Source organism: Allobosea sp. (assembly GCF_035944895.1).
GTDB lineage: Bacteria > Pseudomonadota > Alphaproteobacteria > Rhizobiales > Beijerinckiaceae > Allobosea.
On record NZ_DASZAT010000017.1, the window covers coordinates 1 to 56,224 of the forward strand.

Annotated in this window: 51 protein-coding genes and 1 pseudogene (1 of these 52 cut by a window edge); 26 read left to right on the top strand and 26 right to left on the bottom strand. The window is 66.8% G+C overall.

Features of this window, described 5'->3' with window-relative positions:
• A pseudogene (locus VGV58_RS28280) lies at window positions 1-246 on the bottom strand (allantoinase PuuE); the annotation flags it as partial.
• Between the two features lie 68 nt (window positions 247-314).
• Window positions 315-668, bottom strand: a complete 354-nt coding sequence (gene uraH / locus VGV58_RS28285; protein WP_326877406.1) for a hydroxyisourate hydrolase — start codon at window positions 666-668, stop codon at window positions 315-317.
• Window positions 669-1,009: 341 nt separating this feature from the next.
• Here uraH and VGV58_RS28290 point away from each other — a divergent pair, with 341 nt between their 5' ends.
• Window positions 1,010-2,242, top strand: a complete 1,233-nt coding sequence (locus VGV58_RS28290) for a urate hydroxylase PuuD (protein WP_326877514.1) — start codon at window positions 1,010-1,012, stop codon at window positions 2,240-2,242.
• A 180-nt stretch (window positions 2,243-2,422) separates the two neighbouring features.
• Entirely contained in the window at window positions 2,423-4,897 is a 2,475-nt protein-coding gene (locus tag VGV58_RS28295; RefSeq protein ID WP_326877407.1) for a YfhO family protein, read from the top strand.
• Between the two features lie 119 nt (window positions 4,898-5,016).
• Here the strand turns inward: VGV58_RS28295 and VGV58_RS28300 are convergent, their stop codons facing one another.
• Window positions 5,017-6,087, bottom strand: a complete 1,071-nt coding sequence (locus VGV58_RS28300; RefSeq protein ID WP_326877408.1) for an NAD(P)/FAD-dependent oxidoreductase — start codon at window positions 6,085-6,087, stop codon at window positions 5,017-5,019.
• 125 nt (window positions 6,088-6,212) lie between these two features.
• Window positions 6,213-6,647, bottom strand: a complete 435-nt coding sequence (locus tag VGV58_RS28305) for a GlcG/HbpS family heme-binding protein (RefSeq protein WP_326877409.1) — start codon at window positions 6,645-6,647, stop codon at window positions 6,213-6,215.
• A gap of 284 nt (window positions 6,648-6,931) precedes the next feature.
• On the opposite strand from VGV58_RS28305, the gene lysM reads away from it, so the two are divergent.
• The 9 genes from lysM to VGV58_RS28350 all read left to right on the top strand — a co-directional run bounded on the left by lysM (window position 6,932) and on the right by VGV58_RS28350 (window position 15,944).
• Window positions 6,932-7,375: a peptidoglycan-binding protein LysM gene (lysM, locus tag VGV58_RS28310; protein ID WP_326877410.1), complete on the top strand. Its 444-nt coding sequence runs from the start codon at window positions 6,932-6,934 to the stop codon at window positions 7,373-7,375.
• 221 nt (window positions 7,376-7,596) lie between these two features.
• Window positions 7,597-8,649 (top strand): TRAP transporter substrate-binding protein, encoded by a 1,053-nt coding sequence (locus VGV58_RS28315; protein ID WP_326877411.1) that lies wholly within the window; start codon window positions 7,597-7,599, stop codon window positions 8,647-8,649.
• Between the two features lie 2 nt (window positions 8,650-8,651).
• Window positions 8,652-9,158, top strand: coding sequence for a TRAP transporter small permease (locus VGV58_RS28320; protein ID WP_326877412.1), 507 nt, complete (start codon window positions 8,652-8,654; stop codon window positions 9,156-9,158).
• A complete protein-coding gene (locus VGV58_RS28325; RefSeq protein WP_326877413.1) occupies window positions 9,155-10,474 on the top strand; it encodes a TRAP transporter large permease in 1,320 nt (439 codons plus the stop codon). Before VGV58_RS28320 ends, VGV58_RS28325 begins: the two co-directional genes overlap by 4 nt.
• A gap of 18 nt (window positions 10,475-10,492) precedes the next feature.
• A complete protein-coding gene (locus VGV58_RS28330) occupies window positions 10,493-10,807 on the top strand; it encodes a rhodanese-like domain-containing protein (protein WP_326877414.1) in 315 nt (104 codons plus the stop codon).
• Window positions 10,808-10,902: 95 nt separating this feature from the next.
• Entirely contained in the window at window positions 10,903-11,856 is a 954-nt protein-coding gene (locus VGV58_RS28335) for a YiiG family protein (RefSeq protein WP_326877415.1), read from the top strand.
• Between the two features lie 120 nt (window positions 11,857-11,976).
• Window positions 11,977-14,286 carry a xanthine dehydrogenase family protein molybdopterin-binding subunit gene (locus VGV58_RS28340; RefSeq protein ID WP_326877416.1) on the top strand — a complete coding sequence of 770 codons (2,310 nt, stop codon included), beginning with the start codon at window positions 11,977-11,979 and terminating at the stop codon, window positions 14,284-14,286.
• A gap of 132 nt (window positions 14,287-14,418) precedes the next feature.
• On the top strand, window positions 14,419-14,850 hold the full coding sequence (locus tag VGV58_RS28345; RefSeq protein ID WP_326877417.1) for a c-type cytochrome: 432 nt from the start codon (window positions 14,419-14,421) through the stop codon (window positions 14,848-14,850).
• Window positions 14,851-15,008: 158 nt separating this feature from the next.
• Window positions 15,009-15,944 carry a c-type cytochrome gene (locus VGV58_RS28350; protein WP_326877418.1) on the top strand — a complete coding sequence of 312 codons (936 nt, stop codon included), beginning with the start codon at window positions 15,009-15,011 and terminating at the stop codon, window positions 15,942-15,944.
• A gap of 51 nt (window positions 15,945-15,995) precedes the next feature.
• Here the strand turns inward: VGV58_RS28350 and VGV58_RS28355 are convergent, their stop codons facing one another.
• From VGV58_RS28355 to VGV58_RS28370, 4 genes are all read right to left on the bottom strand, one after another.
• Complete coding sequence (locus VGV58_RS28355; RefSeq protein ID WP_326877419.1) at window positions 15,996-16,616, bottom strand: helix-turn-helix domain-containing protein; 621 nt, start codon at window positions 16,614-16,616, stop codon at window positions 15,996-15,998.
• 117 nt (window positions 16,617-16,733) lie between these two features.
• Window positions 16,734-17,663, bottom strand: coding sequence for a DMT family transporter (locus VGV58_RS28360; RefSeq protein ID WP_326877420.1), 930 nt, complete (start codon window positions 17,661-17,663; stop codon window positions 16,734-16,736).
• A 131-nt stretch (window positions 17,664-17,794) separates the two neighbouring features.
• Window positions 17,795-18,247: a GNAT family N-acetyltransferase gene (locus tag VGV58_RS28365; RefSeq protein WP_326877421.1), complete on the bottom strand. Its 453-nt coding sequence runs from the start codon at window positions 18,245-18,247 to the stop codon at window positions 17,795-17,797.
• An 879-nt stretch (window positions 18,248-19,126) separates the two neighbouring features.
• On the bottom strand, window positions 19,127-19,906 hold the full coding sequence (locus tag VGV58_RS28370) for an SDR family oxidoreductase (RefSeq protein WP_326877422.1): 780 nt from the start codon (window positions 19,904-19,906) through the stop codon (window positions 19,127-19,129).
• A 125-nt stretch (window positions 19,907-20,031) separates the two neighbouring features.
• Here VGV58_RS28370 and VGV58_RS28375 point away from each other — a divergent pair, with 125 nt between their 5' ends.
• Together VGV58_RS28375 and VGV58_RS28380 are read left to right on the top strand one after the other, a co-directional pair.
• Window positions 20,032-20,859, top strand: a complete 828-nt coding sequence (locus tag VGV58_RS28375; RefSeq protein WP_326877423.1) for a UDP-2,3-diacylglucosamine diphosphatase — start codon at window positions 20,032-20,034, stop codon at window positions 20,857-20,859.
• Window positions 20,859-21,959 carry a glycosyltransferase family 4 protein gene (locus tag VGV58_RS28380; protein ID WP_326877424.1) on the top strand — a complete coding sequence of 367 codons (1,101 nt, stop codon included), beginning with the start codon at window positions 20,859-20,861 and terminating at the stop codon, window positions 21,957-21,959. Before VGV58_RS28375 ends, VGV58_RS28380 begins: the two co-directional genes overlap by 1 nt.
• Window positions 21,960-21,980: 21 nt before the next feature.
• On the opposite strand, the gene VGV58_RS28385 is transcribed toward VGV58_RS28380, so the two are convergent.
• Window positions 21,981-23,768, bottom strand: coding sequence for a cation:proton antiporter domain-containing protein (locus VGV58_RS28385; RefSeq protein ID WP_326877425.1), 1,788 nt, complete (start codon window positions 23,766-23,768; stop codon window positions 21,981-21,983).
• 182 nt (window positions 23,769-23,950) lie between these two features.
• Between VGV58_RS28385 and VGV58_RS28390 the strand changes: the two genes are divergently transcribed.
• A complete protein-coding gene (locus VGV58_RS28390) occupies window positions 23,951-24,796 on the top strand; it encodes an AAA family ATPase (protein WP_326877426.1) in 846 nt (281 codons plus the stop codon).
• Here the strand turns inward: VGV58_RS28390 and VGV58_RS28395 are convergent.
• Entirely contained in the window at window positions 24,771-25,403 is a 633-nt protein-coding gene (locus VGV58_RS28395) for a hypothetical protein (protein WP_326877427.1), read from the bottom strand. The genes VGV58_RS28390 and VGV58_RS28395 overlap by 26 nt on opposite strands.
• 181 nt (window positions 25,404-25,584) lie before the next feature.
• Here VGV58_RS28395 and VGV58_RS28400 point away from each other — a divergent pair, with 181 nt between their 5' ends.
• Window positions 25,585-26,049 carry a DUF2975 domain-containing protein gene (locus VGV58_RS28400; protein ID WP_326877428.1) on the top strand — a complete coding sequence of 155 codons (465 nt, stop codon included), beginning with the start codon at window positions 25,585-25,587 and terminating at the stop codon, window positions 26,047-26,049.
• A 10-nt stretch (window positions 26,050-26,059) separates the two neighbouring features.
• Entirely contained in the window at window positions 26,060-26,305 is a 246-nt protein-coding gene (locus VGV58_RS28405; RefSeq protein WP_326877429.1) for a helix-turn-helix domain-containing protein, read from the top strand.
• Window positions 26,306-26,310: 5 nt separating this feature from the next.
• On the opposite strand, the gene VGV58_RS28410 is transcribed toward VGV58_RS28405, so the two are convergent.
• The gene (locus tag VGV58_RS28410; RefSeq protein WP_326877430.1) at window positions 26,311-27,573 is read right to left on the bottom strand and encodes an ABA4-like family protein; all 1,263 of its coding nucleotides are present in this window, start codon (window positions 27,571-27,573) and stop codon (window positions 26,311-26,313) included.
• 98 nt (window positions 27,574-27,671) lie between these two features.
• Between VGV58_RS28410 and VGV58_RS28415 the strand changes: the two genes are divergently transcribed.
• The 7 genes from VGV58_RS28415 to VGV58_RS28445 all read left to right on the top strand — a co-directional run bounded on the left by VGV58_RS28415 (window position 27,672) and on the right by VGV58_RS28445 (window position 36,444).
• On the top strand, window positions 27,672-28,376 hold the full coding sequence (locus tag VGV58_RS28415; protein WP_326877431.1) for a TetR/AcrR family transcriptional regulator: 705 nt from the start codon (window positions 27,672-27,674) through the stop codon (window positions 28,374-28,376).
• Window positions 28,377-28,385: 9 nt separating this feature from the next.
• Window positions 28,386-28,913: a SixA phosphatase family protein gene (locus tag VGV58_RS28420; protein WP_326877432.1), complete on the top strand. Its 528-nt coding sequence runs from the start codon at window positions 28,386-28,388 to the stop codon at window positions 28,911-28,913.
• Window positions 28,914-28,926: 13 nt separating this feature from the next.
• Window positions 28,927-30,375 (top strand): YcjX family GTP-binding protein, encoded by a 1,449-nt coding sequence (locus tag VGV58_RS28425; protein WP_326877434.1) that lies wholly within the window; start codon window positions 28,927-28,929, stop codon window positions 30,373-30,375.
• 10 nt (window positions 30,376-30,385) lie between these two features.
• Window positions 30,386-31,387: a YcjF family protein gene (locus tag VGV58_RS28430; RefSeq protein WP_326877435.1), complete on the top strand. Its 1,002-nt coding sequence runs from the start codon at window positions 30,386-30,388 to the stop codon at window positions 31,385-31,387.
• Window positions 31,388-31,574: 187 nt separating this feature from the next.
• Entirely contained in the window at window positions 31,575-32,981 is a 1,407-nt protein-coding gene (locus VGV58_RS28435; protein WP_326877436.1) for a flagellar hook protein FlgE, read from the top strand.
• A gap of 77 nt (window positions 32,982-33,058) precedes the next feature.
• Entirely contained in the window at window positions 33,059-34,918 is a 1,860-nt protein-coding gene (flgK, locus tag VGV58_RS28440; protein ID WP_326877437.1) for a flagellar hook-associated protein FlgK, read from the top strand.
• 11 nt (window positions 34,919-34,929) lie between these two features.
• A complete protein-coding gene (locus VGV58_RS28445; RefSeq protein WP_326877438.1) occupies window positions 34,930-36,444 on the top strand; it encodes a flagellar biosynthesis protein FlgL in 1,515 nt (504 codons plus the stop codon).
• Window positions 36,445-36,534: 90 nt separating this feature from the next.
• On the opposite strand, the gene flaF is transcribed toward VGV58_RS28445, so the two are convergent.
• The 9 genes from flaF to VGV58_RS28490 form a co-directional block, all read right to left on the bottom strand.
• Window positions 36,535-36,906 carry a flagellar biosynthesis regulator FlaF gene (gene flaF / locus VGV58_RS28450; protein ID WP_326877439.1) on the bottom strand — a complete coding sequence of 124 codons (372 nt, stop codon included), beginning with the start codon at window positions 36,904-36,906 and terminating at the stop codon, window positions 36,535-36,537.
• Window positions 36,890-37,282 (bottom strand): flagellar biosynthesis repressor FlbT, encoded by a 393-nt coding sequence (gene flbT / locus VGV58_RS28455; RefSeq protein WP_326877440.1) that lies wholly within the window; start codon window positions 37,280-37,282, stop codon window positions 36,890-36,892. The genes flaF and flbT overlap by 17 nt, the downstream gene beginning before the upstream one ends.
• Before the next feature lie 137 nt (window positions 37,283-37,419).
• Window positions 37,420-38,742 (bottom strand): flagellin N-terminal helical domain-containing protein, encoded by a 1,323-nt coding sequence (locus tag VGV58_RS28460; protein ID WP_326877441.1) that lies wholly within the window; start codon window positions 38,740-38,742, stop codon window positions 37,420-37,422.
• 187 nt (window positions 38,743-38,929) lie between these two features.
• Window positions 38,930-40,258: a flagellin N-terminal helical domain-containing protein gene (locus tag VGV58_RS28465; RefSeq protein ID WP_326877442.1), complete on the bottom strand. Its 1,329-nt coding sequence runs from the start codon at window positions 40,256-40,258 to the stop codon at window positions 38,930-38,932.
• Between the two features lie 274 nt (window positions 40,259-40,532).
• Window positions 40,533-41,858 (bottom strand): flagellin N-terminal helical domain-containing protein, encoded by a 1,326-nt coding sequence (locus VGV58_RS28470; RefSeq protein ID WP_326877443.1) that lies wholly within the window; start codon window positions 41,856-41,858, stop codon window positions 40,533-40,535.
• A gap of 258 nt (window positions 41,859-42,116) precedes the next feature.
• A complete protein-coding gene (locus VGV58_RS28475; protein ID WP_326877444.1) occupies window positions 42,117-42,587 on the bottom strand; it encodes a hypothetical protein in 471 nt (156 codons plus the stop codon).
• A gap of 244 nt (window positions 42,588-42,831) precedes the next feature.
• Complete coding sequence (locus VGV58_RS28480) at window positions 42,832-43,320, bottom strand: hypothetical protein (RefSeq protein ID WP_326877445.1); 489 nt, start codon at window positions 43,318-43,320, stop codon at window positions 42,832-42,834.
• A complete protein-coding gene (locus tag VGV58_RS28485) occupies window positions 43,313-43,672 on the bottom strand; it encodes a rod-binding protein (protein ID WP_326877446.1) in 360 nt (119 codons plus the stop codon). Before VGV58_RS28485 ends, VGV58_RS28480 begins: the two co-directional genes overlap by 8 nt.
• Window positions 43,672-44,853, bottom strand: a complete 1,182-nt coding sequence (locus tag VGV58_RS28490; protein ID WP_414644151.1) for a flagellar basal body P-ring protein FlgI — start codon at window positions 44,851-44,853, stop codon at window positions 43,672-43,674. The genes VGV58_RS28485 and VGV58_RS28490 overlap by 1 nt, the downstream gene beginning before the upstream one ends.
• Window positions 44,854-45,293: 440 nt before the next feature.
• On the opposite strand from VGV58_RS28490, the gene VGV58_RS28495 reads away from it, so the two are divergent.
• Window positions 45,294-45,701: a flagellar assembly protein FliX gene (locus VGV58_RS28495; protein WP_326877447.1), complete on the top strand. Its 408-nt coding sequence runs from the start codon at window positions 45,294-45,296 to the stop codon at window positions 45,699-45,701.
• Here VGV58_RS28495 and VGV58_RS28500 read toward each other — a convergent pair whose 3' ends face one another.
• Window positions 45,702-46,247 carry a 2,4'-dihydroxyacetophenone dioxygenase family protein gene (locus VGV58_RS28500; RefSeq protein ID WP_326877448.1) on the bottom strand — a complete coding sequence of 182 codons (546 nt, stop codon included), beginning with the start codon at window positions 46,245-46,247 and terminating at the stop codon, window positions 45,702-45,704.
• A gap of 88 nt (window positions 46,248-46,335) precedes the next feature.
• Window positions 46,336-47,055, bottom strand: coding sequence for an SDR family NAD(P)-dependent oxidoreductase (locus VGV58_RS28505; protein ID WP_326877449.1), 720 nt, complete (start codon window positions 47,053-47,055; stop codon window positions 46,336-46,338).
• Window positions 47,056-47,272: 217 nt separating this feature from the next.
• Here VGV58_RS28505 and VGV58_RS28510 point away from each other — a divergent pair, with 217 nt between their 5' ends.
• Window positions 47,273-48,487, top strand: a complete 1,215-nt coding sequence (locus VGV58_RS28510) for an NADP-dependent isocitrate dehydrogenase (RefSeq protein WP_326877450.1) — start codon at window positions 47,273-47,275, stop codon at window positions 48,485-48,487.
• Between the two features lie 116 nt (window positions 48,488-48,603).
• On the opposite strand, the gene VGV58_RS28515 is transcribed toward VGV58_RS28510, so the two are convergent.
• Entirely contained in the window at window positions 48,604-52,833 is a 4,230-nt protein-coding gene (locus VGV58_RS28515; protein WP_326877451.1) for an autotransporter domain-containing protein, read from the bottom strand.
• 152 nt (window positions 52,834-52,985) lie between these two features.
• Between VGV58_RS28515 and VGV58_RS28520 the strand changes: the two genes are divergently transcribed.
• On the top strand, window positions 52,986-53,444 hold the full coding sequence (locus VGV58_RS28520) for a GFA family protein (RefSeq protein WP_326877452.1): 459 nt from the start codon (window positions 52,986-52,988) through the stop codon (window positions 53,442-53,444).
• A gap of 3 nt (window positions 53,445-53,447) precedes the next feature.
• On the opposite strand, the gene VGV58_RS28525 is transcribed toward VGV58_RS28520, so the two are convergent.
• The 3 genes in view from VGV58_RS28525 to alaS are tightly spaced (at most 53 nt apart) and all read right to left on the bottom strand, a layout consistent with a single transcriptional unit that may run on beyond the window.
• The gene (locus VGV58_RS28525) at window positions 53,448-54,023 is read right to left on the bottom strand and encodes a hypothetical protein (protein ID WP_326877453.1); all 576 of its coding nucleotides are present in this window, start codon (window positions 54,021-54,023) and stop codon (window positions 53,448-53,450) included.
• A gap of 53 nt (window positions 54,024-54,076) precedes the next feature.
• Entirely contained in the window at window positions 54,077-55,234 is a 1,158-nt protein-coding gene (locus tag VGV58_RS28530) for a cyclic nucleotide-gated ion channel (protein ID WP_326877454.1), read from the bottom strand.
• Between the two features lie 7 nt (window positions 55,235-55,241).
• Window positions 55,242-56,224, bottom strand: the final stretch of a protein-coding gene (gene alaS / locus VGV58_RS28535; RefSeq protein WP_326877455.1) for an alanine--tRNA ligase. It continues 1,669 nt past the right edge of the window; the window shows 983 of its 2,652 coding nt (coding positions 1,670-2,652); its start codon lies beyond the right edge, outside the window; the stop codon is at window positions 55,242-55,244.

Consider the following 56,224-nt stretch of genomic DNA (forward strand, 5'->3'; position numbering starts at 1 on the left):
GGCGCGCGAGCCGTATTCGTAGATCGACTCCATGTTCATATGGCGCTGGCCGGGCCAGGGCGCGGCGCCGACGATCTCGGAGAGGAAGGCTTCCGAGGCGGCATCGCCATGCAGGATGTTGTTCTCGCCGCCTTCCTCGTAGTTGACCACGAACTGCACCGCGATCCGCGCCTGCCCCGGCCAATGCGGATGCGGCGGGTTGCGGCCATAGCCGACGAGGTCGCGCGGGTAGGGGGAGGCGTTCATCAGCTGATTCAAGTCCATGCGAGGATGATTCAGGAACGGCCCGCAAGCCGTTGGCGACAGAAATGTTTTTAGCTGCCGCGATAGGTCGAATAGCTCCAGGGCGAGGCCAGGAGCGGCACGTGATAGTGCCCGTTGGGCTCGGCGATGGCGAAGCGGATCGGCACCAGATCGAGAAAGGCGGGCTCCGGCAGCTTCGTATGGAGATGGCGGAAATAGTCGCCGATGGCGAAGGTCAGCTCATAGCTGCCGACCAGCAGCGTGCCGCTGAGCAGGGGCGCATCGGTGCGGCCATCGGCGTTGGTAACCACATCCGCGATGCGGCTGCGGCTGCCGTCCGGCAGCAGCGCATCGAGCGCGATCGCGACGCCCGCAGCCGGCTTGCCGTTGACCGTGTCGAGCACATGCGTCGACAGACGCCCCATGCCTGATCCTTTCCCCGTTTGCCGTGTTCGCTGGGCGGAATGCCGCTTGCCTTCCAAGGCTGCGAACCTAGTCTGGAATCCGATGCAAGTTCCCTCCCGGATTCCGCCCTGTCAAATGGTGAAGCGCGCCGGAACCGCGCGGCAAGCCCTCCCCCCTTGTGGGGGAGGGTTGGGAGGGGGGCATCGCAGTTGCAGTTCTTTCCGCGCCAAACGCGGCAGATGTCGAGGGTGGCATACCCCCCTCTCTAACTCTGCCCCACAAGGGGGGAGAGAACAGGTCGCGGCTCCGATTGCGCTGGCACTTCTCCATCGGGAGCCCGCCCGTGCTTGAGGCCTATCTGATGGAGTGGGGCAGCCAGCTCCTGCGCTGGCTGCATGTGATCGCGGCGATCGCCTGGATCGGCTCGTCGTTCTTCTTCATCCATCTCGACGCGTCGCTTCGCGCTGCGCCCGACGCACCCAGGACCGAGGCCGGCCAGCCGACGCAGTTCCTCGCCTGGCAGGTCCATGGCGGCGGCTTCTATGCGATGCGCAAATACCTGGTCGCGCCGGAGGTTCTGCCGAAGGAGCTGACCTGGCATAAATGGCAGGCCTACTGGACCTGGATCTCCGGCTTCTTCCTGCTGGTCTGGGTCTATTACGCCCAGTCGGAACTCTATCTGATCGACCCGGCGGTGATGGCGCTCTCGCCCTTCGCTGCGGGCGCGATCGGCATAGCGGCGCTGGCCGGCGGCTGGCTGTTCTACGACCTGCTCTGCAAGTCGCCGCTCGGCAAGAACGATGTCGTGCTCGGCCTGCTCGGCTTCGGCTATGTCGTCGCCGCGAGCTGGGCCTTCGCCTCGGTCTTTTCCGGGCGCGGTGCGCTGATCCATACCGGCGCGCTGATGGCGACGATCATGTCGGCCAACGTCTTCTTCGTGATCATGCCGGGCCAGCGCAAGACCATCGCCGCGATGGTCGCCGGCGAGGTGCCCGATCCCAAATACGGCAAGCAGGCCAAGCAGCGCTCGCTGCACAACAACTACATCACCTTGCCGGTGCTGTTTCTGATGCTGGCGAACCATTACCCGGTGACCTACGCCAATTCGGCGGTGATCCCGGTGCTGGTGGCGCTGATCATCGTTGCCGGCGCGCTGATCCGGCACTTCTACAATGTCCGCCATGCCGACCATGCCAAGTCGCCCTGGTGGACCTGGGCGGTGGCGGCGCTCGCGCTCTGGCTCGCCTTCTGGGTGGCGATGGCGTCCTCGCCCGGCGGGCGCGAGCGGCTCGGCCTGAAGCCGCTCGATCCGGTGAAGCCGGTGATGCTCGCCGGCCTCGTGCCGCCGTCACCGGAGGTCGCCAACATCGTCACCGGGCGCTGCGCCATGTGCCATGCGCCCGAGCCGTCCTGGCCGGGCATCGGCATCGCGCCCAAGGGCGTCTTCCTGCACGAGCCAGAATTGATCGCCCGCCAGCGCCGCGCCATCGGCGTGCAGGCGGTGCTGACCCATGCCATGCCGCCGAACAACCTCTCGGGCATGACCACGGATGAGCGGCGCGTGCTCGCCGCCTGGGTGACGCAGAAGCGCTGATCCCGCTGCACCGGCGCGGCATGGTGACGCTGCCGCGCCACAGCCGGGCGCCTGATCCACAGCGTTCAGTTTCATTCAGTTTCGGTTCATCGCGGAACCTTCATCGTCGAACGTGATCACATCGGCGTGATCGGCGCGTGATCATGCGCGCCGGGTGCGCCAGGGGCCTTGGGGGTCCAGTTGAAAGCGGTTTGGAGATCGGGCTCCAGCTACTGGCTGGCGGCCGCGCTGTTCTGTTGCGCCTGGGTGGCGCTGTGCTGGCCCTGGCTGTCGGGGGCGGTGACGATTCCGTTCGACGCCAAGGCGCATTTCCAGGCGCAGATCCAGTTCCTGGCGCAGGCGCTGCATTCGGGGCAGTCGCCGTTCTGGACGCATAACGTCTTCGCCGGCTCGCCGCAGGTCGCCGATCCGCAATCGCTGATCTTCTCGCCGGCGATCCTGCTGGCGCTGTTCAATCCCTCGCCGAGCTTCCGTGCGGTAGACGCCTATGTGCTGGCGCATCTGCTGGTCGGCGGGCTCGCCATGCTGATGTTCTTCCGCGACCGCAACTGGCATCCGGCCGGGGCGCTGCTGGCGGCGCTGGTCTTCGCCTTCGGCGCCTCGGCGGCGTGGCGGGTCCAGCATGTCGGGCAGATCGCCAGCTTCGCCTTCTTCGGCCTCGCCTTCTGGCTGACGGCGCGGATGCTGCAGCGCGCCTCGTTGCGCTATGGGCTGCTCGCGGGTTTCGCCGCCGGCATGATGGTGCTCGAGCCCGATCAGGTCGCACTGCTCGGCGCCTACATCCTGATCGGCATGGTGGTGGCCTACTGGCTCTCCGAAGGCTGGGCGGGCTTGCGCGAGAGTCTCGCGCCGATCGCGGCCGCGTGCTTTGCGGGCATCGTCACCATCGCCGTGCCGCTGCTCTGGACCTGGCTCTTCGCCGAGGCGACGACGCGTCCCGCCATCGATCTCGTCGAGGCGGGCAGGGGCTCGCTCCATCCAGCCTCGCTGCTGACTGCCTTCGTCGGCGACCTGTTCGGCGTGCGTGACCCGTCCGTCGAATTCTGGGGACCCTATGCCCCGGACTGGAACGCCAAGGAACTCTTCCTCTCCAAGAACATGGGGCAGGTTTATCTGGGAGCGCTGCCCTTCCTGCTGCTGATCGTCCCGGGTCTGACGCGCGGCTGGCTTTGGGACAGGGCGATCCGGCCCTTCACCATCCTGTTCGTGCTGATGGTGCTGTTCGCGCTCGGCCGCTACACGCCGTTCTTCCACCTGGCCTATGACTATCTGCCGGGCGTCAAGGTGTTCCGCCGGCCGGCAGACGCGACCTTCCTGATCGGCGGGCTCGGGGCCGTGCTCTCGGGCTATCTGCTGCATCGCATCCTCAGCGAGGAGAAGCAGGGCACGATCTGGCGCGATCTTGGCATCGGCGCCGGCGCGATCGCCCTGCTGATCGGGCTTGCCCTGCTCGTCGCGCGTCAGGCCGGCCATCTCGGCCAGGCCTGGTTGCCGAGCGTCACTGCCGCCGCCTGGTTTGCGACGGCGCTTGCGCTCCTCGTCGTGCTGACGCGCTGGCGCGGCGCCGCGGCCCCGCTTGCCGCAAGCCTGATCGTGACCGGTGTCGTTGCGGCCGACCTTGCCGCCAATAACGGCCCGAACGAAGCCACGGCGCTGGCGCCCGAGATCTACGACGTGCTGCGGCCGGAGACCAAGAACGAGACCGTCGCCGTACTGAAGAAGCTCACGGCGCAGCCTGTGGATTCGCCGCGGCGCGACCGGGTCGAGCTGCTCGGCATGGGCTTCGAATGGCCCAATGCCGGCATGATCCACGGCTTCGACCATACGCTGGGCTATAATCCGCTGCGTCTTGCCGATTTCTCGGAGGCGGTCGGCACGCGCGATTCGATCGCGGCGCCGGGCGAGCGCGTGTTCACGCCGTTGTTCCCGTCCTATCGCTGCCGCCTCGCCGACTTCCTCGGCCTGCGCTACATCGCGACCCGGGTGCCGATCGGTGAGGTCGATCATTCGCTGCGCGCCGGTGACCTCAAGCTCGTCGCCTATACCAAGGACGGCTACATCTACGAGAACCCGCGGGCGCTGCCGCGCGTGATGTTCGTCGGTGGCTGGGAGCTCGCCGATTTCGAGGGGATGAAGTCGGCCGGCAAGTGGCCGGATGCGGACCCTCAGCGCGTCGTCCTGCTCGACCAGGAGCCGGAGCCCGGCGTGCCGGAGGGGCCGGTCGCGAGCAATGCCGAGGTCAAGCTCAAGCGTTACCGCAACACGGTGGTCGAGATCGAGGTGACGAGCGCGCAAGCGGGCTTCGTCGTGCTGAACGATATCTGGCATCCCTGGTGGAAGGCAGAGCTCGACGGCCAGGAGGTCGAGATCCTCAAGGCCAATGTCCTGTTCCGGGCGGTGCAGGTCCCGGCGGGCACGCACAAGATCCGCTTCAGCTTCCACCCGCTCGAGGGCGCGATCGCCGAACTGCGCGACCGCGTGACGCCGCCGGAGGAGGAGGGCGTGGTCGCGGAGGCGCCGACGCATAGCGGTCCCTCGGGCTCGCCGGCGACGCGCATCCAGCCGGTGCCGGCCGAGCCGGCCGCGCGCCCGGCGCACGACATGGCTGCGCACGACATGCTGCCGCCTGCGTCGGCGATGTCGGTGCTGCGGTAGGAAGAGCAAGTCATGCTCGGGCTTGCCCCGAGCATCTCTGGCCGGAGCCGGCCAGCACCTTCTCATCACGAGATTCTCGGGGTCCGCGCTTCGCTTCGCTCGAGAATGACGCCTTAGCCTCAGGCTACGCCGAGCTTCTTCTGCAGGGCGCTCGACGAGGTCGTGTACTGGAAGGTCAGACGCTTCTCCGGATAGACGTAGCGGTGGACCTTCTGGGCGGCGAGCGCCGCCTCGTGGAAGCCGGACAGGATCAGCTTCAGCTTGCCGGGATAGGTGTTGATGTCGCCGACGGCGAAGATGCCGGGCACATTGGTCTCGAACTTCTCGGTGTCGACCGGGATCAGGTTCTCGTGGAGATTCAGACCCCAGTCGGCGATCGGGCCGAGCTTCATCGTCAGCCCGAAGAAGGGCAGCATCGTCCCGCAGGCGACCTCGAACTCGGCGCCGGCATTGTCGCGGCAGATCGCGCCGTGCAGTTCGTTGCCTTCGCCCTTGAGGCCCAGGACCTGACCGAGCCGCAGGTCCATCGCGCCGGAGGCGACGAGAGCGCGCATCTGCTCGACCGAATGCGGAGCGGCGCGGAAATCATCGCGCCGATGCATCAGCGTCACTCGCTTGGCGATCGGCTGCAGGTTCAGCGTCCAGTCCAGCGCCGAGTCGCCGCCGCCGACGATCAGGATCTCGCGGTCGCGGAAGGCCTCCATCTTGCGCACGGCATAGTGCACGCCGCCGCCGTCGCCGCGGCCTTCATAGGCCTCGATGCCGGGGATCGGCGGCTTCTTGGGCAGGAACGAGCCGCCGCCGGCGGCGATCAGCACCGTCTTGGCCTCGAAGGTGGTGCCGGCGTCGGTGCGCAGGCGGAAGCGCGGGGCCTCGGCTGAGCCGAGCACCTCGATCTGCTCGATCATCTGGTTGAGATGGAAGGTCGCGCCGAAGGGCTTGATCTGCTCGAGCAGGTTGTCGACCAGCCCCTGCCCGGTGACGAGCGGGAAGCCCGGAATGTCGTAGATCGGCTTCTCCGGATAGAGCTCGGCGCATTGGCCGCCGACCTTGGGCAGGATGTCGACGAGATGGGCCTTGATGTCGAGCAGGCCGAGCTCGAACACGGCGAACAGGCCGCAGGGGCCGGCGCCGATGATCAGCGCGTCGGTCTCGACGGTTTCGCCCTCGATGGTGGCGGCGATGTTCATGGGTCTTCGTTCCTCAGGACGGCTTCAAGGGCCGCCGGTCGCCCCCCGTAGCCGGAAATCCGCCGGCCTTGCAATGCGACATGGCGCAAGGCCGAGCGGGCCGAACTGCATGCGGGCGGAGGAGCTCAGCCGCCGGTTTCGGCGGTGAGTCCGGCCGCGGCGATGCCGGCGAGGGCGGCCGCCTCGTCATTGTCCGACGTGTCGCCGGAGATGCCGACGACGCCGATGAGGTTGCCGCCGGCATCGCGGATCAGCGCGCCGCCGGGCACCGGCACGACCGGGCCGCCGACCGAGAGAGCGACGCCGTTGATGAAGTGCGGGCGCTCCAGCGCCATCTTGTTGAGCGTGCGCGGGCCGACGCCCAGCGCGATCGCGCCATTGGCCTTGCCGAGCGCGATCTCGCCGCGCTTCAGGCTGGTGCCGTCCTGGGCGAGGAAGAATTTCTGCGCGCCGCGCGCGTCGAGCACCGCAATGGCGAGCGGCTTCAGCCCGTTCTCGCGGGCATATTTCAGGGCGCCGTCAACGATCACGCTGGCCTGTTCGAGGGAGAGGGCGGTCATGGCTGGCCTTTCCTGGATATCGACGACAAAGCCTGTCGGCTCGGTACCGTTCTGCCAGCGCGGGCGACGCGAGGGAAGGGCAGAGCCTCGCCTTTCACCCCCGGCGAAGGTTTCGTCTTGCAGTTGTTGCCCCGAGCAGGCTTCATGGGGTGCGCGCTGAAGGCACGTTCCGCAAGGTGACCGCCACTTTTGCGACCAGAACATGCTCCAAGGCTGTCGCGTTGCGCGAAGCCCGATCGTTCGGCCAATCCTGGCGGGCGGCCAGCGCATGAGGAGAACACGCTATGGGTCTGTTCAGTTTCATCAAGGATGCCGGCGCCAAGATCTTCGGGTCGAGCCCGGCCAATGCGGCGACGGCCGATCAGTTGCAGAAGGAACTGGCGGGCCACGGCCTGCCCTCCGACGTCAAGATCGACGTATCCGGCGACAAGGTGAAGGTCTCAGGCAAGGCGCTGAGCACCGAAGAGGCCGAGAAGATCATCCTGGCGATCGGCAACACCGCCGGCGTCGGCTCGGTCGAATCGGAGCTGATCGTCAACAAGGAAGCGGCCGCTGCCGTATTCTACACGGTGAAGAAGGGCGACACGCTCTGGAAGATCGCCGAGGAGAACTACGGCAAGGGCAAGGGCGCCAAGTATACCGAGATCGTCAAGGCCAACACCCCGCCGGTGAAGGATCCCGACCTGATCCAGCCGGGCTGGGTGCTGCGCATCCCGCCGCTGGCCTAACAGGGCCCACAAAAGCAGCTCGCCGGGCACGTTCCGGCGGGCTTGCGAATTAGTTGCGAATGAAACTATAAGGCTGGAAGGCGTGAGACTTCCGGCCAGTTTGCATCGGGGCCGGTTTGATCCATCTTGCGTCTTTGCGAGATGGGTCAGCCGGCCTTTTTGTCGGCAAGGCCCGCGGCAGGGTGAACGAGACAACGCAGAACTCCCGGGGAGGGGACCTCATGACTTTTGATCGCCGCAAATTCCTGACGCTCGCCGGTTCGGCCGTGGCCGCGCCGGCCGTGCTGCGCGCCACCCGCGCCAACGCCCAGGAAGTGACGCTGCGTATGCACCACTTCCTGCCGCCGGTGGCGAACGGGCATTCCAAGTTCCTGAAGCCTTGGGCCGACAAGGTCGGGGCCGAATCGAATGGCCGGATCAAGATCGACATCTTCCCGTCGATGCAGCTCGGCGGCACCCCGCCGCAGCTCTATGACCAGGCCCGCGACGGCGTCGTCGACATCGTCTGGACCTTGCCCGGCAATACGCCCGGCCGCTTCACCGGAATCGAGGCGTTCGAACTGCCGTTCGTGCCGAACAAGCGCGCGCTGGTGAACTCGCTGGCGCTGACCGACTATGCCGCCGAGCACCTCAAGGACGAGTTCAAGGACATCCATCCGATCTGCTTCTGGGCGCATGATCACGGGCTGATCCACGCCAACAAGCCGGTGAAGACGATGGAGGACCTGAAGGGCCTCAAGCTGCGCTTCCCGACCCGCCTCGCCGGCGAGGCGCTGCGCGCGCTCGGCGCCAATGCCATCGGCATGCCGATCCCGCAGGTGCCGGAATCGCTGGCGCAGCGCGTCATCGATGGTTGCGTCGTGCCCTGGGAGGTCGTGCCTTCGATCAAGGTGCAAGAGCTGGTCAAGAACCACACCGAGATCCCGGGCTCGCCGACCTTCTATGTCGCGACCTTCGTGCTCGCCATGAACAAGGCGAAATACGAGGGCCTGGCGCCCGACCTCAAGGCGATCCTCGACAAGAACTCTGGCGCTGCCGCCTCCGCCATGGCCGGCAAGGTCTGGGACGAGCAGGCCGTCGTCGTCTCCGAGATGGTCAAGAAGCGCGGCAACAACATCGTCACGCTGGAGCAGGCCGAGGCCGAGCGCTGGCACAAGGCGACCGCACCAGTGGTCGAGGGCTGGCTCAAGACGGCCAAGGACAAGGGCCTCGACGGCGAGAAGCTGCTCGCCGCCGCCCGCGCCGCCCTCACCAAGCACCAGAACGCCGCCTGAGCATGACCGACAGGGTAGGGGAAGAGCGGCCGCCATCGCGCATCGACGCGGTGGCGGAAGCGGTCGCGCTCATCGGCGGTGCGCTCTTGATCGCGGTCGCGACCATGGTCGTGGTCAGTGTGACCTTGCGCAGCGACCTCGTCGGCGCTGCCGGCGTGCCCGGCGATTTCGAGCTGGTGCAGATGGCGACGGCGATCGCCGCCTTCTGCTTCCTGCCGCTCTGCCAATTGAAGCGCGGCAATATCTTCGTCGACACCTTCACCCTGAAGCTGCCGCAGCGCTGGCGCGACGGCATCGATGCGCTCTGGGATGTGGTCTACGGCCTCGCCATGGCGCTGATCGCCTGGCGGCTCGGCGTCGGGGCGCGCTCGGCGTTCGCCAGCGGCGAGAACACCATGGTTCTGCAGTTGCCGAGCTATCTGCCGATCGCGCTCTGCGCTGTCCTCGCTGGCTTCGTCGCGCTCGCGGCCTTCGTCAGCGCCAGCCGCCTGCTGAGGCAGCACCGATGAGCGGCTTCTCCCTCGCGATCACCGGCTTTGCCGTCATGCTGGCGCTGATGGCGCTGCGCCTGCCGATCGGCCTCGCCATGCTGGTCGTCGGCAGCGCCGGCTATATCCAGCTCAACGGGCTCGAGCCCTTCCTCAACTATATCCGCACCACGCCCTACCAGATCTTCGCCAATTACACGCTCTCGGTGATCCCGCTCTTCGTATTGATGGGCGCCTTCGCCGAGCGCTCCGGGTTGGCGGGCGACCTGTTCAAGGCGGCCTCGGCCTTCGTCGGCCATCGCCGCGGCGGCCTCGGCATGGCGATGATCGGCGCCTGCACCGGCTTCGGCGCGATCTGCGGCTCCTCGGTCGCGACCACCGCGACCTTCGCCCGAGCCGCGCTGCCGCAATTGCGCAGCTATCGCTACGATCCCGGCTTCGCCTGCGGCGTCACCGCGGTCGGCGGCACGCTCGGTATCCTGATCCCGCCTTCGGTGATCCTCGTCGTCTATGCGATCTCGACCGAGCAGAACATCGCCAAGCTGTTCCAGGCGGCGCTGATCCCCGGCCTGATGGCGGCGACGTTCTATTGCATCACCATCTGGATCATGTCGCGCCTCGACGGGACGCTCGCCCCCGCCCATGAGCGCACGCCCTGGCGCGAGCGCTGGCCGCTGCTGCTCGGCGTCATCCCGGCGCTGACGGTGGCGGTGATCGTGGTCGGCGGCATCTATGGCGGCGTGTTCACGCCGACCGAAGGTGCGTCCGTCGGCGCCTTCATCATGCTGGCGATCGGTCTGTTCCGGCGCACGCTCGGCCTTTCCGAGATCAAGCAGGCGATCCTGCAGACGGCCGAGACCTCGGCGATGATCTTCGCCATCCTGCTCGGCGCCGAGGTGTTCAACGCCTTCCTGGCGCTGACGCAGGTGCCGACGGCGGCCGCCGAGATGATCGCGGCCTCGGGCTGGGCGCCTTACACGGTGCTCGTCGGCCTGCTGCTGTTCTACATCGTGCTCGGCGGCGTCATGGACGAGCTCGCCATGATCCTGCTCACCTTGCCGGTGTTTTTCCCGATCGTGACGGCGCTCGATTTCGGCATGCCCACCGACGACATTGCGATCTGGTTCGGCATCCTGGTGCTGGTCGTGGTTGGCATCGGCATGACCTGCCCGCCGATCGGGCTCAACGTCTTCGTCGTCGCCTCGCTGGCGCGCGACGTGCCGGTGACGCGGATCTATCGCGGCGTGCTGCCCTTCGTCGTTGCCGACGTGATCAGGCTCGCCATCTGCGTGGCATTTCCGGCGCTCAGCCTCTATCTGGTGAAGCTCCTGAACTGAGTGACCGCGAGCAGCAGCATGATCGTACACGACCTCGACATCGACGCCGTCAAGGCGGGCTTGGCCGATGGCTCGATCCTCATCGTCGACGTGCGCGAGCCGCATGAGTTCGCCGCCGGGCGCATTCCGGGCTCGGTGTCGCGGCCGCTGTCGCAGTTCGACCCCGCCGACCTGCCGAACGAGCCGGGCAGGCGTGTCGTGCTCTCCTGTGCCGCCGGGGTGCGCTCGCTGCGGGCGCTCGAATTCGCACAGGCCGCCGGGCTTGACGTCGACAGCCATTACATCGGCGGCTTCAAGGACTGGGCGATGCGCGGCGAGCCGGTCGAAAGGTGAAGGAGCGATAGCGCCTTTCGGTTGCAGCTTGCCGCGCCAGCGCCGATAACGGGGCGCGGTCTCAAACCCGGCCGCGGTCGATCAAAGGTGCCCTGATGAAGGCCTCCCGCCTGCTGAGCTTCACCCTCGCAGCTTTGCTCTGCTCCGTGTCCGCAGCCCCGCTCGCCTTCGCGCAGGCCGCCCCGCAGACCGCAGCGAAGAAGCCGGCGCAGGACCCGGAACTGCAGGCGGCGATCGCCAAGTCGAATGCCTATACCTCGCTCTCGAACCGGACGATCCGGGCGATCGAATCCTGGGATCGCTACAAGAGCTGGGTCGACATAAAGAAGGGCCCGACCGGCAAGGAGCGCTATATCTCCTACGGGCTCTACAGCCTCTATGACGTCAAGGACGAGATCGCCAAGGCCGAGGCGGCGGCAGGCCAGCCGCCGGCGCAGCCGGAACTCGATGCCGCGGTGAAGCGCTATATCGCTGCCTATCAGGAGCTGGCGCCGCTGATCACCCGGGCCGAGCGCTATTACGAGCGCAAGGATTATCGCGACGACAACGCCGCCGAGGGTCGCGAGCTGCATGCCAAGATGGTGCCGGCGGCGGAGGCCTTCCTGCGCGAGCGGAGCGTCTTCGGCAACCAGCTCAACGGCTTCAAGAAGGGCATCGACGCGCGCGAGCTTGCGGCGATCGAGGCGAGCGAGGGCCGCCTTGCCCGCTGGCAGCTGCGCAACATCATGATCAATGCCCGCGCCGTGATGGACGTGATGCCGAGCAACGAGAAGCCGATCGTCGATCTCGCCGCCTTCGATACGGCGCTCGCCGGTTATTCCGGCGCGATCAAGGAGATGGACGCGTTCAAGGACAAGAATGCGTCCGGCGTGCCGATGATCGATTCCTCGGCCAGCTCCTGGCTCGGCAATCTGCGCGATTTCCGCGAAAAGCTCGGCAAGTCGAAGGGCGATGTCCGCAAGGGAGCGGCCAATGATGCCAATCGAATCGTCTCCAGCTACAATATGATGGTGTCGATGTCGGATAGTGCCGCGCGCATGATCCGCTGAGTTTTCAAGGCCCGCCTGCTTGCGCTCGGCGCATCCCGGTCCCTCCAGAGGGACCGGGGTGACGGCGCGGCCATCCTGCGCCAGTCTTTCTCATTCGAGTGATCCGAAGGAAGTTTGCCGATGCGTCCGATGAAGTTCGGAATGGGCCAGCCGGTGCGGCGGGTCGAGGATCAGCGCCTGACCACGGGCACCGGCCGTTATACCGACGACACCGCGGTCGAGGGCGCGCTGCACGCCTATGTGCTGCGCTCGCCGCACGCACACGCGACATTCAAGATCGTCGACAAGCAGGCGGCGCTGAAGCGCAAGGGCGTCAAGCTGATCCTGACCGGCGAGGACGTCGCCCATCTCGGCGACATCCCATGCAAGGGGCTGATCAAGGACATCTCCGGCAAGAGCGTGAAGCCGAATCCGGTGCCGGTGCTGCCGAGGGACACGGTGCGCCATGTCGGTGAAGCCATCGCCTTCATCGTCGCCGAGACGCTCGACCAGGCGCGCGACGCCGCCGAGGCGATCGAGATCGAGTTCGAGACGCTGCCCTCGATCACCGGCATCGCCGAGGCGCTCGAGAACGGAGCGCCACAAGTCTGGCCCGACCGTGACGGCAACGTCGCCTTCGAGGCGGAGCAGGGCAATCGCGACAAGACCGAGAAGGCCTTCGCCAAGGCCGACCGGACCATCTCGGTCACCATCGTCAACAACCGCCTCGCCTCCAACTACATGGAGACGCGCGCCTGCATCGCCGAATACGACAAGGCGACCAAGCGCTGGACCCTGACGCATGGCAGCCAGGGCAGCCATGGCACGCGCGACATCCTCGCCAGCTACATCCTCAAGGTCGATCCCTCCCGCATCCGGGTGATCACGCCCGATGTCGGCGGCGGCTTCGGTACCAAGATCTTCATGTACCGCGAATACCCGCTGACCATGGTCGCGGCCGAGAAGCTGAAGCGGCCGGTGCGCTGGGTTGCCGACCGTACCGAGCACTTCCTTGCCGATACCCATGGCCGCGCCAATCTCACCACCGCGACGATGGCGCTCGACAAGCGGGGCAAGTTCATCGGCCTGAAGGTCGATCTCGCCGCCGATATGGGCGCCTATCTCTCGCAATATGGGCCCTTCATCCCTTGGGTCGGCACGACGATGACGCCGGGCTGCTACAACATCCCGGCGGTGCATGTCCGCTTCCGCGGCGTCTTCACCCATACGACGCCGGTCGATGCCTATCGCGGCGCCGGGCGGCCCGAGGCGGCCTATCTGATCGAGCGGCTGGTCGATGCGATCGCACGCGAGACCGGCAAGAGCCCGGACGCGGTGCGCGCGCTCAATTTCGTCAAGCCGAGCGAGATGCCGCACAAGACGCAGACCGGCCCGGTCTACGATTCCGGCGAGTTCGAAGGCCATATGCGCCGCGCCATGGAGGTGGCGGACTGGAAGGGCTTCAAGAGCCGCCTGAAAGCCTCGCAGAAGGCCGGCAAGATCCGCGGCATCGGGCTCGCCTGCTATATCGAGGCCTGCGGCGGCGGCGGGCCGGAGAGCTCGACCGTGATCCTGGAGAAGGACGGCACCGTCACCGTGCTGATCGGCACCCAGTCGAACGGGCAGGGCCACGAGACCGCCTATTCGCAGCTCGTTGCCCAGCATCTCGACATCCCGCTCGACCGCATCAAGGTGGTCCAGGGCGATACCGACCGGATCGCGACCGGTTCCGGCACCGGCGGCTCGCGCTCGATCCCGGTGGGCGGCGCGGCTCTGAACGCGGCGACCGGCATCCTCGCCGACAATCTGAAGAGCCTTGCCTCGGAGGCGCTCGAAGCCGCTCCAGCCGACCTCGAGATCGTCGACGGCGCCGTGCGCATCGTCGGCACCGACAAGACGCTCGACCTCAAGGCGATCGCCAACCTGCCCGGCGCCAAGGCCGAGCAGCTCAGCGTGCACCAGAGCTGGACGCCGCCGGAGGCGACCTATCCGAACGGCACCCATGTGGTGGAGCTGGAGGTCGACCCCGCTACGGGCGGCACCGAGATCCAGAACTATGTCGTGGTCGACGATTTCGGCGTGACGCTGAACCCGATCATGCTGCAGGGCCAGGTCCATGGCGGCGCGGCGCAGGGTATCGGCCAGGCGCTGATGGAGGAGATCCGCTTCGACTCGTCCGGCCAGATGCTGACCGCGACCTTCATGGACTACGCCCTGCCGCGCGCTGTCGACATCCCGAACTTCCATTTCGAGACGCGCAACGTGCCCTGCGTGACCAATGCGCTCGGGGTGAAAGGCGCGGGCGAGGCGGGTGCGATCGGCGCCTGCCCCGCAGTGATGAACGCGATGGTCGATGCGCTGAACCGCGCTGCCAGCGTCACGGCGATCGACATGCCGGCGACCCCGCCCAAGGTGTTCGCTGCGCTGAAGGCGGCCGGTTATCCGTCCTGACGCAAGGAGGCGCTTGCCTCTTTGCAAGGAGTTTCACGACAATGCGACTTGGCGCTGTCGTGCGCGTGAGTTGATCTGGAAGAGTTCAAAACAGCGCCGGGTCCGGCGCTGCCTTCCGGAGGATTCCCACGCATGCTTCGCTCTGCTTTCGTCGCCCTCGGTCTCGCCGTCGGTGTTTCCGCCGTCCTGGCTCAGGCCAATCCGATCTCCGAGCGGCGCGACACGATGAAGGCTGTCGGCGCCGCGACGCGCGAGGGCGCGGCGATGGCCAAGGGCGAGGCGCCGTTCGACGCTGCCAAGGCGCAGGCGGTGTTCAAGGCCTATGGCGATGCCGCCAAGAAGATGCCGGGTCTCTATCCGGATACCGCCAAGACCGGCGGCGAGACCACGGCGGCGCCGAAGATCTGGGAAGATCAGGCCGGCTTCAAGGCGGCCTTCGCCAAATTCGAGGCCGATGCCGGCAAGGGCGCTGCGGTGACCGATCTCGCGGGCTTCCGCACCGCTTTCGGTGACGCCACCAAGAATTGCGGCGGCTGCCACGAAACCTACCGCATCAAGAAGTGACCGGCGGCCTGCCGCCATCAGATTTGACCTGCAGATTTGACCTGATCGAAGGAGCGGGCTTCCTTGTGGAGGCCCGCTCCATTCGCGTCGGCGGCATCCGGTTCGAACCCTGTCGCGATACGAGCGTTGTTTGCCCGGGATAACCGAATGAGGAACCGATGCGCCGCCTGCTGATCACGCTTCTGGTCTTCATCGCGCTCGGCGCTGCCGGCTTCTTCGTCCTCACCGATCCACGCGTGGTCTCGCCGGGGCCCGAGGTCGGCACGCTGCCGGCGCCTGATGTCGAGAACGGCAAGCTGCTGTTCGCGGCCGGTGGCTGTGCGTCCTGCCATGCGACGCCCGGCCAGGACGACAAGACCAGGCTCGGCGGCGGGCTGGTACTGGACTCGCCCTTCGGCAAGTTCCATGTGCCGAACATCTCGCCGCATACGCGCGACGGCATCGGCAACTGGGGTACGGCGGACTTCATCCAGGCGATGACCGCCGGGGTCTCGCCCGCGGGCCAGCACTATTACCCGGCCTTCCCCTACACCTCCTACCGGCTGATGCCGGCGAAGGCGGTGGCCGATCTCCTCGCCTATATCCGCACGCTGCCCTCGGTCGAGGGTACGGCGCCCGGCCATGAACTCGGCTTCCCCTTCAACATCCGCCGCGCCGTCGGCGGCTGGAAGCTGCTGTTCTTCGATGGAGCGCCGTTCAAGGCTGACCCGAGCAAGAGCGAAGAATGGAATCGCGGCGCCTATCTGGTGAACGGGCCGGGCCATTGCGCCGAATGCCATTCCAGCCGCAACCAGCTCGGCGCCATCGTCCAGGCGACGCGCTTCGCCGGCGGTCCCGATCCCGAAGGCAAGGGCTGGGTTCCGAACATCACCCAGGCCGAGGAGGGCCTCGGCAAATGGTCGAAGGCCGAGATCGCGGAGCTGCTGAAGAGCGGCTTCACCCCGAACTTCGACAGCGTTGGCGGCTCGATGGCGGCGGTGGTGCGCAACATGGCGCAATTGTCGGATGCCGACCGGCTGGCGATGGCGGAGTATCTGAAATCGCTGCCCGCGGTGCAGGGGCCGCCGCGGCCGCAAAAGGCGGCGGGCGGGTAGGGGTCTATCCGGGGCTTGTCGAAATGCGGGAAGGGCTCGCGGGGCGGCCCTTCAATCCATCACCGCCGCCTTGAGGATGCAGACCATAAGGGCCGTTCCGGGCTGGTCGCCGATGCAGCGGACGATGTGCTGGCGGTCGCAGCGATAGCGTAAGGTCTCACCGGCCTTGGCGCGCTGGGTGATGCCGCCGACCTCGACCTCGAACTCGCCGGCGCTGACCGAGAGCGATTCGATCGAGCCGCGCTGATGGCCCTCCGAATCGAGCTCGCCGCCTGGCTCGGCGCTGACCTCGTACCATTGCAGCCATTCGACGGTCTTGATCCAGCCGATGATGGCTAGGCGCAGCTTGCCGTCCTCGGAGACCAGGATCGGCGTGTCCGGCCGGGCGATCTTCTCGATGAAGGCCTCTTCCTCATTGGTCGAGAGCACGCGCTCAATCGAGACGTCGAGCGCCTGCGACAGCCGCCAGATCGTCGCCAAAGTCGGATTGGTCTCGTTGCGCTCGATCTGGCTGATGATCGACTTGGCGACGCCGGACTGCTCGGCCAGCTCCGAGAGCGAGAGGTTATAGGCCTTGCGCAGCCGCTGGATCGTCTTGCCGAGCTGGCCCGAGATCACCTGCGCGCCGGATGCGAGCTCTCGGCCGCTACGTTCCCTGGTTTCGATGCCCATTGCGCTCTTGCCTGCCGTCGTCTCTAGCCCGGCCAGGATTTGCCGTTTGGGAAAGAGAACGATTGTTTGTCTTAGCGGACAATGCCTCGGATCGCTCCAAGCGGCAAGTCGAGGACGTCAGACGGAGCGGGACGGGCCGACCTCGCGGGTCTCCTTCTTGAGGAGACCAAGCTGCTGTTCGCGCAGGATGACATAGATGCCGGAGGCGATCACGATCAGCGAGCCCAGGAGCACGGCCATCACCGGCCATTCGCCGAAGACGAACCAGCCGAGCGCGGTTGCCCAGATCATCGTCGAATACTCGAACGGCGCGATCAGCGAGGCATCGCCATAGCGATAGGCCTGGACCAGCAGCATCTGGCCGAGACCGCCGAGCACGCCGATCGTGACGAGCAGGGCGAAATCCTTCAGGTCCGGCACCGTCCAGCCAAGCGCAAGCGTCAGCAGGCCGAGCAACGAAGTCAGCGACATGAAGTAGAAGACGATGGCGCCGGTCTTTTCGGTATGGGTCAGCAGCCGGACCTCGACCGAAGCGAAGGCCGAGCAGAAGGCGCCGGCAAGCGCGAGCATGGCACCGATGGCAGGGCCGCCTTCGAGCCCGCGCCCGAAAGCCTGCATGCCCATATGCGGGGAGAGCATCAGGAGCACGCCGAGGAAGCCGACGGCGACGGCGGTCCAGCGATAGATGCGCACGCGCTCCTTCAGGATCAGCGCTGCCAGCACGACGACGATCAATGGCGCGGCATAGCCGATCGCGACGGCGTCCGAGAGCGGCAGCAGATGCAGCGCGGCGAAGCCGAGGAACATGCCGGTCGATCCGATGACGCCACGCTTGAGATGGCCGCGCAGATTGCTGGTCTTGAGCGCTTCGGGGAATTCATGGCGCCAGGCCAGCCAGATGATCAGCGGGATCAGCGCGAAAAAGGAGCGGAAGAAGACGAGCTCGCCGGTCGGATAGCGCGAGGCCAGCGTCTTGATGCCGGCCGACATCAGCGTGAACGACAGGGCCGAAAGCAGCTTGAGGCTGATGCCGAGGAGCGGTGACAAGGGAACAGGTCGGGCACGAGGAATGGAGGTCTTGTGCAAGACGTCCAGTCCTTAGACCACGAGCGCCGGGCCGTTCCAAGCACCGATGTTGCAAATCGGACCGGCGTGCTGCGGGACGCCGTCGAGACGGGTCAAGCGAGGTGGTATTCGAGGATCTCGTCGCCGCGATCGTCGAAGCTGCCGGTCGAGCGCCAGCCGAGATGCCGGTAGAAGCCATAGGAGCGCGAGGCAGGGTCGGCCGAGCAGCTCAGGAAGAGCCTGTCGAAGCCGAACGACTTGAATTCGGCGACGACGAGGTTGAGCAGCGTCCTGCCAACGCCCTGGCCCTCATGCTCCGGCAGCAGCGCCAGCACGGCGATCTCGCCGGTCTCACGCTCGCCGAAGCAGTAGCCGACGATCTTGCCGCCCTCGGTCGCGACATGGCCGGGCAGGCTGCCGTCGGCAATGCCGGCCTGCCAGCTCTCGAGCGTGATGCCGAGCGCCGCCAGCCGTTCGACCGAGAAGGCGTTCTCTCGCGTCATGCCGCGCAGCACGATGCAGGCGGGCGTGTCGTCGGGGACGGCGCGGCGATAGGCGATGGTCATGGTGCTCGGGGTGGTCAATTGCCAGCGTACCAGTCTCCGGGATCGATGCCCGTCCGACGCTCGCCTGCCCTTACCGAGACCGGTATCGGCTTGTGGGAGGGGCAACTATTGTCGAGCCCGCATGTGACGAACTCGGAATAATAGGCTGGTGGGCCGTTCCACTCGGAGCTGTTGGCGAAGACGTAGTAGGTGCCCGCGGGAACCTTCAGCTCATAATGCTCGCGTTTAATTCGGCGGCTGGTGCAGGTGCGCTGTCTGGTATCAATGCGTTCTGCACAAACCTTCAGGTCCCTGGGCAAGCCTTCACCGGGATATGACAACTCTCCCGATATCGTGGCAGAGGCTTCCTCGCGGCCGCGTGGCGCTGCCGCATTGCTGGCGGAGGGGCGTCCGCTGCGCTTTCCTTCTCCTTCGTCGATGCACCGCTGAACGAAGGAGCCGTATGCACTCGAGTCTGACCGCAATCCTCGGTCTTGAGCAGCTGCGCCGCACCGCCAAACCAGACGTTGCGTATCCATAGGGTCCGCAAGGGCAGTGCCGGAAAAAGCTAGCAGAAAACCAAAAAGACCAAGACGAGCCAGCAAGTTGCGTTTCCTTACCTAAAGGCCTGAGTGGTCTATCAAGCAAATTTTATCGTTGGAGAAAACGGGAAAAGTGCTCAAGGGCGGCAATGAGAGACATCTGCTGGCGTAATTCTGCTCGCCGATGTCGAGCGAGCGGCTGCGTTTCTATTATGCGGGCCACCTCCAACCCAGCGAGAAGCCATGCCATACGGAATGGCTTCTCGGGATTTTTCGGGCTTGAGCCGGCCGGGTCGTCCTTGGGAATGGCCGGTGACGCGGCCAGCTCAAGGCGAGGGCTTGAACTCTGGCGACGGTTCTAGAAGTTCGCCCGGAACGAGCCGCCGTCGATCAGGAAGTTCTGGCCGGTGATGTAGCCGGCATGGGCGCTGGAAATGAAGGCGCAGAGCTTGCCGAATTCGTCGGGCGTGCCGAGGCGGCCGGCCGGGACGGCCGCGAGCCGCCGCTTCGTCGCTTCCTCGATGCTGATGCCCTGCATCTCGGCGACCTTGTTCGTCGCGGTCTTGATCCGGTCTGTGTCGAACACGCCGGGCAGGATGTTGTTGATGGTGACGTTGGCATGGGCGATCTCGCGCGCCACGCCGGCGAGGAAGGCGGTCAGGCCGGCGCGGGCGGCGGAGGAGACGTCGAGCCCGGTCAGCGGGGTCAGAACGCTCGCCGAGGTGATGTTGACGATTCGGCCGAAGCGCCGCTCGATCATGCCGTCGACGACGCGCTGCACCAGCTCGAGCGGCGTCGCCATGTTCTGCGCCACGCCTTCGAGCAGCCCCTCGCGCGTCACCTCGCGGAATGGCTTCGGCGGCGGGCCGCCATTGTTGTTGACGAGAATGTCGGGATTCGGCGCAGCGGCGAGCAGCGCATCCTGGCCGGCCTTGGTCCCGACGTCGGCGACGACGGCGATCACGGTCGCGCCGGTGCTGGCGCGGATCGCGGCCGCGGTCTCCTCCAGCGTCTTGGCGTCGCGGCCGTTGACGACGACGGTGCAGCCCGCTTCGGCCAGCGCCAGTGCGCAGCCACGGCCCAGCCCCTTGCTCGAGGCGCAAACGATGGCCGTGCGGCCGGCGATACCCAGATCCATTGTCGTCTCCCGAAAAGGTCCGTTCCTGTGCGGGCAGGCAAAGCACGGTTTTCGCGCCGCGTCATCAAAGCGTAGTGCAAATCAGACACACGCCGCAGGCATCGCAACGAAGTGGGCCGGCGAGCATGAGCGACGACAGCGACGCCAAGCAGGTTCGCAGCATCTTCATCTCGGACCTGCATCTGGGCACGCGCGGAGCCCAGGCGGATCTCGTGCTGGAGTTCCTGCGCGACTATGACGCGCCGACGATCTACCTGGTCGGCGACATCATCGATGGCTGGCGGCTGAAGAGCGGCTGGTATTTCCCGCAGTCGCATAACGACGTGGTGCAGAAGCTGCTGCGCAAGGTGCGCAAGGGCTCGAAGCTGATCTACGTCACCGGCAATCACGACGACTTCCTGCGCGACTATACCGGCCTGCAGTTCGGCGGCATCACCCTGGTCGACGACATCGTCCACGAGACCGCCGACGGCAAGCGCATGCTGGTGATCCATGGCGACCTGTTCGACCTCGTGGTGCGCAACGCCAAATGGCTCGCTCTCCTCGGTGACTGGGCCTACACGATCGCGCTCGTGCTCAACCACGGCATCAACCGGGTTCGCCGCACCTTGCGCCTGCCGCACTGGTCCCTCTCGGCCTGGGCCAAGCACAAGGTCAAGAACGCCGTGAACTATATCGGTGAGTTCGAGCAGTGCCTCGCCGACGAGGCGCGCCGGCACAAGGCCGATGGCGTGATCTGCGGGCACATCCATCACGCCGCGCAGCGTGACATCGACGGGCTGACCTACATCAATACCGGCGACTGGGTCGAAAGCTGCACGGCGGTGGTCGAACACGACGATGGCCGCTTCGAGATCATCCGCTGGCCGCAGCATCGGCAGAAGGGCGAGAAGCCGGCACTGCCCACAACAGCGCGCCCGGCGCCAGTACCGAGCCTCGTCGAGGCCGCGTGATGCGCGTCCTGATCGCGACGGACGCCTGGCGCCCGCAGATCAATGGCGTCGTGCGCTCGCTGGAGCGGATGGTCGAGGCGGCGCCGGAGTTCGGCGTCACCCCGCATATGCTGACGCCGGAAGGCTTCTGGCAGGTCGGCCTGCCATCCTATCCCGATATCCGCATCGCGCTGGCGACGCGCCGGCATGTCGCCCGGCGGATCGCCGAGTTCGGCCCGGACCATATCCATATCGCGACCGAGGGGCCGATCGGCTGGCTGACGCGCGCCGTCTGCCTTGCCCAGAAGCGGACATTCACCACGAGCTACCACACCCGTTTCCCGCAATATGTCGCGGCGCGCTGGCCGATCCCTGAAAGCTGGAGCTACCGCTTCCTGCGCCGCTTCCATGGGCCGGCGGCGGGCGTGATGGTCTCGACCGCCACCGTCGAAGCGGAGCTGCGTGCGCACGGCTTCGAGCACATCCTGCGCTGGGGCAGGGGCGTTGATCTCTCCCTGTTTCATCCACGGCCGGAGAGCGTGCTCGACCTGCCACGGCCGATCTTCCTCAGCGTTGGCCGGGTCGCGGTCGAGAAGAACCTCGAGGCCTTCCTGTCGCTGCGCCTGCCCGGCAGCAAGGTTGTTGTCGGCGACGGCCCCGCCCGCGCCGACCTCATGCGCGCCTTCCCGGAGGCGCATTTCCTCGGGGCGCGCGAAGGCGAGGATCTTGCTGCCATTTATGCATCCTCCGATGTCTTCGTCTTCCCGAGCCTGACCGACACCTTCGGCATCGTGTTGCTGGAGGCGGCGGCCAGCGGCTTGCCGGTCGCGGCCTTCCCGGTGCAGGGACCGAGCGACGTCTTTGCCGGCAGCGAGGCGGCGGTTCTGCACGAGGATCTGCGCCAGGCGGCGCTCTCGGCCCTGCGTCTGCCGCGCGAGGCCGGGCTGGAACTGGCACAGCGCCATAGCTGGCACAGCAGCGCCGAGCAGTTCTACGGCCATATGCGCCGGGCGATGCAGGCGGCCGCTGCGGGCAAGGCGGCGCGCATCGATCCGGCGCCGGCCTCGACGACTGCGCTGTCAGTGCGGCTGGAGACGGCGGAGCGGAAGGAATTCGCTTAAGGCGAAGTCAGGCGCCTGGCGTCACAGCCTTCGCGAGCGAGCATGCCGCGGCAACGCCGGTTGCGGCGCGCTGGCCGGCTTGAGCTCGCTGCGGAAGTCGTCGCGCCGCTGGTGCACCGAGGCGATGACGAGGCCCATCGGCACGCCGAGGCCGACCAGAGCCGCTTCCGACAATTGCAGGCTCGCCTCGATCGTTTCCGGCACAGCGTCGTTGACGCCGAGCTCGTAGAGATGCCGCGCATGCTTGGCGTCGCGGGCGCGGGCGACGATGATAAGGTCTTGCCGCACGCCGCGCGCTGCCGCGACGATCTCGTCAACAGCACGAGGATTGTCGATGGTGACGATCAGCGCGGTCGCCTCCTCCAGGCCGCAGAGCCGCAGGAAGTCGGGCTGGGTGGCGTTGCCGTAGAAGGCCGGGCGGCCGGCGCGGCGCTGCGCTGCGATCAAAGCCGCATCGGCATCGACGGTGATATAGGGGACCTTGTGCTGCTCGAGCATCTCGCTGACGAGCCGACCGACGCGGCCGAGCCCGACGACGATGGCGCGCGGCGCGTGATCGTCCGGCGGCAGGATGTTCGCTTCGTCGGGGAGCTTCACGGCAGGGGCGAGGCGGGCCGACAATGTCCGTGCGATGCGAGCGGCGAGCGGCAGGAAGATCATGGTCAGCGAGACGCCGGCGAGCACCAACGAGGCCGCGGTCTGGTCGACCAGCTTGGCGGCAACCGATGCGGTCAGCAGCACGAAGGCGAACTCGCCGCCGGGGCCGACCATGATCGCGGTTTCGAGCGCGGTCGGCACGGAGAGCTTGAAATAGCGGGCGAGCAGGAAGGTGATCGCGGCCTTGGCGAGGAAGAGGCCGATGGCGATGCTCAGGATCGCAACCGGCTGGGCCGCCAGCGCCGCCGGGTTCACGCCCATGCCGACTGTCAGGAAGAAGACGCCGATCAGCAGCGACTTGAACGGCTCAATCGTCACCTCGATGGCGCGGCGATACTCGGTCTCGGCCAGCAGCAACCCGGCGATGAAGGCGCCGAGGCCCATGGACAGCCCTGCGGCCGCTGCGATCAGCCCGGTACCGAGCGCGACCAGCAGCGTCGCCGCCATGAAGCTCTCGGAGGAGTCGGTCGAGGCGACCAGGCGAAAGAGCGGGCGCATGGCGAGGCGGCCGATGACGATGATCGCTGCGACCGCCGCCACCGCCTGCAGCAGCGCCTGCGTCAGGCCGGCGAGCAGCGATCCGCCATTCTGTGCCCCGAGCACGCTGACCAGGAAGAGCAGCGGGATCACCGCGAGGTCCTGGCAGAGCAGGATGGCGAAGCTTGATCGCCCGGCTGAGGAGGTCATGCGGCGATGGGCCGAGAGCAGCTCGACCACCATCGCGGTCGAGGAGAGGGCGAGTGCCGTGCCGATCAGCAGCGCTGCAGCGGGCGGCTGGCCGTAGGCGATGGCGACGGCGCTGATCGCCGCAGCGCCGAACGCGACCTGGCCGAGGCCAAGCCCGAAGACGAGCCGGCGCATGGTCATCAGGCGCTCATAGGAGAGTTCCAGCCCGATGACGAAGAGCAGGAAGGCGACGCCGAGCTCAGCCGGGCCGGCGAGTGCCTCCGCATTCGAGACGGTGACCGTGCTGAGGTAAGGGATCTTGGCGACGAGGCCACCGAGGCCATAGGGGCCGAGCAAGGCGCCGCAGGCCATGAAGGCGACGACGGAATTGACTCGGAAGCGCTTGGCGAAGGGCACGATCACGCCGGCCGTGGCGAGCACGACCACGGCGTCACGATAGGCGGAAGGATCGATCGTCCCGGCCACGTCACCCTCTAGGGAATCAGGCGAAGCTGTTGATCTCTCAGCTTTGCTTGCCAGGGCCTTGCAACACAAACCAAAACTCGCTTCAGGCTGACGAAAACTTGCTCCCCCGCCGGCTGACCTCTAAGCACGATGCCATCCGCGGCGGCAGCAGGGCCGCGGGATAGCCATATGAAGGGCCTCGCATGCGCTTTACCGGCACTGCTTCTTACGTCGCCACCGAGGACCTGACCGTCGCGGTCAATGCTGCGATCCGGCTGGAGCGGCCGCTGCTGGTCAAGGGCGAGCCCGGCACCGGCAAGACCGTGCTGGCCGAGGAGATCGCCGCTGCGCTCGGTGCGCCGCTGCTGACCTGGCACGTCAAGTCGACCACCAAGGCGCAGCAGGGGCTCTACGAGTACGACGCGGTCAGCCGCCTGCGCGACAGCCAGCTCGGCGACTCCAGAGTCTCGGACATCGCCAACTACATCAAACGCGGCAAGCTCTGGGAGGCTTTCGTCTCGCCGGTGCGCCCTGTGCTGCTGATCGACGAGATCGACAAGGCCGATATCGAGTTCCCGAACGACCTCTTGCTCGAGCTCGACCGCATGGAATTCCATGTCTACGAGACCGGCGAGACGATCAGGGCGGCGCAGCGGCCGGTGATGATCATCACCTCGAACAACGAGAAGGAATTGCCGGACGCCTTCCTGCGCCGCTGCTTCTTCCACTACATCCGCTTCCCGGACGCCGAGACGATGCAGAGAATCGTCGAGGTGCACTTCCCCGGCATCAAGAAGCGCTTGATGGAGGAGGCGCTGCGCCTGTTCTTCGAGGTGCGCGAGGTGCCCGGCATCAAGAAGAAGCCCTCGACCTCCGAACTGCTCGACTGGCTGAAGCTGCTCGTCGCCGACGATATCGGCCCCGAGGTGCTGCGCGAGCGCGACCCCCGTAAGCTGATCCCGCCGCTGCACGGCGCGCTGCTCAAGAACGAGCAGGACGTCTCGCTGTTCGAGAAGCTCGCCTTCATGGCGCGGCGGGAGAGCCGCTGAGCTTCGCTTCAGGTACGGCGTCGCAAGGCGGGATCGCGGTGGCGAGGTCGACTTTGGGGTCGATGGCGCGGACGGCTTCCTTCAGGTCGAAATCGCGCATCAGCAGGACATAGTCCTGCGTCTCCGACGTCCTGAGATAGCCGCTCATCGCGATCGGCTTGCCTGAGAGCTCGCCGAGCCGGCAGGCCTTGTCGGCGCCGAGCGCCAGGCTACCGCGATTGCCGCTGTTCTGCGGGCCGGCGAACATCTCCTCGCGAAAGGCGCCGAGGCGGGTAGCGTCGGTCCGGCTCAGCCTGAACAGGGTGAAGCGGCGGCCCGGCGAAGCCACCGCCGGCAGCTTCGCCAGTTCGGTGGCATCGCGCACCTCCTCCAGCACGACCTTGCGCTCATGGCGCCCGCCATCCTTGGGCAAGGCGACGAGCGTCATGGTAACGCCGCCGGGCAGCGTGCGGATATCGGCGGGCAGGCTGATGCCGGCGCGCAGCTCGGCGAGATCGGTCGTCCTGATATCGACCTTGGACAATTTCGGCAGCGAGGCCAGCGGGACATGGCCGCAGCCGGCGAGCAGGCCGCTAAGCAGCAATGAGATAGGTATGGCAGTGCGCATCGCGATGTCCTGGTGAATAGCTTTGACATTTAGAAATTCATCTCTTAGTTTAATTTTGTCAATCACGGAGCGAAGCGATATGGCATCCCTCGTAAGCCCAGCCCGAGATCGGTCGCCAATGGCGAGGCTGCGCCGTGTGAGCACGGTCGCGCGCATCCTGTGCATTGCAGCGGCGGCTTTGATGGCGTTCGGCGCCGTCTGGCTCTGGCGAGATCCGGAGCAGCTTGTCGCCTATGCCCGCAGCACGATCGGCGTCAGCGCTCCGGTCGGCCCGCTTTCGGAGCGCGGCTACTGGGCCGCCCTCACGATCGGTCTCGTACCTGCGGGCCTCTTCGTTGCCGCGATGTTGCGGCTATCGAGCCTGTTCGGCCGCTTCGGCCGTGGCCATGTGCTGGAAGAAGAGAATGCGCAGCGCCTAACCCGGGTCGGCTGGCTGCTGACGGCGATGGGCGTGGCGACGCCGCTGACGCGCGCGCTGCAGAGCGTGGCGCTGACCTTCGACAATCCTTCAGGCCAGAAGCAGCTGGCGATCACGCTCGATCCGGGGACGTTCGGTGTGCTGGCGGCGGGCGCCGCGCTGGTCGCCTTCGGGCTGGTGCTCAAAGAGGCGGTTCGGCTCGCGGACGAGAATCAGAGTTTCGTGTAGGAGTTGGGCGATGCCGATCATCGTCGAACTCGATGTCATGCTGGCGCGTCGCAAGATGCGCTCGAAGGAACTGGCCCAGCGCATCGGGCTGACCGAGCAGCAGGTCTCGCAGCTGAAATCCGGCAAGGTGCGCGGCATGCGCTTCGATACGCTGACGCGGATTTGCGCCGTGCTCGATTGCCAGCCCGGCGATCTGCTGCGCTATGAGCCAGCCGCCGAAGACCTCGCGTTCGATCCCGATCCCGCCGAGACGTAGCAGGCTCAGCCGAACCCGAGCAGCGGCCGCGCCTGCAGCGCCGCGACGAGCGCGGTCGCCGTGATGGCGGCATAGGCGGCGGAGACTGTGCCGAGCGCGACGAGCCCGGTCTTGCTCTGTCGCATTGCCAGCCAGAGAGACACGCCGATCGCCGGGATGATCTGCAAAGCGTGCAGGCCGAGGAAATGCGCGATGCGCAGGTCGCCGATCGCCAGCGACCAGCCGAAGATCGGGACTGTCCGGTGATCGACCGGCACGACGCCGACATAATGCCCGCTCGCGCTGGAGCTGAGGATCGCGCCGCTGGCGAGCCCTAGGACGCAAGTGAGGGCGAGCCCGACGACCAATGACCAGCGCACGACCTGCGGCATCGGGGCAGCATCGCGGCGGGACAAGCCATAGGCCAGGAAGCCGGGCGCGATCGTGAACATCACTGCGCCGACACCCATCAGGCTGTAGAGCGCGATGCCGACCCAGTCGTCGCGATTATAGTGCGAGGCTTCGACCCGCGAGGCGCGCCAGGCGATGTAGAGCACTTCGAGGACGATCGGCACGATCACCGGCCAGACCATGTAGCGCCCGAGCCAGGAGGCGCGGAAGCGGTCGCTCGCGAGCGGCAGGAACAGCGCCAGCGTCAGCAGGTAGAATGCGACCGAGAGCTCGAACTTCAGCGGCTTGATCCAGGTGTCGACGCCGTGGAACTGCCTGGTGTCGATCAGCAAGGCGAGCAGAGTAGGCACCGCCAAAGCGAGCATGGCGAAGGCCGCGGCTGTGAGGCGTGGTTCAAGTTCGAGATCAGGCAACCAGGTGGGAAGGCGGGCCTGCAGGCGGGCGATCCGGTCTTCGCACGCCAGGCGAAAGCAGGCTTCCAGCAGCAGATAGGTCAGGTAGCCGAACGGGCCGAACAGGAAGGTCATGAGCAGCACTGGCAGCATCAGCCAGTGCGGGATCGCTTCCGCTTGCGAGCGTCGCAGGATCCAGTTGCCGAGGAAGAGGTCGAAGGCGAGGTAGTGGACCCATCCGGCGAGCAGCAGTGGTTTCGAGGCGAACAGGGCCGCGACCGAATCGAGCGAGGAGAAGCCGCCCTTGGCGTCGTGCCAGTGGACGGCGATCAGCACGGCATAGCCGAGCGAGAGCAGGGCCGGGATGATCCAGCCGGCCAGCGTCGCCGAGATGCCGCGCCAGCGCGGCAGCAGGATCAAGGCGGCCCAGCCGATCATGGCGAGTTGACCTGCCCGGGTGAAGGCATCGTCGAAGCTGAGAGGCATCGTGCACTCCAATCTTGACGCTGTTCAGTTGCGGGTCCGTCCTATTGGGTTATCTTGACGGCGTCAAGTTTGATGGCGGCAGGCGGGCGGGGCGTGCGATGGATGCGAAGGTCGGCAAACGGGGCGGCTATCATCACGGCGATCTGCGGCAGGCGATGATCGACGCGGCCGAGGCGGTGCTGGCCGAGAAGGGCGTCGGCGGCTTCACTTTGCGCGAATGCGCCCGCCGTGCCGGGGTCTCGCCGGCGGCGCCGGCGCATCATTTCGGCAACCTCGCCGGCCTCCTGACCGCGATCGCGACGCTTGGCTTCGACGATCTGTCCGAGAGCATGGAGGCGGCGGTTGCGAAGGCCAAGGCGACCGGTGGAGACCGGTTGGCGGCGATCTGCGAGGCCTATCTCACCGTTGCGTTGACCAGGCCCGGCCGCTTCCGCGTCGTCTTCGGGCGACTCGGCCTGAAGAGCGGCGACGAGGATCTGCGTCGTGCCGCCGTCCGCGCCTTCGGCATCCTGGTTCGCGAAACCAAGCTGGCATTGGGGCGCGAGATCGACGGGGATGTGCTGACGCGGCTCCCGTCGAGCTATGGCGGCGATGCCGATCTCGCCGAGATCCTGTTCGTCTGGTCGATCACGCATGGCTTCTCGACCATGCTGATCGACGGACAGCTCGCGCCGCTGGAGATGCAGCCGGGTGGGCGCGAGCGGCTGATCGGCCTGTATTCGGGCCGGCTGATGGAGATGCTGCTCGCCGCGGTGCGGGCTTCCGTGGCCAAGCCACTCGCAAATCCCGCCAGCCATGGTTAGATGGCGGCCATGCGCCGCCTCATGCTTCTGCGCCATGCCAAATCGGCTTGGCCCGCCAACACCGCCGATCGCGACCGGCCGCTCGCCACGCGTGGTCGCGAAGCCGCCCCGGTCATGGGGCGCTATCTCGCCGAGGAATTGCTGCTGCCGGATCTCGTTCTGATCTCGCCGGCCAAGCGCACGGTCGAGACCTGGGAGCTGGTTAAGCCGATGCTGCCGGAGAAGCCGGCGACGCAGTTCGAGCCGCGTATCTACGAGGCCAGCCGGGAACGGCTGCTCAAGGTCGTGCAGGAAACGGAGCCTGAAGTTCGCACGCTCCTGATGATCGGCCATAATCCCGGCTTCGAGGAACTCGCCGCCAGGCTCGCCGGCCATGGCGACCGCTATGCGGCAGCGCGGATGGCGCAGAAATACCCGACCTGCGGGCTCGCCGTGATCGATTTTGCCATCGAGGACTGGCGCGATCTCGCCGCGCAAGGCGGCCGGCTCGACCGTTTCGTCACGCCGGCCTCGCTTGGCGAGGGGCCTGACGAATGATGCGGATCGCCTGATGGCGTCCGGCTCCTATCTCGACGAGGCGCGCAATGCCGCGCTGGCCTTTGGCGACAGCCTGCTCGGGCTGGCGCGGCCGCGCCTGCGCATCGGCGTCACCGGCCTGTCGCGCTCGGGCAAGACCGTTTTCACGACTGCGCTGATCCAGAACCTGATCGAAGGCGCGAAGCTGCCGGTGCTGAAGGCTTCGGCGGAAGGGCGGATCGCGCGGGTCCGGCTGGTGCCGCAGCCCGACCCCGAGATCCCGCGCTTTCCCTATGAGGCGCATCGTGCTGCGCTCTCCGGTCCGGATCGGCGCTGGCCGGAATCGACACGCCGCATCTCGGAACTCCGGATCGAGATCGACTATGAGCGCGCCGAAGGCTGGTTCAAGGGGCCGGCGACGCTGACCCTCGATATCGTCGACTATCCGGGCGAATGGCTGCTCGACCTCGCCTTGATCGGGCAGGATTATGCCAGCTGGTCGACCCAGGCGGTGGCGGATGCGCGCAAGGCGCACCGGCTCGCCATTGCCGCGCCCTGGCTCGACGATCTCGGGCAGCGCGATCCGGCAGGGCCGGCGGACGAGCTTGCGGCCGAGGCAGCGAGTGACGTGTTCAAGGCCTATCTCGCCGCCCTGCGCGCCGATCCGGAGGCGGTGGCGGTGACTCCGCCCGGGCGCTTCCTGATGCCGGGCGATCTCGAGGGCTCGCCGGCCCTGACCTTCGCACCGCTCGATCTGCCGCCGGGAACGCAGCCGCAAGCCGGAACGCTCGCCGGGCTGATGGCCGAGCGTTTCGAAGCCTATAAGCGCGTCGTGGTCGGTCCCTTCTTCCGCGAGCATTTCGCCAGGCTCGACCGGCAGATCGTGCTGGTCGATGCGCTGGCGGCGCTCGATGCGGGGCCCGCCGCGCTGGCCGACCTTGAAACCGCGCTCGGCCAGGCGCTCTCGGCCTTCGCCGTTGGCCGCAACAGCCTGTTGTCGAGCCTGTTCGCGCCGCGGATCGAGAAGGTGCTGTTCGCCGCGACCAAGGCCGATCATCTGCACCATACCAGCCACGACCGGCTCGCCGGCGTGATGTCGCATCTGGTCGCCCGGGCTGCTGCGCAAGCGCAAGGGGCGGGCGCCAAGGTCGAGGCAATGGCCTTCGCCGCGATCCGCGCCACGCGCGAGGTCCGCATCCGCGAGGGCCGCGAGGAACTGCCCGCGATTGCCGGCGTGCCCGAGGCCGGCGAAGTCGTCGATGGCGAGGTCTTCGACGGGAAGACAGAGGCTGCGATCTTCCCCGGAGACCTGCCGGAGCGGCCCGAGGCGATCTTCGATTCGAGCGCGCCGCGCTGGCATGTCCGGGCGCCACGCTTCCGGCCGCCTCTGGTCAAGCCGGATGCCGGCGGGCGCCTCGTACCGCCGCCGCAGATCCGCCTCGACCGCGCGCTGGAATTCCTGATTGGCGACAGGCTGGCGTGAGGAGGCGAGCATGAGCAAGGCGCCGCGCGCCATCCGTCTCGAACCGCAGGACGGTTCCTCCGACGACACCGTCTTCGGTGGGCGCGGCGATGTCGCCGTCGTGCCGGAGGTCGAGCCGATCGAGCCCGAGGCTGTTTCGGCTCCGCAGCCGAGCCGTCGCCGCTTCAGCTGGGGCAGCCTGTTCGTCGCGGCGCTGTCGGGCCTGCTGGCGCTCTCGGTCACGGTCTGGGCCGAGCAGACGATCCGCTGGCTGCTCGCGCTCAGCCCGGCCGTCGGCATTGCGGCGCTGGTCTGCGCCGGCGTCGCGGCCCTGGCGCTCTTGGTTATGCTGCTGCAGGTGCTGCGCGACATCCTGCGCGAGCGGCGGGTCGAGGCACTGCGCGAGCGCGCTGTCGCGGCGCTCGCCGAGAGCGATCTCGCCAAGGCGCGCAGCGTCGCTGGTGATCTCGACAAGCTCTATGCCGGTCGGCCGGAGACGGCGAAGGGCAGGGCGGAGCTATCAGCTCATACACCGCAACTGCTGGCTGCCCGCGACCTCCTCACTGTCGCCGAGCGCAGCCTGCTCGCGCCGCTCGATGCGCTTGCGCAGGCGCAGGTGGCACAGGCGGCGCGGCGGGTTTCGCTCGTCACTGCGGTCAGCCCGCGGGCTCTGGTCGACGTCGTCTTCGTCCTCATCGCCTGTGCCCGGCTGCTGCGGGCGATCGCGACGATCTATGCCGGTCGGCCCGGGACGCTCGGCCTGTTCAGGTTGGCGCGGCAGGTGCTCGGCCATCTCGTCGTCACCGGCGGCATGGCGGCGGGCGATGCGGTGATCCAGCAGGTGCTCGGCCAGGGGCTGGCGGCGCGGCTGTCGGCCAAGCTCGGCGAGGGCGTGCTCAACGGATTGCTGACCGCCCGGATCGGGCTCGCGGCCATCGCGGTCTGCCGGCCGCTGCCTTTCGTCGAGGAGACGCCGCCGGGGCTGTCCGATGTCGCCGGCGATCTCTCCGGCTGGGGCGGCAAGGGCGATTGAGCCCGGCAGAATTTGCCGGCAGCGGACGAATCTGCCCGGTCGGAATCGTCCGGAAACCTTTCGAAAACCATCCAAGCTCTTGAAATATCTCAGGCATGGCCGTGGCACGAGCCGTGCAAACTCACCCTCGGTTCGACTGCCGCCCATGGGGGGCGCTGTCCAGGTCTGACGACCAGGTGAGGTTGCGATGGGTGTTTTCAGTGCTCTGACGACGGCCGTGACGGGCATGCAGGCCCAGTCCTATGCCCTCGAGAATATCTCCGGCAACATTGCGAATTCGCGCACCGCCGGCTTCAAGCGGGTCGACACCAGCTTCTCCGACCTGGTGCCGGATTCGGCGCTGAACCGGCAGGTCGCCGGCTCGGTCGCCTCCTATAGCCGCGCCACCAATACGATCCAGGGCGACCTCAACGCGACGCGCATCGACACCAATGCCGCGATCAACGGCGACGGCTTCTTCGTCGTCGACCAGCGCCAGAGCGGCGTCGGCGCTTCGACCCAGTTCGCCAACAGCAATCTCTATACCCGCCGCGGCGACTTCGACTTCGACGCCGACGGATACCTCGTCAATGGCGCCGGCTACTACCTCAAGGGCCAGAAGATCGACCCCGTCACCGGCCAGGTGATCGGCAGCCAGCCGGATGTGCTGCGCATCACCAAGGACCAGTTCCCGGCCAAGGCGACGACCCAGATCGAATACAGCGCCAACATCCCGGCCTATCCGAAGACCAACAGCGCCGTTTCGACGACGCCTGGTTCCGAGCTGCTCAATGCCGGCACGGGGTTCACCGGGGCAAACCCCGGTACGACTGCCTCAGGTGGTACCGGCACGGTGGTCGGCAGCGATCTGACCACCTTCCTCAATCGCTCGATCCCTGGCGGCTCGGTCACCGTCTACGACACGCTCGGCAAGGCAACCAGCGTCGAGCTGCGTTGGGCCAAGGTCGCCAATGCCGCCGGCGCCACGCCCGACACCTGGAACCTGTTCATCGCCGAGAACACCGGTGCGACCGGTGCGACCGTCGCCTATCGCAACGTCAATGTCGACATCACCTTCGACAATACCGGCAAGATGACGTCGCCGGCCAACGGCAACATCACCATCCCGCCCATGACCATCGGCGGAAACGCCATTTCGCCCGCCACCGCGCCAATCAGCATCGTCACCAACGGCACCAGCCTGACTCAGAATGGCGACACCAGCGGCCAGATCGACGCCCGCAGCATCCGGCAGAACGGCTACACCGCCGGCACGCTCGACCGGGTCTCGATCTCGAACGAGGGCCAGGTGATCGGCACCTTCAGCAATGGCCAGGTCGTGCCGCTGGCGCAGATCGCGATCGCCCGCTTCAACGCAGCCAACTCGCTGAAACGGCTGGATGGCGGCGCCTTCGAGGAGACGATCGAGTCGGGCGCGCCGATCGTCGGCCTCGGCACGGCGGCGCTGATCGGCGGCAATGTCGAGCAATCCAACACCGACATCGCCGACGAGTTCTCGAAGATGATCGTCACCCAGCAGGCCTATTCGGCCAACACCAAGGTGATCTCCACGGCGCAGGAGATGCTGCGCGACGTCTTCAACATCATCCGCTGAGCGCTGAGAGCAGCCTGGCCTGACGGCCCAGAAGGGCCGGGCCGGAACCGACCGGACCAGTACGACAGGAGTTGACGATGGGTCTCAACACCGCACTCGGCACTTCGATTTCCGGGCTGAACAGCGCCCAGATCGGCATCGGCGTCATCTCGCAGAACGTCGCCAATGCCGGCACGCCCGGCTATGTCCGGCGCAATGTCTCGAGCGTCGATTCGATCTCCGGTAGCACCGTCGGGGTCAGCAACCCGAACGTCCAGCGGCTGCTCGACCGCATCGTCCAGCACCAGCTCCTGCAGGAGAGCTCGGGCGCGTCCTATACCTCGACCCGCGCCCAGGTCTTCGCCAATCTCGACCAGCTCTATGGAGCTCCTGGCAGCAAGACGGCGCTGGACTCGATGTACAGCACCTTCACCAGCTCGCTGCAGGCGCTGCAGAACGACCCGTCCTCCTACACCAACCGCACTGCCGTGCTCGATGCGGCGAGCCAGCTCGCAAACCGGCTGCGCGGGCTGTCGGATGGCGTCCAGCAGCAGCGCTCACAGGCCGAGGCCGGCATCGGCTCCGCAGTCACACGCGTCAACGAGCTGCTCGACCAGCTGACCAACGTCAATGCGCGGATCGTCAACGCCCAGCAGACCTCCGCCACGGCTGATCTGCGCGACCAGCGCGACCGTATCGTTTCCGAGCTCTCGCAATATGTCGAGATTCGCACCGACGAGCGCCCGAACGGCGCGCTCAGCATCACCACCGCCTCGGGCACGCAGCTCTTCGACGGCCGCCCGACGGTCAAGTTCGAGTTCGATGCGCGCGCCAATATCGGCCCGCAATCGCAATGGAGCAGCGATCCCAGCAAGCGGAGCGTCGGCACGATCGTCGCCCGGGACCTGAGCGGCAACGCCTTCGACGCGATCGCCAACAACACCTTCCGGTCCGGCGAGATCGGCGCGCTGGTCGAACTTCGTGACAAGACGCTGGTTCAGGCACAGGCGCAGCTCGACGAGATCGCCGCTCAGCTCTCCAGCGCGCTCTCGGATCGCGAGATCGCAGGCACGGCGGTCACGGCCGGCGGCTTCAACGGCTTCGACGTCGATCTCAGCGGGCTGGCTGCCGGCAACTCGGTGACGCTGGACTACAAGATCCCGCCCAGCGGGCAGACGCAGCGCTTCACCTTCGTGCGCGTCGACTCGGCGGCATCGTTGCCCCTGCCGGCCTCGGCCCAGGGCGACGCCAACAACCGCGTCATCGGCATCGACTTCTCCGGCGGCCCGGCCTCGGTCGCGACACAGATCCAGGCGGCCGTCGGTGCCGGCTTCACCGTGTCGAACACCGGTTCGACACTGCGCGTGGTCGGCAGCGCGACGCGCGACGTCGCCGGACTGACCGCTCGCCCGACCCAGACCTCGCTGACCGGCGGCACGGCCGAGATGCCGTTCTTCGTCGATGCCGGGCGCAACAACACCGCCTATACCGGCTCCTATGAGGGCGGGGCGCAATCGGTCGGCTTCGCCTCGCGCATCGCCGTCAATCCGGACCTGGTCGCCGACCGCTCGCGGCTCGTCATCTACAACACCAGCCCGGCGACGCCGCAGGGCGATACGACCCGGCCGAGCTTCCTCTACGATCGGCTGACCTCGAGCCAGCGCAGCTTCACCAATGCGACGGGATTCGACGGCTCGGCCGCGACCTCGACCGGCACGGTCTCCAGCCTGGTCCAGCGCGTCGTCGCCGGCCAGGGCCAGGCGAGCGAGCAGGCCAAGCGACTCGACGAGGGGCAGCAGGTCGCCTTCTCCTCGGTGCAAAGCCGTTTCCTCGAGGACACCAAGGTCAATGTCGACGAGGAAATGTCGATGCTGATCGAGTTGCAGAGCGCTTACGCCGCCAACGCACGCGTCATCTCCACCGTCAAGGAGTTGCTCGACGTGCTGATGAGACTGTGAGGAGATAGTCGATGACCATCACCCCGACCGGTACCGGCGCCTACCGCCTCGCCAATCCCAACCAGTTCGTCTCGATGCGCGGCCAGCTCGACGATCTGCAGCGGCAGCTCGCGACGCAGAAGAAGTCGCAGACCTTTGCCGGCCTCGGCATGGATCGCGGCACCAGCCTCGACCTCAACAACAAGCTCTCGACGCTCGACGGCTATCTCACCAACATCCAGCGCTCGGACGTCAACCTCAAGCTGATGACCAAGGCCGTCGAGAACTTCACCAAGCTCGCCGGTGAGACACGGGCCGATGCCCGGCCGGACAGCTATGTCGAGTCCTCGACCGGGCGCACTGCGCCGCAGGTGCTGGCCGAGGAAAAGTTCAAGCAGACGCTCGATCTGTTGAATTCGCAGGTGAATGGCCGCTACCTCTTCTCTGGCCGCACTTCCGATGTCGAGCCTGTGGTGGACTATTCGCTGATCATGGATGGCGATGCTACTCATGCCGGCCTGAAGCAGCTGATCTCCGAGCGCAAGCAGGCCGATATCGGCGCCGGCGGCATGGGCCGGCTGGTCACCGGCGGTGCCGGCACCAACGCGACGATCGCGGAGGAGGCGGCCGGGCTGCCCTATGGCTTCAAGCTGACCGGCGCTTCGAGCAGCACGGCGGCGGTGACCACGGCCTATAATGCCGGTCCGCCGGCCGACATCGCCGTCAACGTCGCCACGCAGCCGCAGCCGGGCGACACGCTGAAGATCGCGCTGACGCTGCCCGACGGGACAACGGAGGAGGTCACCCTGACGGCCCGGGCGGCCGGCACCACCGGAGATGCCGCCGATGGCTATGTCATCGGTGCGGACGCCAACGCCACAGCCGCGAACCTGCGCGCCTCGATCAATGCGGCGCTGTCGCGCGAGGCCAAGACGTCGTTGTCGGCAGCTTCGGCCCAGGTTGCGGCCAAGGACTTTTTCGCCGGCAGCCCGAGCAACCCGCCGCTCAGGGTGCCCGGGCCCCCCTTCGACACCGCGACCGCGGCGCCCGCACCCGGAACCGCCGCCAACACCGTGATCTGGTACAAGGGCGACGACGCAGCCGGTTCGGCCAGGGCGACGGCGAGTGTCCAGGTCGACCAGGGCCAGCAGGTGGCGGCCGGCGCCCGTGCCAATGAGGAAGCGTTCCGCACCGGCCTGGCGCAGTTCGCGATCATGGCGGCGGAGACCTTCCCGGCCAGCGACCCCGACTCGAAGCGGCGCTACGAGGCGATGACCGAGCGGGTGAGCAGCAATATCGGCTTCCCGACCGGGACGCAGAACCCGGCAGAGATCATCGTCGAGCTCGGCTCGGCCCAGACCACGATGGCGCAGGCCAAGGAGCGGCACACCGCAACCAAGGACTATCTGAGCACGACGCTCTCGGGCGTCGAGGACATCACCAAGGAGGAGGTGGCGATGCAGATCCTGGCGCTGCAGACCACTCTGCAGGCGAGCTACCAGACGACCTCCATGCTGCAGCAACTGCACCTGACGAATTATCTCTGAATCTGTCGTGTCGAGCGGCTACGACGAGAAAACGGCCCGGATCGCTCCGGGCCGTTTTCTTTCGTGTTCCGAATTGCCGCCCGAGTGCGCTCAGCGGCCGCGCAGGCCGGCGGCGATGTCGCGATTGATGCTGACGAGGATGCCGATCGCGGCCGGCTCCGGCGCCGCGGCGATCTGGAACGTCCGGTTGAAGATGAAGTTCGCGAGGCCGAGGATGTTGCGCTTGATCTCGACCGGCAGCGGATTGTCCTCGGCGATCACGGCCGAGACCAGCAGGGTCCAGAGCTTGCGATTATAGGCCAGAGCTGCGTCGAGATCGCCGGAACGGACGGCCCAGTCATCGACGATCATCTGGAGACGGGCGCCGGCCTTGAGCAGCAGGCCGGCTTCGAGTTCGCGCGGTGACTGGACGTTCTGTGCCGTCTTCGACGCCGCGGCGTAGGCATTAAACCCGCTTTGCATGCTCGAGCAGTTCCGCCTCGTAAGAGATCAGCTTCTTGGCAGCCTTGAGAGCTTTGTAGAGCTCACCGCTTAAGATGCAGTTATTGATTTCGGACATATGCGGCAAAGCGCTCGGCGCCGCCTGCATGAAGTCGCGCACGAGCTGGAAATAGACCTCATGCTCCGCCGTCGGGTCGCCGGCGAGATACATCAGCTGGATCGCGAGGTAGATTTTCTTGGCCGGGCTGTCAGCGCTGGCCGCGGTGAGGATGTCCTTCTCGCGCAGGATCGGCGCCTCGCCCTCGATGAAGAAGCGCGTGCGCTGCTCGTCGTTGCGGATGACGACCGAGCCGATGATGATGCGCTCGTTCGGCTTGAGCTCGACCTTGAGGGCCATGTCTGTCGCGCCTTCTGGCTAGGCATCGGATCGAAAAGTGGATTCCATTTTTCGGAAGAATCCGATGCGGCAACAATGGGGTAGGTCATCGCGACCCCGTCCGTTCGGACGCTCGATGATCTACGAGGGGAGGGGCGTCAGCCGAACAGGCGCAGCACGCCCTGGTCGGCCTGGTTGGCGAGCGAGAGGGCCGTCTGCGAGAGCTGCTGGCGCGTATTGAGCGCGAGCAGGCTGGCGCCTTCCTCGTTCGGATCGGCAAGGACGAGATTGCCCGCGCCGGTGGTCAGCACGTTGGCGAGTTCCTTGGTGAAGTCCTGCCGGGTCTGGGCAACCGAGAGGTTCGAGCCCAGTGTCGAGGCGAGCGACTTCAGCGAGGTCAGCGAGCTGGTCAGGGCAGCGGTCGCCTTGTCGAGGTCGGCGTCGTTCTGGAAGTTGATGAAGCCGGCGAGCTGGGTGTTGATCGCACGCGGAATGCCGAGATTGTCGGCCGTGATGTTCGAGCCCTGGATGTCGAGCTTGGTCTGGTTCTTGCCGGTCTTCTCGTTGAAGACGATGGACAGCCGGTCGCCGCTCAGCAGGTTGATGCCGTTATAGCTCGAATCCTTGGCGAGATCGTCGATCTTGTTGCGCAGGTCATTGAACTGGTCGATCAGGTTCGAGCGCACGGCGGAGGTGACGTTCGGGGCGGTGATACCGGTGCCGGTGCGATCGGCCGCGGCCAATCCGACAGCCGCGTTGGCGAGACCGGTTTGGGCGGAGGTGATGGCGGTTGCAGGCGTTGTGTTTGCGCCTATGCCGAACTGCAGCGGTTCCGAACCGGTGCCCTTGACGTTGAGCTGGCCCTTTTCGTCGACGAAGGCGGTGGCGATGCCCGACTTGTTGATCTCATTGACGAGGTCGCGCATCGTCGCGTTCGCGGCAGAGAACGATGCTTCATAGGTCGTCGAGCCGGCGACGATCGAAATACCGATGTCGGTGGAGCCGGCCGTCATGCCGACGTTGCCCGAGTACGTTGCCGTGGCATCGTTGACGACAGCAGCATTGTCGTCGACGAGCTTCTTGTCGAGCGCGATGTCCTTCAGGCTCTTGCTGGTGACCGCGACTTCGGTCTGGGTGGCAAGCCCCGTACCGGCCTTGGTCGGGCGGTTCTGAGCCGCGTCGGCCTGGGCCTGTTTCACCGTCGATTGCAGCGACTGCACCAGCTTGGTGATGCCGTCGATGCCCTTGGAGGCAGCCTGGATGGTCTGGATGCCGTTCGAGATGCCGTCGAGCAGGCCGGTGAGCTGGCTCGAGCGATCGTTCAGCGAAACGGAGGTGAAGTAGTTGACCGGGTTGTCGATGGCCGAGTTGACCTTCCGACCGGTCGCGAGGCGGTTCTGGATCACGCTCTGCTGGGCAGTGGTCTGCTGAAGGGTCAGCAGGTTGTTGCGGACGCCGTTCGACAGGATGGTGTTGGCCATTTCAGGTCCCTCAGACAGCGCGATTCGGCGCTCAGCCAGCTTGCTTGGGACCGACAATCCTTTGTTAAGGCTAATAAACGGTTAATCGCGCCGCTGGGCGCAAACGAAAAGCGGCGGAGCCGAGGCTCCGCCGCTCTTTTGCTTCGTCCCGCGTTCTGCGGGGTGATCCGCTCCTGCGGACCGAAGATCAGCCGAGGAGACGCAGGACGCCCTGGTCGGCCTGGTTGGCGAGGGAGAGCGCCTGCTGCGAGAGCTGCTGACGGGTCTGCAGCGCGAGCAGGGAGGCGGCTTCCTGGTTGAGGTCGGCGTTGACGAGGCTGTCGGCACCGGTCGTCAGGACGTTCGCCATGTCCTTGGTGAAGTCCTGCCGGGTCTGGACGACCGAGAGGTTGGCGCCGAAGGTCGAGGAGAGCGACTTCAGCGAGGTCAGCGCGCCGGTCAGCGACTTGGTGGCGGCTTCCAGATCGGAGTCGTTCTGGAAGTTGACGCTGCCGGCGAGCTGGGTGTTGCCAGCCTTGACGAGGCCGAGGTTGTCGGAGGTCAGCTGGGTGCCCTGGACGTCGAGCTTGGTCTGGTTCTTGCCGGTCTTCTCGTTGAAGACGACCGACAGACGGTCACCGCCGAGCAGGTTGATGCCGTTGAAGCCGGCATCCTTGGCGAGATCGTCGATCTTGTTGCGCAGGTCGTTGTACTGGTCGATCAGGTTCGAGCGAACCGCCGAGGTGACGGTCGGCCCCTTGATCGCAGTCGCCGCGACCGCGTCAGCGGGGAGGAAGTTGATTGCTGCGTTGGAGCCGCCGCCCTGTGCCGCAGTGATGGCAGCGGCGCCGCCTGCGGCAGCACCGATACCGAACTCGAGATCCTCGGAGCCGGTGCCCTTGACGTTGAGCTGGCCCTTTTCGTCGACGAAGGCGGTGGCGATGCCCGACTTGTTGATCTCGTTGACGAGGTCGCGGACCGTCGCACCCGCTGCGGCGAACGACGCCTCATAGGTGGTGGAGCCGGCCGTCAGCGAGATGCCGATATCGGTGTTGGCGACCGCGATGCCAAGGTCACCGGCGCTGGTCGCCGTCGCGGCGTCCGCACCGACCGTGCCGACCGCGCTGTCGGCCAGGCGCTTGTCGAGGGCGATGTCCTTGAGGCTCTTGCTGGTGGCGGCGACTTCGGCCTGGGTGGCGAGGGCGCCACCGGCCTTGGTCGGGCGGTTCTGTGCCGCGTCGGCCTGAGCCTGCTTGACCGTCGACTGCAGCGACTGCACCAGCTTGGTGATGCCGTCGATGCCCTTGGAGGCAGCCTGGATGGTCTGGATGCCGTTCGAGATGCCGTCGAGCAGGCCGGTGAGCTGGCTCGAGCGATCGTTCAGCGAGGCGGCGGTGAAGAAGTTGACCGGGCTGTCGATCGCGGAGTTGACCTTCTTGCCGGTGGCGAGACGGTTCTGGATCTGCGCGGACTGAGCGGCGGTCGACTGCAGCGTCGAGAGGTTGTTGCGGACGCCGGCAGAGAGCGAAACGGCCATGATTTGATACCTTCCTGGTATGGTGCCTTCTGGCAGCGCGACCATTCTGGCCGCGACCGAGACACCATGCGTCCGATCTCGTAACGAGCGGTAAATTCGAGCCGGCGAATTGCTCGGAAACCGGGCGAAGTCCTGACATGGTTAATGGATGTGGAACGGCGCGCGTGGTGCCGATCCTGGCTTCCCGCAAACGAAAAGCGGCGGAGCCGAGGCTCCGCCGCTCTTTTGCTTCGTCCCGCGTTCTGCGGGGTGATCCGCTCCTGCGGACCGAAGATCAGCCGAGGAGACGCAGGACGCCCTGGTCGGCCTGGTTGGCGAGGGCGAGCGCCTGCTGCGAGAGCTGCTGACGGGTCTGCAGCGCGAGCAGGGAGGCGGCTTCCTGGTTGAGGTCGGCGTTGACGAGGTTGTCGGCGCCGCTGGTCAGGACGTTCGCCATGTCCTTGGTGAAGTCCTGCCGGGTCTGGACGACCGAGAGGCTGGCGCCGAAGGTCGAGGAGAGCGACTTCAGCGAGGTCAGCGCGCCGGTCAGCGACTTGGTGGCGGCTTCCAGATCGGAGTCGTTCTGGAAGTTGACGCTGCCGGCGAGCTGGGTGTTGCCAGCCTTGACGATGCCGAGGTTGTCGGAGTTCAGCTGGGTGCCCTGGACGTCGAGCTTGGTCTGGTTCTTGCCGGTCTTCTCGTTGAAGACGACCGACAGACGGTCACCGCCGAGCAGGTTGATGCCGTTGAAACCGGTATCCTTGGCGAGATCGTCGATCTTGGTGCGCAGATCGTTGTACTGGTCGATCAGGTTCGAGCGTGTCGCCGAAGTGATGGACTGGCCCTGGATGCCGGTGCCCGCCACGTTGTCCGTGGCCAAGAAGTTGATCTTGGCGTTGCTATTGCCGGCGCCGGCGGCGGCGGCCTGCGAGGTGGTGGCATCCGTGCCGACGCCGAAGCCGAACTGGACTTCTTCCGAGCCGGTGCCCTTGATGTTGAGCTGGCCCTTCTCGTCGACGAAGGCGGTGGCGACGCCCGACTTGTTGATCTCGTTGACGAGATCACGCACCGTCGTGGTGGTTGCGCTGAAGCTCGCGGTGTAGGTCGTGGAGCCCGACTTCAGGAAGATGGCAGCGGTGTTGTTGGTCGTCGTGTCGATGCCGATGTCACCGGCCGAGGTGGCGGTGGCAGCGTCAGCAACGGCATCAGCGCCGCCGATCTTCTTGTCGAGGGCGATGTCCTTCAGGCTCTTGCTGGTGGCGGTGACTTCCGCCGCGGTCGCCAGAGCTCCGCCGGCCTTGGTCGGGCGGTTCTGAGCCGCGTCGGCCTGGGCCTGCTTGATCGTCGACTGCAGCGACTGGACCAGCTTGGTGATGCCGTCGATGCCCTTGGAGGCAGCCTGGATGGTCTGGATGCCGTTCGAGATGCCGTCGAGCAGGCCCGTGAGCTGGCTCGCGCGATCGTTCAGCGAGGCGGCGGTGAAGAAGTTGACCGGGCTGTCGATCGCGGAGTTGACCTTCTTGCCGGTGGCGAGACGGTTCTGGATCTGCGAGGACTGGGCGGCGGTCGATTGCAGCGTCGCGAGATTGTTGCGAACGCCGGCAGAGAGAGAGACGGCCATAATTCGATTACCTTCCTGGTATGGTGCCTTCTGGCGTCGAGACCGTTCTGGCCGCGACCGAGGGAGGATGCTGCCGATTTCGTAATGAGGAATGAATCCAAGCCGGCGAATTGCCCGCAATTCGAGCGAAGTTGCGAACTAGTTAACGAGTGTAAAACACTGCTGCGCCGAGGCTTTTGCGATCGGATCTGGCCTGGCGAACGAAAAACGCCGCCGGCGAATACCAGCGACGTCAAAAGATGAGTGAGGCCGATAAGCCTAAGCGAGGCGCTCGATCTCGTGACTACGAGGAGCTTCCGCCTCGCGGTTACGCTCGATGATCTCGCGCGACCAGATGCGCAGCTTCAGCAGCGTCTCGTCAGGGAGCTGCTCGACGACTTCGCCGGTGTCGCGGTTGGTCTTGCGCAAGATGACGCTGCGTGTCTTCGGCTCGATATCGAGCCGCCGCTCGATCACGTCGCGCAGCTCCTGCTGGCGGCGCTGCTGATCGAAGCGGCGCTGCTGGGCCGTATCGTCCTGGGCGCTCTGCTGGCGCTGCGCGTCGGAGCGACGCTCCTCGGCGCGGGCGCGGATGTCGAGCTGGACGGGTTCGCCCGCGGGGACCGAACGGACGGTCTTCTCCGGGGGGAGCTCGACCGGCGTTGCGCCGTTCTGGACGGAAATATCGGTGCGTATCGTCGCCTGGACGGCACCGGTCGCGAACGTCTTGGGTGTCGCGCCGAAATCCATTCTGGACTCCTCTCGCAAGGGCGGACTTCTTCCAAGCCTGAGAAGATGCGGCAGAGAGTTGAATCCGCCGTTAGAGAAATTGGTAAATTGCCATGCGTTTTGCACGTTTTCTGTGCTTCGACAGCGTTAACGCGGCTTAGATCGAGTCTCGACCCAGATTAACCATGCAGTTGTCCGTCAGCAGAAAGCTGCTGATCTGGACCTGCCGCAAGTGCTCGGATGTTTTTTCTTGAGGGGGCGGATCTCACAGACTCTTCGAGATCACCAGCGGGCCGGCATTGGGCCGAGCGAAGACTCCGGCGCCGACGGTCGCAGTCGGGCCGTAACCGGGCGCCCGGTTCTGCTTGTTGGTGTCGGTGGCGAGGTCACGCATGATCGATTCCGAGATCGCCCGAGCCGTCGCCAGCACGGTCTGATTGAGGTCGATCAGCTCCTGGAAGGCAAGATGGGCGCCCTTCAGGCGCTTGACCCTCTCCGGGGCGAAGCGGGCGAGCGCCACCGCGTTCAGTTTCACCTGCTCGACGCCCTTCATATAGACGCCGGCGAGCTCGGTCTTGCGCGCCTCGCGCTCCATCGCATCCTTGAGACGCCCGGCCTTGACCAGTCCGGTCTCCTCGCCAACGACATGGGAGAGCGCACTCAGCGTCTCCATCACGGTCTCGATCAGGCGTTCCGCCTCGAGCGCGCTCGAGACGCGCGGGCGTTCGTCGATGACGCGCATCCGCTCAAGCATTGCCGGCTCCCGCCGACTTGCCGGCCGAAGCCTGGACCTGGATCAGGTCGCGCATGATCTGGTCGGACAGGCCGACGCCGCCGGATTTCTGAATCTGCTTGGCGTATTCCTGCGTCAGCATCGAACGCCAGACGTCGCCGCCGGTGCCGTTCTCGCCGAGCGGGCCTTCGGTCCCGCTCGAGCTCATCATGGTCTGGGTGAAGTTTTCGAGGAAGACGGTCTCGAAATCGTCGGCGGTCTTCTTCGCCTTGGTATTCTGCGCGGAGCTGAGTGCGTCGGCGATGCCGCCGGCCAGCTTGGTGGCGGCGCCGATGGCGAGCTTGGCGGCGGGAGCGGCGAGGAGGGCACTCATTACATCACCTCGATGTCGGCTTGCAGCGCGCCGGCTGCCTTGATGGCTTGCAGGATGGAGAGTAGGTCGCGCGGGCCGATGCCGAGGGCGTTCAGCCCGTCGACCAGCTCGCGCAGGGTGACGCTCTCCTTGACGAGAGCGAGCTTGTTGGTGCCCTCGGTGTCGACCTTGACGTTGCTGCGCGGCACCACGACGGTCCGGCCGTTGCCGAACTCGTTGGGCTGGCTGACCTGCGGCTCCTCCGAGATCGTCACGGTCAGGTTGCCCTGAGCGACGGCGACTGTGGAGACGCGGACATCCTTGCCCATCACGATGATGCCGGAGCGCTCGTCGATGACGACGCGGGCGCCCTGGTCGGGCTCGACCCGGAGCTGCTCGATATCGGTGAGCAGGCGGATCATGTTGCCCTGGAAGCGCGGCGGGATCTGCAGGACCACGGTCGAGGGGTCGGTCGGCTCGGCCGAGTCGCCGCCGATGAAGTCGTTGATCGCGGCGGCGATGCGGCGGGCGGTGGTGAGATCGGGATTGCGCAGCGACAGGCGCAGCGTCTTCAGCTTGTTGAGGGCGAAGTCGATCTCGCGCTCGACCAGGCCGCCATTGGCGATGCGGCCGACGGTCGGCACGCCGCGGGTGATCTTGGCGGCTTCCGCCTCGGCCGAGAAGCCGGCGATCGCCACCGGGCCCTGCGACACCGCGTAGACCTCGCCATCGGCGCCGAGCAGCGGGGTCGCGAGCAATGTGCCGCCCTGCAGCGACTTGGCATCGCCCAGCGCCGAGACGGTGACGTCGAGGCGCGTGCCCTGGACGGCGAAAGGCGGCAGGTTGGCGGTGATCATCACCGCTGCGACGTTGGCGGTGCGCATGCTGGCGCCGCGGGTGTTGACGCCGAGGCGCTCCAGCATCGCCTGCAGCGACTGCTTGGTGAACGGCGCGTTGTTGAGGGTGTCGCCGGTGCCGTTGAGGCCGACAACAATGCCGTAGCCGAGGATCTGATTGCTGCGCACGCCCTCGACCGAGGCGAGGTCCTTGATGCGCGAGAGCGCGGTGCCCATGCCGCCGCTGCCGGCGAAGGCGGTGCGCGAGACGCCGGCCTCGGCCGCGCCGTTGCGCGTCGGAGCGTGATTGCTGACGCCGTTGCTGCCGCGGGCCAAAGGCGGCGCCGGAGCAAGATCAGCCGCCATCGCGGCGCCGGCCAGCAGCAAGGCTGTGAGCGGCGTCAGCAGATGGTGGAGGCGGAGGATGCTAGGCATATGGCACCGGGTGAATCTGATGTCGCCAAGCCGTTGCGAAGAGCGTGCCAATTCGGGAGAAAGCGAAAACGCTTTTTAATCAGGATTTTAGAGATGGATGGCCTGATCGCTCAGGGACTGGCGGCCGGTGCAAAGCTGCCGCCCCCGGCAAATCCTGCCGGGCGGTTTACTGCTCGTTAACCACGTTGCCGGCACAAGGAATTGGGTCGGCTAGAGCCCGTTCCGTTCGGCTTGCACTGCAAGCCGAACGGATAAAACGGTCTCTAACTAAATAGTGAGAGACGGATTCACCGATCAGATTGCTTCAATCTGATCGGATCCGGCTCTGACGTTCGTGCAGCGCCTTTTCAGGCCGACCTTGCGAGAGCGTGATGATCCGCATCGACCAGCGCAGCCCGATATCCTCGACCACGTCGACCAGTCGCAGCGGCACGACCGGTGGCTCGAACTTCCGCCTGCCGGCGCGCGAGAGCGCTGGCGCAGCACAGGGCGCGGCCGTCAGCCATGCCGGCTCGCTCGACGGACTGCTCGCGGTTCAGGCCGAGGAGGACGGGCAGGAGCGCAAGCGACGCCAGGCCCGGCGCGGCCATGACCTGCTCGACGGGCTGGACCGGCTCAAGGCTGCCCTGCTTTCCGGGCGCGTCTCGCCGGCCGAACTCGAGCGGCTGAAGGCGATGCTGTCGGTACGGCGCGAGGCGACAGACGATCCGCGCCTCGACGAGGTCCTGGCCCATATCGAATTGCGCGCTGCGGTCGAGCTGGCGAAGCTCGGGCGCTGATCAACGGATGAACTGGTCGGCGTAGTCAGCTCCGAGACCGTTGGTGGCGTAATGGGCCCGGCACTTGTCGAGCCGGGTGAAGACGTCGTCATAGCCGAGGCATTTGCCGTCCGGGTCGACATAGATCATCGCGCCATTGACCTGGAACATGGTGATCATCTCCTCGACATCGGGATCGACCACCAGCGTATGGGTCTCGCCGGGCGCCTCGTAGACATAGGAGCCCTCGGTCGCGACCCAATCATGTTCGAGATAGCGCCATTTGCCCTTCAGCACATAACCATGGACGGGCTGGGGATGGCGGTGGCGCGAGAGCACGCCGGCGCGGCGCACGCGCAGCAGGTTCATCCAGTAGCCGCGCGTCACCGACAGACATAGCGGCCGGAACCAGACATTGTCATCGACCGGCACCCAGACGCGCTCATCCTCCGGGATGACGTTCGGCACGATCAGCTCGGGCGGGGAATCCTTCGGCTGCGGATGCCGATAGGGCGTCCAGCGCTCCTCTGTGCTGACCTGGACGGGGACCGGGCTGACCTTGTTCATCGACGTTCCTCCGGTTGAGCTTCTGATTCAGCTGGCTGGGCGATCGATTCAGGAAACGCCGCCAGGTTGCTGATGTTTCTTACGTCTTTCAGACGGCGAGATAGCCGCCGTCGACCGGCAGGATCGTGCCGGTGATGAAGCGCGCGGCATCCGAGAGCAGGAACAGCACCGCGCCGCCGACATCGCCCGGCTCGCCCCAGCGGTTCATCGGCGTGCGCGACAGGATCGGGGCGGAGCGGGCGGCGTCTTCGACAAGCGGCCTGGTCAGTTCGGTCGCGATCCAGCCGGGCGCAACCGCATTGACGCGAATGCCGTCCGGCGCCCAGGCGGCTGCGAGCGACTTGGTGAGCTGGCCGACGCCGCCCTTGGAGGCGGCATAGCCCGGCGCATAGGCCGAGCCGTGGAAGGTCAGCATCGAGGCGGTGTTGACGATTGCGCCCTTGGCCTCTGCGAGCTTGTCCTTCGCCGCCAGGCACATGCGCATCGAGCCGGTGAGGTTGACTTCGACGGTGAGACGGAAGGCCTCGATCTCGAATTCCTTGCCGCCGCGCTGGATCATGCCGGCGCAGTTGACCAGCGCGTCGATACGTTCGCAGCCGGCGACGATCGCCGCGACCTGCGCATCGCTGGTGACGTCGAGCCGGGCATGGCGGATCGATGCGTGGGCAGGCGTCGCCGCGACCTCGTCGTCGGTGAGGCCGGTGGCGAGGACCTGGTAGCCGGCCTCGGCGAGAGCAAGTGCGGCGCCGGCGCCGATGCCGCGGGTGCCGCCGGTGACGAGGGCGAAGGGGGAGGAGGAGCTTGTCATGGCTCCAATCTAAATCGGTTCGCAGCATTGCCAACTGCGTTGCAGGGCGGGGCGCCCTGCGTCGGCGAAGTCGGAGCCATCGTCCTGCGGCCACGCGTTGCCCAAAAGGCCGGCTTCCCCCTGCGGCCGGAACCCGCTAGGAAGCGCGCGGGCCGGCGGTAGCGTCAAGCTATTGCCTGCAATCGTTCCAGACTGACCAGAGCAGGGGTCGCATCACATGAGCAAGATCAAGGTCGCCAACCCGGTCGTCGACATGGACGGCGACGAGATGACCCGCATCATCTGGCAGCACATCAAGGACAAGCTGATCTTCCCGTATCTCGACCTCGAGCTCGATTATTTCGACCTCTCGGTCCAGAACCGCGACGCGACCGACGATCAGGTCACGATCGACGCCGCCAACGCCACCAAGAAGCATGGCGTCGCGGTCAAGTGCGCCACCATCACGCCGGACGAGGCGCGCGTGAAGGAGTTCAATCTCAAGTCGATGTGGAAGAGCCCCAACGGCACGATCCGCAACATCCTCGGCGGCGTGATCTTCCGCGAGCCGATCATCTGCAAGAACGTGCCGCGCCTGGTTCCCGGCTGGACCCAGCCGATCGTCATCGGCCGCCATGCCTATGGCGACCAGTATCGCGCCACCGACTTCAAGTTCCCCGGCAAGGGCATGCTCTCGATCAAGTTCGTCGGCGAGGACGGCAATGTCATCGAGAAGGAGGTCTTCAAGGCCCCCGACGCCGGTGTCGCCATGGCGATGTACAATCTCGACGATTCGATCCGCGATTTCGCCCGGGCCTCGCTGAATTACGGCCTGATGCGTAAGTACCCGGTCTATCTCTCGACCAAGAACACCATCCTCAAGACCTATGACGGGCGCTTCAAGGACATCTTCCAGGAGATCTTCGACGCCGAGTTCAAGGCGGAGTTCGACAAGCTCGGCATCACCTATGAGCACCGCCTGATCGACGACATGGTGGCGTCGGCGATGAAGTGGTCGGGTGGCTATGTCTGGGCCTGCAAGAACTACGACGGCGACGTGCAGTCGGACACGGTGGCGCAGGGCTTCGGCTCGCTCGGCCTGATGACCTCGGTGCTGATGACGCCGGACGGCAAGACCGTCGAGGCCGAGGCCGCGCACGGCACGGTGACCCGCCACTACCGCGAGCACCAGAAGGGCAAGGAGACCTCGACCAACTCGATCGCCTCGATCTTCGCCTGGACGCGTGGTCTCGCCCACCGCGCCAAGCTCGACAACAATGCCGAGCTCGCCAAGTTCGCGACCCTGCTCGAGAAGGTCACAGTCGACACGGTCGAGGCCGGCGACATGACCAAGGACCTGGCGCTGCTGGTCGGCCCCGACCAGAAGTTCCTCTCGACCACCGGTTTCCTCGACAAGGTCAGCGACAACCTGCGCAAGGCGATGGCCGCGTAAGCGGCCTGAAGCCTCGTTCGTAGAACGCAGAAGCCCGGCCAGATTGGCCGGGCTTTTTTCTTACGCTGCAGGGGGCGGGGAGCTGGGGGGCTCCCGGAGCCTGGCCGGTCTTTTCCTCAGAACCGCATCTCGACCCTGCCCTTGAGGGCGTGGTCTCTGGAGCGTTCGCCGATGGCGGCGGAGTAGGTCAGGCCGAGCGCGGTGGCCTGCGATATCCGCCAATCGAGCCCGGCCTCGGCGACGAGGGCCTCGCGATCGATCGGGGCGGCGAAGACGGCGGCCGGGGTCGTGCCGGCGACAAAGGCGGTGCGGGCCTGCGGGGTGAGATCGCCAAAACCGTGGCGCCAGCCGAGCATCGCCCGGGCGAACAGTGGCATCGCTCCGAGCTGCGCCTCGGCCCGCAGGCCCAGTGTGGTGAAGCCAAGCGTCTGGTCGCTGGAGAGCACGCGCAGGGCCGCCGCCCCGCCGCGTTCCGTGCCGGCGTCTGTGCTGACGCGGATCAGGGCGAGCTGGGCGAAGGGTTCGAGCGCAATGCCCTGGAAAGCGAAGGCGTAGCCGAGCTCGGCGAAGCCTTGCGTCACCGAGCCCGGCCGCTGCAGGCGCAGCAGATCGCCGAAGCCGCGGATCTGAACCTGGCGGCGGATGTCGCTCTCGGACCAGGTGTAAGCCGCACCGGCGTCGAAGCGAAGGTTGCCGAAGCGCGTACCGGCATAGAGCGCGGCATGGCCGCTCTCGAGCTTGCCCGAGGACAGGCGGGCATCGAGATCGAAGCGTGACTGGCTATAGCCGCCGGCGACGCCGACCTTCAGCGAGGAGCCCGGCGCGTCATAGAGCATGACATCGGCGCCGAGCAGGGCGCCGCCGCTGCGGCGGCTGAGCGAGGCAGCGTTGCCGTCGGCGTCGGTGTTGCCGGTGCTGCCGAAGGCCGTGCCCCAGAGCGCATAGCGCGGCTGCGGCACCGGGGCGGGCATTACGATCGCGCCCTTGCGGCCGGGAAGGTCGGCAGTGAAGGCGCCCGCGACCTGCTGACCCGGCGCGGTCAGCAGCGGGCCGCGCAGATGGCCGAGGATCGTCTCGCGTACCAGCCGGCTCTCGTCGATCATCACGCTGACCGCCTGCGCATGCGCCTCGCCCGAAAGCAGGTCGAAGCCGGCGCGCGCCTCGGCAGCCGTCGCTGAGATCAGCGCGTCATAGACCGGGTTGCCGACGCCCAGCCGCTCGGCCGCGATCGCGATGAAGCCCTGGTTGCGGGTCTGTGCGATATAGGTGCCAGAGGCGCCGCCGCCCGAGGTGCCGCCGCCATCTGGCCCGAAGCCGGTGTCGTTGCGGGTCATGGTCAGCGTCACGTTCTGGCTGCCATAGCTCAGCGAGGGCGTCAGGAAGGCGAGGTTCGAGGTGACGCTGCTGAAGCTGCCGGTCACCCCGCCCGAGGCGGTCAGGATGGTGTAGCTGGTCGCGGCCGCGTAATTGCCGTTCTCCGCGAGCACCTGCACTGTGCCGCCAGTAATGGTCGCTGAGCCGGAGGCCACGATCCTGTCGCTCTGTCCGGCCGCGTTGACCTCGACCTGATAGGTCGAGCCCGAGGCGAAGGCGACGTTGCCCGAGACGGTCAGCGTCCCGATCGAGTTGCCCGGCGCCACCGTCGCGCCGCTGGCGACGCTGACGCCGCCGATCGTACCGGAGCCGCCGAGCGTGCCGCCATCGAGCGTGACGCTGCTCGCCAGCGAACCGTTGACCACCAATTTGCCGCCGGAGACCTTGGTCGCGCCGGTGTAGGTGTTGCTGCCCGTCAGCGTCAGCGTCCCCGTGCCGGTCTTGGTGACGCCGCCCGTGCCGGTGATCTTGCCGGAGAAGGTGGTCGAGCTGTTGTTTGCGCCTGCCGTCAGCGTGCCCGAGCCGAGCGTGACCGTGCCGGTGCCGGCGAGCGAGCCGATGGTCTGGTTGAGGCCGGCGAGATCGAGCGTCGTGCCCGTCCCGACCGTGAAGGTCGAATTGGCGGAGAATGCGTCGGCGGCGCCGGCCCGCAGTGTTCCCTCCGACACGGTGGTCGTGCCGGAATAGCTGCTGGCGCCCTTGAGCACCAATGTGCCGGCGCCGGTCTTGGAGAGCGAGCCCGTGCCCGAGAGGGACTGGCTCACGATGAAGCTGTTGCCGGCCTCGACGATGTCGAAGCCGCCGCCATTGCTGCCGAGGATGATGTTGCGGGTCAGCTCGTGGAGCGCCGTCCCCGTCACCTGCAGCACGCCGCCGTCCAGCATCAGAGCCCCGGAGGGGCTGCCGAGATTGACGTCCTTGGAGATGCTGATCTTGCCGCCGGCGATCGTCGTCCCGCCGGAATAGGTGTTCTCCTGCGTCAGGGTGAGCGTCCCCGTGCCGACCTTCCGCAGGCTACCGGAGTCCCAGATCATGCCGCTGAAGGTGGTCGAGGCATTGGTCGCGCCCGTCTCAAGCGTCGAGCCACTCTCGATCCGCAGTTGCCCGTCGCCCGCGATCGAACCCGCCGTCACCGTGCCGAGCGTGTCGTTCACCTGGAGTAGCGCGCCCGAGGCGACCGTGTAGTCGGATGCCGCCGACATCGCGCCGGAACCGCCGATGTAGAGCGTCCCGGCCGACACCGTGGTCGCGCCCGAATAGGTGTTCGTGCCGGTCAGCGTCAGCGTGCCGCTGCCGGTCTTGGTCAGCCCGCCAGTCCCCGAGATCGTGCCCAAGAACGTCGTCGAGGTGTTGTTGCCGCCCGCGGTCAGCGTAGCGGAGCCGAGCGTGACCGCGCCGGGACCGGCGAGCGAGCCGATCGTCTGGTCGAAGCCGGCAAGGTCGAGCGTCGCGCCCGACATGATCGTGACCGCGGAGCCCGGCGAGAATGCATTCGCCTGCCCGGCGCGCAGGATGCCGTTCGAGACCGTCGTCGTGCCGGTATAGCTGTTGGTGCCGGACAGGACGAGCGTGCCATCACCGGCCTTGGTGAATTTGCCCGAGCCGGAGAAGGATTGCGTCACGGTGAAGGTATTGGCAGCGTCGGCAATATCGAAGCCGCCGCCATTGCTGCCGAGGTAGATAGTGCGCGTCAGCCCGGTCAGCGTCGTACCGGTCACCTGAAGCATGCCGCCGTCCAGCTCCAGTGCTCCGGAGGTCGCGCCGAGATTGCCTTCCGCACTGATGCTGATCGCCCCCTCCGCGATCCTCGTCCCGCCGGTATAGGTGTTCTCGCCGGTCAGCGTCAGCGTGCCCTCGCCGGTCTTGACCACGATGCCGCCGCCGCTGACGACGCTGCTGATGGTGGCATCGATCGTCTGGGCGAAGGTCAGCGTGCCGGTGTCGATGACGATGCCGCCGAAGATGGTGGCAATGGGGCTGCCCATCGTTAGCTTGTTGCTGCCGCCGGTGAAGTGGATCGCCGCGGCCCGCACCGAGCCGTCGCCCGAGAGGCCGCCTATGATCGTACCATTATTGGTGATCGAAAGGTCGGCACCGATGATGCCCTCGCCGCCCGCTGCGGCGACGCCCAGAGCGTTCTCGCCGGGGCCGGGGGCGCAACAAAAGGAAGCAGGCAGATTCGTGCCGCCACGCCTGCCATCTCCGCCACTAACCGCGCCGTTGACGATGAGCGTCGTCGTCGCGCCGCCACTGGTGAAGACCAGGCCAGCGCCGCCGGCGCCGCCGGCGCCAGCGCCGCCAGCGTCCGCCACATGCGAGCCGCCATTGCCGCCATTGCCGCCCAGGACCGTGCCGCCGATGGTCAGGGTCTGCGCCGCGCTGCCATCGGTGAAGAGCAGGCCGATGCCGCCGGAGCCGCCGGAGCCGCCGACCTCATAAAAAGAACCGCCGCCATGGCCACCGTTGCCGCCGGTGATCGTGCCGGAAACCGTTCCCGTCGTGCCCGCACCTGTGACCACGGCGCCATAGCCACCGGCGCCGCCGCCGCCGCCGGAATAGAGGCCGCCGGAAGTGCCGTCGCCGCCATTGCTGCCGGAGCTGGAACCGGTAGGCAGGCTGGCGCCGACGCTACCATGCACGCCGCCATCGCCGCCTCGGCCCTCGCTGAGACTGCCGAAGCCGGCTAGCCCGCCGGCGCCACCAGTGACAGCGCCGGCGCCGCCGCCGCCGCCGCCCGCATTGCCTCCTGGGGATACTTGGCCTCTGACGCCCGCACCACCGGCGCCCGTCGGGTTGTCGATGCCGCCAGCGCCGCCGGAGCCGGGGTTACCGCTTCGGTCGCCGCCGCGCCCGCCATCGGCGAGCGCCTGGCCGGCAGACAGGAGCAGGACGAGCGCCGTGCCAGCGAGCAGGCGCGAAGCGAGCCGCGCATGAGATGTCCCGGCGACCGCAGGAGTGATGACGGATATCATGAGAGTGCCCAGCCCAAGCGTGGATGCAGGCTTAGGCGGGCGCGTGCAGGAGGCAATGAACAGCCATTCACAACTGGCCAAATGAAGTTTGTGTGGCAGATTTGCTGCGATCCGCCTGGTGGAATCAGCCGCAGCTACAGCCGGGAGCAGACATGACCGAGACGACAACTCTCACCGGCGGCTGCCAGTGCGGCGCGGTGCGCTATCGCCTGCTGAAGCCGCCGCACAAGGTCTCGGTCTGCTTCTGCCGGATGTGCCAGAAGGCCGTGGGCAATTATTTCGGCGCCTTCGCCTCCTCGCGCATCGAGAACGTCGTCTGGACGCGCGGGGCGCCTGCCGTCTTCCATTCATCGGCCGTCGCCGAGCGCGGCTTCTGCCGCGATTGCGGCACGCCGCTGAGCTTCAGCTATCCCGGCGCGGGCTCGCTCTCGCTCACGGTGGGCAGCCTTGACGATCCCGCCGCCTTCCCGCCGAGCCATGCCTATGGCGTCGAGGGCAGGGCGCCCTGGTTCGACGAGCTATGCCGGCTTGAGGGCACGCGGACCGAGGACGATATTCCGGCGGAGGAACTGCCGGGATATCGCTCGCGTCAGCATCCCGATCATGATTGAGCGCTACTCCACCACGAGTTCGCGGCGCGCCAGCACGCGCGGGCCGGTGAGGGGTGCGTCCATCACATAGCGCAGTTCATAGGTCCCAGGCTCGGCCGGCGCCTCCAGCGTGCTCTCGACATTCTCGGCCGGGAAGAAATTCGGCCCTTCCGCCTCGGCTGGCGCATCCGGCTTGACCAGCACGACGCGGTCGCGGTCGCCATTGGGGCCGATGCCGCGCACCGGCAGGGGATTGCCGCGCGCGACCCGGGCGGGGGCAGCGAGCGTTGCCGCTGGCGCCGTCGTCGCCAGCGGCTGGCGCAGCAGGATGACCGGCTTGCCGTCGTTCTCGCCAAGCAGGCGCCATTCGAAGCTGCCGACCTCGCCCGGGGCCGGCAGCGAGAGCGCCGGGACCTGGCCGAGCGGAGAGGCGACGATCGCCGCTTCCGGCGGATCGCCCGGCCTGCTGATGGCGAGGCGGGCACCAGCCGGCGCGCGGCCGACAAAGACGGTCGCCATGGCGCCGGCCATCAGCGTGCGCGGCGCTGACAGGCTCGGGCCCTGCGGTGGGCGCTGCTGCGGCCGTGGCTGCTGCGCCATGACGGGGCTGCCTGCGCCAAGGAGCAGAGCGAGGATCGTGCGGCGGGTCGCTATCATACTGCTGCAAGTCGATGGAGATGGGCGGCGAGTTCCGGGTGGCGCAGCATGAGCAGGCGAAAATCGGCAGGATCAAGGACGAGGAGCTTGGTCGCGACCGTGGCATGCGCCGCGATGCCACCCTGGGCAGCCGCGAGCTCGGTCAGGCAGAGCTCGCCGAAATAGCAGCCTTCGTCGAGCCGGCGGCTGCCATCGGGCTCGATGAGTTCGACCTCGCCACTGGCGACGAAATAGAGCGAGTGGGCCGGTTCGTGCGGACGCAGCACCACGCCGCCGCCACGCACGGTCTGGGCGCGCAATGCATGCATGATCTCGGCGATCTCGGCAGCGTTGAGCCCGCTGAACAGCGGCACGCGCGCCAGCATGCTCCAGGTGATGACGAATTCGCGCCGGTGGATCTCCTGGGCGAAGGCGGTGGCGATGATGCCGACCGGCAGTGCCAGCATGACGAGACCCATCACCGCGGTGAGCGAGGCGACGAGCTTGCCGAGCGGGCTGACCGGGAAGGCATCGCCATAGCCGACCGTGGTCAGCGTCACGATCGCCCACCACATCGCGTCGGGAATGGTGCCGAACTTGTCGGGCTGCACGTCGTGCTCGACGAAGTGCATGGCGGTCGCCGCGAGCAGCATCACGCCGATCAGGATGACGACGCAGGCGGCGAGCGCCTTGCGCTCGGCATGAAGTGCCGCTCCCAGCGAAGCCATGCCGGGCGAATAGCGCCCGAGCTTGAAGAAGCGCACCAGCCGGAAAAGCAGCAGGATCTTGAGATCGCCATAGCCGAGCAGGGCGGCATAGAGCGGCACGGTGGCGAGGAAGTCGAGGAGTGCCGGCGGCGACAGCGCATACGCCCGCCGCGCCGCCCAGTCGCCCATGCCGCGATAGCGCGCATGCTCGGGCGCGACCCAGAGTCGGACCGCATATTCGAGTGTGAACAGCACGGTCGAGACCAGCTCGATCGCGTGGAAAATCCGGTCATGGGCGGTGGCGAAGCGCGGTACCGATTCCAGCACCAGCGCCGTGATGTTGACGATGATCAGCGCGACCAGCCCGCCATGGACGAGCCGGGCAGAGAGATCGTCGCCTGCACCCCGGTCAATGACCAGATGTACCCGCCGCCGCCAGCTCATGCCAGGCTGCGGGGCGGCGGACATGGTCGCGTCAGCCCATCGCTGCGGCGACGGCTTCGAGCGCCGCCTCGGCCTGCGTGCCGTCCGGGCCGCCGGCCTGGGCCATGTCGCGGCGGCCGCCGCCGCCCTTGCCGCCGAGGCGCTCGGAGGCCGCGCGCACCAGCGCGACCGCGTCGAAGCGCTCGGTCAGATCGGGCGTGACGCCGACGACGACGCCGGCCTTGCCGTCCTCGGCGACGCCGACGATGGCGACGACGCCGGAACCGACGCGGGCCTTGGCCTCGTCCGCCAGGCTCTTCAGGTCCTTCATCTCGACGCCAGTGACGGCACGGGCCAGCAGCTTGGCGCCGGCGACCTCGCGGATCGGGTCGCTGGCCTCGCCGCCGCCACCCATGGCGAGCTTCTTGCGGGCCTCGCTGAGCTCGCGCTCGAGCTTGCGGCGCTCCTCGACCAGGGTCGCGACGCGCGCCGGCAATTCGGCGACGGGTGCCTTTAGCAGGCCGGCCATCTCGTCGAGCGCGACGCTCTCCTCGCGCAGATGGCGACGCGCCGCCTCGCCGGTGAGGGCTTCGAGCCGGCGCACGCCGGCCGCGACACCGGCCTCGGAGAGAACCGTGACAAGGCCGATATCGCCGGTGCGGCTGGCGTGGGTGCCGCCGCAGAGCTCGACCGAGAAAGCCTTCGGCGTCTCGGCATCGCGATCCGTGCCCATCGACACCACGCGGACCTCGTCGCCGTACTTCTCGCCGAACAGCGCGCGCGCGCCAGAGGCGATCGCATCATCGACCGACATCAGCTTGGTGGTGATCGGCTCGTTCTGCAGGACGAGCTTGTTCGCCATCTCCTCGACCCTGGCCAGCTCCTCGCGCGAGATCGGCTTGGGGTGGCTGAAGTCGAAGCGCAGGCGCTCGGGAGCAACCTGCGAGCCCTTCTGCGCGACATGGTCACCGAGCACGCGGCGCAGCGCCTCATGCAACAGGTGGGTGGCCGAATGGTTGGCGCGGATAGTGCCGC

Excerpts from the sequence above, each read along its gene's own strand:
- VGV58_RS28315 (WP_326877411.1), top strand. The coding sequence starts at position 7,597 with ATGACTTTTGATCGCCGCAAATTCCTGACGCTCGCCGGTTCGGCCGTG.
- VGV58_RS28330 (WP_326877414.1), top strand. The coding sequence starts at position 10,493 with ATGATCGTACACGACCTCGACATCGACGCCGTCAAGGCGGGCTTGGCC.
- flgK (WP_326877437.1), top strand. The coding sequence starts at position 33,059 with ATGGGTCTCAACACCGCACTCGGCACTTCGATTTCCGGGCTGAACAGC.
- uraH (WP_326877406.1), bottom strand. The coding sequence starts at position 668 with ATGGGGCGTCTGTCGACGCATGTGCTCGACACGGTCAACGGCAAGCCG.
- VGV58_RS28460 (WP_326877441.1), bottom strand. The coding sequence starts at position 38,742 with ATGGCCAACACCATCCTGTCGAACGGCGTCCGCAACAACCTGCTGACC.
- VGV58_RS28500 (WP_326877448.1), bottom strand. The coding sequence starts at position 46,247 with ATGAACAAGGTCAGCCCGGTCCCCGTCCAGGTCAGCACAGAGGAGCGC.
- VGV58_RS28340 (WP_326877416.1), top strand. The coding sequence starts at position 11,977 with ATGCGTCCGATGAAGTTCGGAATGGGCCAGCCGGTGCGGCGGGTCGAG.
- VGV58_RS28300 (WP_326877408.1), bottom strand. The coding sequence starts at position 6,087 with ATGAACATCGCCGCCACCATCGAGGGCGAAACCGTCGAGACCGACGCG.
- VGV58_RS28475 (WP_326877444.1), bottom strand. The coding sequence starts at position 42,587 with ATGGATTTCGGCGCGACACCCAAGACGTTCGCGACCGGTGCCGTCCAG.
- VGV58_RS28380 (WP_326877424.1), top strand. The coding sequence starts at position 20,859 with ATGCGCGTCCTGATCGCGACGGACGCCTGGCGCCCGCAGATCAATGGC.
- VGV58_RS28410 (WP_326877430.1), bottom strand. The coding sequence starts at position 27,573 with ATGCCTCTCAGCTTCGACGATGCCTTCACCCGGGCAGGTCAACTCGCC.
- VGV58_RS28420 (WP_326877432.1), top strand. The coding sequence starts at position 28,386 with ATGCGCCGCCTCATGCTTCTGCGCCATGCCAAATCGGCTTGGCCCGCC.
- VGV58_RS28320 (WP_326877412.1), top strand. The coding sequence starts at position 8,652 with ATGACCGACAGGGTAGGGGAAGAGCGGCCGCCATCGCGCATCGACGCG.
- VGV58_RS28390 (WP_326877426.1), top strand. The coding sequence starts at position 23,951 with ATGCGCTTTACCGGCACTGCTTCTTACGTCGCCACCGAGGACCTGACC.
- VGV58_RS28495 (WP_326877447.1), top strand. The coding sequence starts at position 45,294 with ATGATCCGCATCGACCAGCGCAGCCCGATATCCTCGACCACGTCGACC.
- VGV58_RS28465 (WP_326877442.1), bottom strand. The coding sequence starts at position 40,258 with ATGGCCGTTTCGCTCTCTGCCGGCGTCCGCAACAACCTCTCGACGCTG.
- VGV58_RS28400 (WP_326877428.1), top strand. The coding sequence starts at position 25,585 with ATGGCGTTCGGCGCCGTCTGGCTCTGGCGAGATCCGGAGCAGCTTGTC.
- VGV58_RS28430 (WP_326877435.1), top strand. The coding sequence starts at position 30,386 with ATGAGCAAGGCGCCGCGCGCCATCCGTCTCGAACCGCAGGACGGTTCC.
- VGV58_RS28415 (WP_326877431.1), top strand. The coding sequence starts at position 27,672 with ATGGATGCGAAGGTCGGCAAACGGGGCGGCTATCATCACGGCGATCTG.
- VGV58_RS28345 (WP_326877417.1), top strand. The coding sequence starts at position 14,419 with ATGCTTCGCTCTGCTTTCGTCGCCCTCGGTCTCGCCGTCGGTGTTTCC.
- VGV58_RS28425 (WP_326877434.1), top strand. The coding sequence starts at position 28,927 with ATGGCGTCCGGCTCCTATCTCGACGAGGCGCGCAATGCCGCGCTGGCC.
- VGV58_RS28485 (WP_326877446.1), bottom strand. The coding sequence starts at position 43,672 with ATGAGTGCCCTCCTCGCCGCTCCCGCCGCCAAGCTCGCCATCGGCGCC.
- VGV58_RS28365 (WP_326877421.1), bottom strand. The coding sequence starts at position 18,247 with ATGACCATCGCCTATCGCCGCGCCGTCCCCGACGACACGCCCGCCTGC.
- VGV58_RS28525 (WP_326877453.1), bottom strand. The coding sequence starts at position 54,023 with ATGGCGCAGCAGCCACGGCCGCAGCAGCGCCCACCGCAGGGCCCGAGC.
- VGV58_RS28290 (WP_326877514.1), top strand. The coding sequence starts at position 1,010 with ATGGAGTGGGGCAGCCAGCTCCTGCGCTGGCTGCATGTGATCGCGGCG.
- VGV58_RS28470 (WP_326877443.1), bottom strand. The coding sequence starts at position 41,858 with ATGGCCGTCTCTCTCTCTGCCGGCGTTCGCAACAATCTCGCGACGCTG.
- VGV58_RS28520 (WP_326877452.1), top strand. The coding sequence starts at position 52,986 with ATGACCGAGACGACAACTCTCACCGGCGGCTGCCAGTGCGGCGCGGTG.
- VGV58_RS28490 (WP_414644151.1), bottom strand. The coding sequence starts at position 44,853 with ATGGCGGCTGATCTTGCTCCGGCGCCGCCTTTGGCCCGCGGCAGCAAC.
- VGV58_RS28350 (WP_326877418.1), top strand. The coding sequence starts at position 15,009 with ATGCGCCGCCTGCTGATCACGCTTCTGGTCTTCATCGCGCTCGGCGCT.
- VGV58_RS28435 (WP_326877436.1), top strand. The coding sequence starts at position 31,575 with ATGGGTGTTTTCAGTGCTCTGACGACGGCCGTGACGGGCATGCAGGCC.
- VGV58_RS28355 (WP_326877419.1), bottom strand. The coding sequence starts at position 16,616 with ATGGGCATCGAAACCAGGGAACGTAGCGGCCGAGAGCTCGCATCCGGC.
- VGV58_RS28515 (WP_326877451.1), bottom strand. The coding sequence starts at position 52,833 with ATGATATCCGTCATCACTCCTGCGGTCGCCGGGACATCTCATGCGCGG.
- VGV58_RS28370 (WP_326877422.1), bottom strand. The coding sequence starts at position 19,906 with ATGGATCTGGGTATCGCCGGCCGCACGGCCATCGTTTGCGCCTCGAGC.
- flbT (WP_326877440.1), bottom strand. The coding sequence starts at position 37,282 with ATGGCCCTCAAGGTCGAGCTCAAGCCGAACGAGCGCATCATCATCGGC.
- flaF (WP_326877439.1), bottom strand. The coding sequence starts at position 36,906 with ATGCAAAGCGGGTTTAATGCCTACGCCGCGGCGTCGAAGACGGCACAG.
- VGV58_RS28325 (WP_326877413.1), top strand. The coding sequence starts at position 9,155 with ATGAGCGGCTTCTCCCTCGCGATCACCGGCTTTGCCGTCATGCTGGCG.
- VGV58_RS28405 (WP_326877429.1), top strand. The coding sequence starts at position 26,060 with ATGCCGATCATCGTCGAACTCGATGTCATGCTGGCGCGTCGCAAGATG.
- VGV58_RS28445 (WP_326877438.1), top strand. The coding sequence starts at position 34,930 with ATGACCATCACCCCGACCGGTACCGGCGCCTACCGCCTCGCCAATCCC.
- VGV58_RS28395 (WP_326877427.1), bottom strand. The coding sequence starts at position 25,403 with ATGCGCACTGCCATACCTATCTCATTGCTGCTTAGCGGCCTGCTCGCC.
- lysM (WP_326877410.1), top strand. The coding sequence starts at position 6,932 with ATGGGTCTGTTCAGTTTCATCAAGGATGCCGGCGCCAAGATCTTCGGG.
- VGV58_RS28530 (WP_326877454.1), bottom strand. The coding sequence starts at position 55,234 with ATGTCCGCCGCCCCGCAGCCTGGCATGAGCTGGCGGCGGCGGGTACAT.
- VGV58_RS28480 (WP_326877445.1), bottom strand. The coding sequence starts at position 43,320 with ATGCTTGAGCGGATGCGCGTCATCGACGAACGCCCGCGCGTCTCGAGC.
- VGV58_RS28510 (WP_326877450.1), top strand. The coding sequence starts at position 47,273 with ATGAGCAAGATCAAGGTCGCCAACCCGGTCGTCGACATGGACGGCGAC.
- VGV58_RS28375 (WP_326877423.1), top strand. The coding sequence starts at position 20,032 with ATGAGCGACGACAGCGACGCCAAGCAGGTTCGCAGCATCTTCATCTCG.
- VGV58_RS28505 (WP_326877449.1), bottom strand. The coding sequence starts at position 47,055 with ATGACAAGCTCCTCCTCCCCCTTCGCCCTCGTCACCGGCGGCACCCGC.
- VGV58_RS28305 (WP_326877409.1), bottom strand. The coding sequence starts at position 6,647 with ATGACCGCCCTCTCCCTCGAACAGGCCAGCGTGATCGTTGACGGCGCC.
- VGV58_RS28335 (WP_326877415.1), top strand. The coding sequence starts at position 10,903 with ATGAAGGCCTCCCGCCTGCTGAGCTTCACCCTCGCAGCTTTGCTCTGC.